This is a genomic window from Nostoc sp., assembly GCF_036917515.1.
In the GTDB taxonomy this organism is placed as follows: Bacteria; Cyanobacteriota; Cyanobacteriia; order Cyanobacteriales; family Nostocaceae; genus Nostoc.
Window position 1 is genome coordinate 1 of record NZ_JBALDE010000075.1, and the last position, 57,671, is coordinate 57,671.

General features: G+C 39.4%; 41 protein-coding genes and 2 pseudogenes (1 of these 43 running past the window's edge). 26 read left to right on the forward strand and 17 right to left on the reverse strand.

Going from position 1 to position 57,671, the window contains the following annotated elements; translation table 11 throughout:
- Nucleotides 1–406 precede the first annotated feature (406 nt).
- Nucleotides 407–1,387: a porphobilinogen synthase gene (hemB, locus tag V7K89_RS08975; RefSeq protein ID WP_335186348.1), complete on the reverse strand. Its 981-nt coding sequence runs from the start codon at nucleotides 1,385–1,387 to the stop codon at nucleotides 407–409.
- Nucleotides 1,388–1,675: 288 nt separating this feature from the next.
- Nucleotides 1,676–2,035, reverse strand: a complete 360-nt coding sequence (locus V7K89_RS08980) for a DUF4870 domain-containing protein (protein WP_335186350.1) — start codon at nucleotides 2,033–2,035, stop codon at nucleotides 1,676–1,678.
- A 124-nt stretch (nucleotides 2,036–2,159) separates the two neighbouring features.
- On the opposite strand from V7K89_RS08980, the gene V7K89_RS08985 reads away from it, so the two are divergent.
- The 9 genes from V7K89_RS08985 (at nucleotide 2,160) to V7K89_RS09025 (ending at nucleotide 14,376) form a co-directional block, all read left to right on the forward strand.
- Entirely contained in the window at nucleotides 2,160–3,788 is a 1,629-nt protein-coding gene (locus V7K89_RS08985) for a peptide chain release factor 3 (RefSeq protein WP_335186352.1), read from the forward strand.
- A 204-nt stretch (nucleotides 3,789–3,992) separates the two neighbouring features.
- Complete coding sequence (locus V7K89_RS08990; protein ID WP_335186354.1) at nucleotides 3,993–6,251, forward strand: M48 family metalloprotease; 2,259 nt, start codon at nucleotides 3,993–3,995, stop codon at nucleotides 6,249–6,251.
- Between the two features lie 639 nt (nucleotides 6,252–6,890).
- The gene (locus V7K89_RS08995; protein ID WP_335186356.1) at nucleotides 6,891–7,400 is read left to right on the forward strand and encodes an RNA recognition motif domain-containing protein; all 510 of its coding nucleotides are present in this window, start codon (nucleotides 6,891–6,893) and stop codon (nucleotides 7,398–7,400) included.
- A gap of 689 nt (nucleotides 7,401–8,089) precedes the next feature.
- The gene (locus V7K89_RS09000) at nucleotides 8,090–8,530 is read left to right on the forward strand and encodes a SufE family protein (RefSeq protein WP_335186358.1); all 441 of its coding nucleotides are present in this window, start codon (nucleotides 8,090–8,092) and stop codon (nucleotides 8,528–8,530) included.
- A gap of 80 nt (nucleotides 8,531–8,610) precedes the next feature.
- Nucleotides 8,611–9,525, forward strand: a complete 915-nt coding sequence (locus tag V7K89_RS09005) for an alpha/beta fold hydrolase (RefSeq protein ID WP_335186360.1) — start codon at nucleotides 8,611–8,613, stop codon at nucleotides 9,523–9,525.
- A 450-nt stretch (nucleotides 9,526–9,975) separates the two neighbouring features.
- Complete coding sequence (locus V7K89_RS09010; protein WP_335186362.1) at nucleotides 9,976–10,947, forward strand: CobW family GTP-binding protein; 972 nt, start codon at nucleotides 9,976–9,978, stop codon at nucleotides 10,945–10,947.
- A gap of 88 nt (nucleotides 10,948–11,035) precedes the next feature.
- Nucleotides 11,036–12,097 (forward strand): WD40 repeat domain-containing protein, encoded by a 1,062-nt coding sequence (locus tag V7K89_RS09015; protein ID WP_335186364.1) that lies wholly within the window; start codon nucleotides 11,036–11,038, stop codon nucleotides 12,095–12,097.
- 76 nt (nucleotides 12,098–12,173) lie between these two features.
- Nucleotides 12,174–12,443 carry a hypothetical protein gene (locus tag V7K89_RS09020; protein ID WP_335186366.1) on the forward strand — a complete coding sequence of 90 codons (270 nt, stop codon included), beginning with the start codon at nucleotides 12,174–12,176 and terminating at the stop codon, nucleotides 12,441–12,443.
- Between the two features lie 328 nt (nucleotides 12,444–12,771).
- Nucleotides 12,772–14,376 (forward strand): NAD(P)H-quinone oxidoreductase subunit N, encoded by a 1,605-nt coding sequence (locus V7K89_RS09025; protein ID WP_335186368.1) that lies wholly within the window; start codon nucleotides 12,772–12,774, stop codon nucleotides 14,374–14,376.
- A gap of 101 nt (nucleotides 14,377–14,477) precedes the next feature.
- Here V7K89_RS09025 and V7K89_RS09030 read toward each other — a convergent pair whose 3' ends face one another.
- The 5 genes from V7K89_RS09030 to V7K89_RS09050 form a co-directional block, all read right to left on the reverse strand.
- Nucleotides 14,478–15,857, reverse strand: coding sequence for an ATP-binding protein (locus V7K89_RS09030; RefSeq protein ID WP_335186370.1), 1,380 nt, complete (start codon nucleotides 15,855–15,857; stop codon nucleotides 14,478–14,480).
- A gap of 87 nt (nucleotides 15,858–15,944) precedes the next feature.
- Complete coding sequence (locus tag V7K89_RS09035) at nucleotides 15,945–16,487, reverse strand: methanogen output domain 1-containing protein (RefSeq protein ID WP_335186372.1); 543 nt, start codon at nucleotides 16,485–16,487, stop codon at nucleotides 15,945–15,947.
- 313 nt (nucleotides 16,488–16,800) lie between these two features.
- On the reverse strand, nucleotides 16,801–17,844 hold the full coding sequence (locus V7K89_RS09040) for a sensor histidine kinase (RefSeq protein WP_335186374.1): 1,044 nt from the start codon (nucleotides 17,842–17,844) through the stop codon (nucleotides 16,801–16,803).
- Between the two features lie 6 nt (nucleotides 17,845–17,850).
- Nucleotides 17,851–19,002: an FIST signal transduction protein gene (locus V7K89_RS09045; protein WP_335186376.1), complete on the reverse strand. Its 1,152-nt coding sequence runs from the start codon at nucleotides 19,000–19,002 to the stop codon at nucleotides 17,851–17,853.
- A 38-nt stretch (nucleotides 19,003–19,040) separates the two neighbouring features.
- Nucleotides 19,041–20,360, reverse strand: a complete 1,320-nt coding sequence (locus V7K89_RS09050) for a hybrid sensor histidine kinase/response regulator (RefSeq protein ID WP_335186378.1) — start codon at nucleotides 20,358–20,360, stop codon at nucleotides 19,041–19,043.
- Nucleotides 20,361–21,017: 657 nt separating this feature from the next.
- Here V7K89_RS09050 and V7K89_RS09055 point away from each other — a divergent pair.
- Complete coding sequence (locus V7K89_RS09055) at nucleotides 21,018–22,052, forward strand: terpene synthase family protein (RefSeq protein ID WP_335186379.1); 1,035 nt, start codon at nucleotides 21,018–21,020, stop codon at nucleotides 22,050–22,052.
- Between the two features lie 159 nt (nucleotides 22,053–22,211).
- Nucleotides 22,212–23,603 (forward strand): cytochrome P450, encoded by a 1,392-nt coding sequence (locus V7K89_RS09060; RefSeq protein ID WP_335186432.1) that lies wholly within the window; start codon nucleotides 22,212–22,214, stop codon nucleotides 23,601–23,603.
- Nucleotides 23,604–23,702: 99 nt separating this feature from the next.
- Here the strand turns inward: V7K89_RS09060 and V7K89_RS09065 are convergent, their stop codons facing one another.
- Nucleotides 23,703–29,381, reverse strand: a complete 5,679-nt coding sequence (locus V7K89_RS09065; protein ID WP_335186381.1) for an ATP-binding sensor histidine kinase — start codon at nucleotides 29,379–29,381, stop codon at nucleotides 23,703–23,705.
- Between the two features lie 389 nt (nucleotides 29,382–29,770).
- Nucleotides 29,771–30,391, reverse strand: coding sequence for a response regulator (locus V7K89_RS09070; RefSeq protein WP_335186383.1), 621 nt, complete (start codon nucleotides 30,389–30,391; stop codon nucleotides 29,771–29,773).
- Nucleotides 30,392–30,625: 234 nt separating this feature from the next.
- Here V7K89_RS09070 and lipA point away from each other — a divergent pair, with 234 nt between their 5' ends.
- Both lipA and V7K89_RS09080 read left to right on the forward strand, forming a co-directional pair.
- Entirely contained in the window at nucleotides 30,626–31,540 is a 915-nt protein-coding gene (gene lipA / locus V7K89_RS09075; protein ID WP_335186385.1) for a lipoyl synthase, read from the forward strand.
- A gap of 167 nt (nucleotides 31,541–31,707) precedes the next feature.
- On the forward strand, nucleotides 31,708–31,845 hold the full coding sequence (locus tag V7K89_RS09080) for a photosystem I protein PsaX (protein ID WP_229454804.1): 138 nt from the start codon (nucleotides 31,708–31,710) through the stop codon (nucleotides 31,843–31,845).
- 21 nt (nucleotides 31,846–31,866) lie between these two features.
- Here the strand turns inward: V7K89_RS09080 and V7K89_RS09085 are convergent, their stop codons facing one another.
- Nucleotides 31,867–32,733, reverse strand: coding sequence for a branched-chain amino acid ABC transporter permease (locus tag V7K89_RS09085; protein WP_322717901.1), 867 nt, complete (start codon nucleotides 32,731–32,733; stop codon nucleotides 31,867–31,869).
- A gap of 207 nt (nucleotides 32,734–32,940) precedes the next feature.
- Here V7K89_RS09085 and hrmK point away from each other — a divergent pair, with 207 nt between their 5' ends.
- The 5 genes from hrmK (at nucleotide 32,941) to larE (ending at nucleotide 40,006) form a co-directional block, all read left to right on the forward strand.
- Entirely contained in the window at nucleotides 32,941–34,773 is a 1,833-nt protein-coding gene (hrmK, locus tag V7K89_RS09090) for a hybrid histidine kinase/response regulator HrmK (protein WP_335186387.1), read from the forward strand.
- Between the two features lie 318 nt (nucleotides 34,774–35,091).
- Nucleotides 35,092–36,480, forward strand: coding sequence for an ABC transporter ATP-binding protein (locus V7K89_RS09095; RefSeq protein ID WP_335186389.1), 1,389 nt, complete (start codon nucleotides 35,092–35,094; stop codon nucleotides 36,478–36,480).
- 170 nt (nucleotides 36,481–36,650) lie between these two features.
- Nucleotides 36,651–38,093 carry a hypothetical protein gene (locus tag V7K89_RS09100; protein WP_335186391.1) on the forward strand — a complete coding sequence of 481 codons (1,443 nt, stop codon included), beginning with the start codon at nucleotides 36,651–36,653 and terminating at the stop codon, nucleotides 38,091–38,093.
- Nucleotides 38,094–38,096: 3 nt separating this feature from the next.
- Complete coding sequence (locus V7K89_RS09105; RefSeq protein ID WP_335186393.1) at nucleotides 38,097–39,041, forward strand: CHAT domain-containing protein; 945 nt, start codon at nucleotides 38,097–38,099, stop codon at nucleotides 39,039–39,041.
- 134 nt (nucleotides 39,042–39,175) lie between these two features.
- The gene (larE, locus tag V7K89_RS09110) at nucleotides 39,176–40,006 is read left to right on the forward strand and encodes an ATP-dependent sacrificial sulfur transferase LarE (protein ID WP_335186434.1); all 831 of its coding nucleotides are present in this window, start codon (nucleotides 39,176–39,178) and stop codon (nucleotides 40,004–40,006) included.
- Nucleotides 40,007–40,032: 26 nt separating this feature from the next.
- On the opposite strand, the gene V7K89_RS09115 is transcribed toward larE, so the two are convergent.
- Both V7K89_RS09115 and V7K89_RS09120 read right to left on the reverse strand, forming a co-directional pair.
- Nucleotides 40,033–40,389, reverse strand: coding sequence for a DUF4864 domain-containing protein (locus V7K89_RS09115; protein ID WP_335186395.1), 357 nt, complete (start codon nucleotides 40,387–40,389; stop codon nucleotides 40,033–40,035).
- A gap of 45 nt (nucleotides 40,390–40,434) precedes the next feature.
- Complete coding sequence (locus tag V7K89_RS09120; RefSeq protein ID WP_335186397.1) at nucleotides 40,435–41,490, reverse strand: SGNH/GDSL hydrolase family protein; 1,056 nt, start codon at nucleotides 41,488–41,490, stop codon at nucleotides 40,435–40,437.
- Nucleotides 41,491–42,384: 894 nt separating this feature from the next.
- Between V7K89_RS09120 and V7K89_RS09125 the strand changes: the two genes are divergently transcribed.
- Nucleotides 42,385–42,579 (forward strand): hypothetical protein, encoded by a 195-nt coding sequence (locus tag V7K89_RS09125; protein ID WP_292740248.1) that lies wholly within the window; start codon nucleotides 42,385–42,387, stop codon nucleotides 42,577–42,579.
- Between the two features lie 85 nt (nucleotides 42,580–42,664).
- Here V7K89_RS09125 and V7K89_RS09130 read toward each other — a convergent pair.
- Nucleotides 42,665–43,116: pseudogene (locus tag V7K89_RS09130) on the reverse strand (DNA methyltransferase); the annotation flags it as partial.
- A gap of 131 nt (nucleotides 43,117–43,247) precedes the next feature.
- On the opposite strand from V7K89_RS09130, the gene V7K89_RS35805 reads away from it, so the two are divergent.
- Nucleotides 43,248–43,625 carry a tetratricopeptide repeat protein gene (locus V7K89_RS35805; RefSeq protein WP_442941621.1) on the forward strand — a complete coding sequence of 126 codons (378 nt, stop codon included), beginning with the start codon at nucleotides 43,248–43,250 and terminating at the stop codon, nucleotides 43,623–43,625.
- Nucleotides 43,626–43,687: 62 nt separating this feature from the next.
- Here V7K89_RS35805 and V7K89_RS09135 read toward each other — a convergent pair whose 3' ends face one another.
- The 3 genes from V7K89_RS09135 to psaA all read right to left on the reverse strand — a co-directional run bounded on the left by V7K89_RS09135 (nucleotide 43,688) and on the right by psaA (nucleotide 48,848).
- A complete protein-coding gene (locus V7K89_RS09135; RefSeq protein WP_335186436.1) occupies nucleotides 43,688–44,107 on the reverse strand; it encodes an REP-associated tyrosine transposase in 420 nt (139 codons plus the stop codon).
- A 134-nt stretch (nucleotides 44,108–44,241) separates the two neighbouring features.
- Nucleotides 44,242–46,473 carry a photosystem I core protein PsaB gene (gene psaB, locus V7K89_RS09140; RefSeq protein WP_335186399.1) on the reverse strand — a complete coding sequence of 744 codons (2,232 nt, stop codon included), beginning with the start codon at nucleotides 46,471–46,473 and terminating at the stop codon, nucleotides 44,242–44,244.
- A 116-nt stretch (nucleotides 46,474–46,589) separates the two neighbouring features.
- Entirely contained in the window at nucleotides 46,590–48,848 is a 2,259-nt protein-coding gene (gene psaA, locus V7K89_RS09145; protein WP_335186401.1) for a photosystem I core protein PsaA, read from the reverse strand.
- Nucleotides 48,849–49,401: 553 nt separating this feature from the next.
- Here psaA and V7K89_RS09150 point away from each other — a divergent pair.
- Together V7K89_RS09150 and V7K89_RS09155 are read left to right on the forward strand one after the other, a co-directional pair.
- Nucleotides 49,402–51,048 (forward strand): hypothetical protein, encoded by a 1,647-nt coding sequence (locus tag V7K89_RS09150; RefSeq protein WP_335186438.1) that lies wholly within the window; start codon nucleotides 49,402–49,404, stop codon nucleotides 51,046–51,048.
- 182 nt (nucleotides 51,049–51,230) lie between these two features.
- Nucleotides 51,231–53,015, forward strand: a complete 1,785-nt coding sequence (locus V7K89_RS09155) for a HAMP domain-containing sensor histidine kinase (RefSeq protein WP_335186403.1) — start codon at nucleotides 51,231–51,233, stop codon at nucleotides 53,013–53,015.
- Here V7K89_RS09155 and glsA read toward each other — a convergent pair.
- Nucleotides 53,012–53,926 (reverse strand): glutaminase A, encoded by a 915-nt coding sequence (gene glsA / locus V7K89_RS09160; RefSeq protein ID WP_335186405.1) that lies wholly within the window; start codon nucleotides 53,924–53,926, stop codon nucleotides 53,012–53,014. The genes V7K89_RS09155 and glsA overlap by 4 nt on opposite strands.
- 110 nt (nucleotides 53,927–54,036) lie before the next feature.
- Here glsA and V7K89_RS09165 point away from each other — a divergent pair, with 110 nt between their 5' ends.
- The 4 genes and pseudogenes from V7K89_RS09165 to V7K89_RS09180 form a co-directional block, all read left to right on the forward strand.
- On the forward strand, nucleotides 54,037–54,624 hold the full coding sequence (locus tag V7K89_RS09165) for an RICIN domain-containing protein (RefSeq protein ID WP_335186407.1): 588 nt from the start codon (nucleotides 54,037–54,039) through the stop codon (nucleotides 54,622–54,624).
- Nucleotides 54,625–55,269: 645 nt separating this feature from the next.
- On the forward strand, nucleotides 55,270–56,775 hold the full coding sequence (locus tag V7K89_RS09170) for a thioredoxin-like domain-containing protein (protein WP_335186409.1): 1,506 nt from the start codon (nucleotides 55,270–55,272) through the stop codon (nucleotides 56,773–56,775).
- Nucleotides 56,776–56,878: 103 nt separating this feature from the next.
- A pseudogene (locus tag V7K89_RS09175) lies at nucleotides 56,879–57,448 on the forward strand (HAD family hydrolase); the annotation flags it as partial.
- A 117-nt stretch (nucleotides 57,449–57,565) separates the two neighbouring features.
- Nucleotides 57,566–57,671: the beginning of a DUF952 domain-containing protein gene (locus V7K89_RS09180; protein ID WP_335186440.1), read on the forward strand. Its footprint extends 245 nt past the window's final position; only the first 106 of its 351 coding nucleotides appear in the window; it begins with the start codon at nucleotides 57,566–57,568; its stop codon lies beyond the right edge, outside the window.

Consider the following 57,671-nt stretch of genomic DNA (forward strand, 5'->3'; position numbering starts at 1 on the left):
TTTACTGCTTAAGAGCGCTGCCTAACCATCAGAGTTACTTACTGTTTCAGTTTTTCTTCCTGATTCTACTCTCCCCGTAGTAACAAAAGAGGGATGAAGACAAGCCACTACGCGTTTACGCACTCCTTTTCTACTTCATAATCCAGTAACTGAAACAGATGAATAAGAACCCCACCCTAACGCTTGCGTAGGCGTAGCCCATCGTAGATATTGCTATCCCCATAACACCCACTCGAAAGAAAGGTTTTTGACGATATACTGTCCAAAGTTGCGTAGGCGAGCATTTACCGCAGGCATCGCAATAGCCATAAACAAAGAATCTCACACCCAGACACCAAAATACAACTTTGCATCTTTACGCCTGTGTGTGAGATTTCTCTCTGAATTAGTATTCAATATGCCTAGCCTACTTTAACCATCGCGCCGCATCTTTGGCATGATAAGTCAAAATCAAATCTGCACCAGCGCGTTTAAACCCAGTTAAAGTTTCCATAACCACCCGCTCTTCATCAATCCAACCATTGAGAGCCGCAGCCTTCACCATCGCATACTCACCAGAAACATTGTAAGCCGCAACTGGCAAATTACTCGCTTCCTTCACCCGCCAAATAATATCCATGTATGCCAATGCTGGCTTAACCATGAGCATATCAGCACCTTCGGCAATATCTAAGTCAATCTCTTTAATCGCTTCACGGGCGTTACCTGGGTCCATTTGGTAAGTTCTTCTGTCCCCAAATTGTGGTGTCGAGTCTGCTGCATCGCGAAATGGCCCATAATAACCTGAAGCATACTTAGCAGCATAAGACAAAATCGGCGTGTCTTGAAATCCGGCTTCATCCAAACCCTGACGAATTGCCTGCACAAACCCATCCATCATTCCTGATGGCGCGATGATATCCGCACCAGCTTTTGCTTGAGAAACCGCTGTTTTCTTTAATAGTTCCAAAGTTGGGTCATTTAAAACTCGCCCTGTTAAATCACCAACTTGCAGATAACCACAATGACCGTGGCTAGTATACTCACATAGACAAGTATCAGCAATTACAATCAAATCTGGTATTGCTGCTTTTACTGCCGTTGCTGCTTTTTGGACAATACCGCAATCATGCCAAGCGCCAGTGGCATCCACATCTTTATCAGCCGGAATCCCAAATAAAATAATAGAAGGAATTCCTAAATCATAAGCTTCTTTTGCTTCTTCAACAATTTTATCTACCGAAAGTTGGTAGACTCCAGGCATGGATTTCACTTCATTAGCGATTCCCTCACCCGGTACAGCAAATAGTGGGTAAATTAAATCACTTGTTGTTAAAACAGTTTCACGAACCATCCGGCGCAGTTGAGGATGAGTACGCAGACGACGTGGGCGATGTATAGGAAACATAAAATTTTATAAAGAAAAACAACGCAGATGGACACAAAATAAAGCGTCACAAAAGCAGGTTAAAATTTTCCTGCCGTCAGACAAACTACAAACAGTGCTTAACTGTCCTTTGCCCTACTCTTAATCAAGTTGTAGGGCAATTTTGTATTTTACAGCTTGGTTGCACCTATCCGACGGACTGGGAAAAAAACAACATAATAAACAATTCAAAATTCAAAATCGTAATACCCTCTGTTGGCAAAACTTGGCAGACAATTACCAATGCCCTATGCCCAATAATAATTTGTGTTAAAAAACTCGAAAAATATAGGGATAACGAAAGGGTATATCAGGATTGTTGAAAACTCCGATGATTGCCCAAATTGTCAATCCCCAATGTAATAGAAATCCCAGACCAGCTAGTGGCCCCAGCAATAATAGAGGTAACACTAACCAGCCGAATAGAAAAAATAGCGCTCCTAGAATTACACCATAAAACCAGACATTAAAGTGGAAATTAATAGATTCTTTGGCGTTTTCTTTAACAACAGGATCGTCAGATACGAACAGTATGGCGATAGGTATGCCTACAGATACAAATCCTATGCTGAAAAAAATCGCTCCATGAGATAAGGCAGATAGAAGCTTTCGCTTGTCTGTATCGTACATTGCTTTCTCCTATTTAGTCAGATTGTTGGTTATACTACGACCCTATCATGAGCATCGTTGTCTTAAGATTAAAAGACTTGCCAGAGTCAAAAAAAATTAAGCTAGCTAACAAACAAATACATTTATGTCTACTGAACTTCAGTCTGAACTTACTCAAGCAGTTGAACTTCGCCGCAACTTTGCGATTATATCTCACCCCGATGCTGGTAAAACGACACTAACTGAAAAGCTACTCTTGTACGGGGGTGCAATTCATGAAGCTGGGGCAGTGAAAGCGCGACGGGCACAACGTAAGGCTACCTCTGACTGGATGGCGATGGAGCAACAACGGGGTATTTCCATTACCTCCACAGTGTTGCAATTTGAATACCAGAATTGTCAAATCAATTTATTAGACACTCCCGGACACCAAGATTTCAGTGAAGATACTTATCGTACCCTTGCCGCCGCCGATAATGCCGTGATGTTGATTGATGCGGCAAAAGGTTTGGAACCCCAAACGCGTAAATTGTTTGAAGTGTGTAAGTTGCGGGGTATCCCAATTTTTACATTTATCAACAAACTTGATCGCCCAGGTAGGGAACCTCTGGAACTGTTGGATGAAATAGAGCAAGAGTTAGGATTGCAAACCTATGCGGTAAACTGGCCAATTGGGATGGGCGATCGCTTTAAAGGTGTTTTTGATCGACACAAGCAACAAATACATTTGTTTGAACGCAGCGCCCACGGTAGCCGAGAAGCCCGCGATACAATAGTGGACTTAGGCGATCCGAGGATAGAAGAACAGCTAGAACAAAACCTGTACTACCAACTGAAAAACGATCTAGAACTGTTAGAAGGAGTTGGCCCAGAGCTAGATTTACAGTTGATACACCAAGGCAAAATGACGCCTGTGTTCTTTGGTAGCGCCATGACTAACTTCGGGGTCGAATTATTCCTCAAGTATTTCCTCGACTATGCCCTCAAACCCGGTTCTCATGTCAGCAGTGTGGGTGAAGTTCCGCCTACATACCCGGAATTTTCGGGGTTTGTCTTCAAACTGCAAGCGAATATGGACCCGAAACACCGCGATCGCGTCGCATTTATCCGGGTTTGCACTGGTAAGTTTGAAAAAGATATGATGGTGAATCACGCCCGCATTGGTAAACTTATCCGTCTATCTCGCCCGCAAAAACTTTTTGCTCAAGAGCGAGAATCTATTGATGTGGCTTATCCTGGCGATGTGATCGGTTTGAACAATCCTGGTGTTTTTGCAATCGGAGATACAATTTACACGGGACAAAAGCTCGAATATGAGGGGATTCCGTATTTTTCGCCGGAACTGTTTGCGACTCTAAGGAATCCCAACCCCTCGAAGTCTAAACAATTCCAAAAAGGCGTTGCGGAATTGCGAGAAGAAGGCGCTGTGCAAATTATGTATTCAACTGATGAAGCCAAGCGCGATCCAATTTTGGCGGCGGTGGGTCAGTTGCAATTCGAGGTGGTACAGTTTCGCTTACAAAATGAGTATGGTGTAGAAACCATACTAGACTTATTGCCCTACAGTGTCGCCCGTTGGGTTGAGGGTGGTTGGGAAGCATTAGAAAAAGTGGGACGGATATTCAATACCACTACAGTTAAAGACAGTATGGGACGACCAGTGTTGCTATTCCGTAATGAATGGAATTGTCAACAGTTATTAGGCGACCATCCAGAGTTAAAATTAAGCGCGATTGCCCCAGTATTTTCTAGTCAACAACCAGTGGAGAAATAAAGAAGAATACAGAATTCAGAATCCAGAATTCAGAACTAGTCTTACAGAAGACTAAACTGAATTTTGAGGGCTGACGCATTTATTCAATCTTTATGCTTCACTTGACAAGCAAAACTTGAGCGCCGTTGATTTCTACGGCATCCGGGGTTCGCGCTTTTGCACAAACGTGGATCATTTAGAAGAGATTGGAGTGCCAGAATTTCTATGCCTTCACATGCCAAACCGTCTTTGGAGGCTGGTTTAGTTGCCCTCAAGCAAGGAAATTACCAAACAGCGATCGCTCAACTTGAACCTATTGCTAGTATTCAAAGCAATACTACTGCTAGCTTACAAGCCCAAGTTGGTTTAGTGATGGCTTATGCTCGCACTGGCGAAGTTCCAAAAGCGATCGCTATTTCCCAGAATCTCATTAAGAGTAACAATCCGCAAGTTCAAGAGTGGGCAACACGCGCTCTGGAACACCTGACAAAACGTAAAAAATCCGATCAAGAATCAAAAAAAGTCGAAACTGGATTTGTTGCCTTTGAGAATTCAACCCCAGATTCAACCCCCGTCACTCCCCCGGAAACTCCTAAATTAGAGGAAAAGCCGAACGAGCAAACAATAGAAACCAAAAGCGACGACATCCCGGCGATGGTGCCACTAGCTAGACCCAAAGCTACATTAGCGACACCACCACCTACGCCCCTAAGCGGCTTTATGGGTTCTGTTACCCGCACCCAAGCCAAATTATTCGGCGTTATTTATTGGCGACAAGCACAACGCGCCAGAGCATGGCAACCGCTACGTAAACCAAAATTAATTCCTTTGCGGCTACTGTCAGCCGGAACATTCATCGCTCTGTTTTGGGTGATCCGAGAAATCCTCAAGTTAGTACTAGGATTCATCAACCAGACTTTAGTCAAACTACCTTATCTGGAACCAATACAGCTTTTATACTACGACCCAACTCAACTGTTACTAGTAGTATTGGTGATTTTAATCGCAGTCTCACCTTGGCTGCTGGATCTGCTACTGGCGAACTTGTATGGTCAGCAAGAATTTCCGAAAGATGTATTGAATACCCATAGCCGCGAAGCTGTGCGGGTGCTACAACGTTGTTGCCAACAGCGGCACTGGCCGTTACCCAAACTGCGGATTTTACCAACGGCTGCACCAATTATTCTGACTTATGGTAGTTTACCACGTAATGCCAGGATTGTTGTCAGTCAAGGGCTATTAGAGCAGCTGGCAGATGATGAAATCGCCATTATTTATGCCACGCAGCTAGGGCATATTGCTCACTGGGATTTTGCTGTAATGTCTTTGTTGCTGCTGGTGACACTACCAACTCATAAGCTATATCAACAAGTGTCGGAGTTGGGAGACAAAATATCAGCGAAAATTTGGCGCTGGCCAGTGACAATTCTGGCAAGTATAATTTATGGAGTTTGGTGTTTGCTGACTGGAACTGCATTGTGGTTGTCGCGGTTGCGGCTTTATTATAGTGATCGCATTGCTGCTGAAATTACTGGTAATCCCAATGCCCTGATTCGCGCTTTACTCAAAATCGCCATTGGCATTGCCGCTGATATCCAAAAACAAGAACACACCAGTTGGCAACTGGAAAGCTTAAATCTTTTAACACCAGTCAGCTACCAACAGAGTTTATCTTTGGGAACTATTGCCAGTAATCTCTCTTTTGAATCCTTTTTGAAGTGGGATACAGCCAATCCCTATCGCCGATGGTTTACGATTAATAATAGCCATCCTTTAATGGGCGATCGCCTCGAACGTCTCTGCCAAATAGCCCGTCACTGGCATCTAGACACCGAACTACATTTTGCAAGCGTTCCATCAAAGGTTAAGCGTCAGTCTTTTTTATTACAAATTGCTCCCTGGTTGGGAATTCCTCTAGGGGTTTTGTTTGCAGCTTTCGTCTGGCTAACCTGGCAACTAGCATTCACACTCAAGTTTTTAAATCTAAAGTGGATATATGAAGATTGGTCTTTCATTACAGGCTGCCTTCTGATTGGCTTTAGCATTGGTACTGTGATGCGGATTAATTCTTTCTTCCCCGATATTAAACCTGCCACCGTACAAACTGACGACAGCTTACCCAACCTGTTAGCTGACCCTTCTGCCTTACCTATTGATAGCGTCAGCGTGTGTCTTGTGGGTAAATTATTAGGTCGTCAAGGTACTAGCAACTCCCTTGCGCAAGATTTAATCCTTCAATCCAGCGCAGGTTTGGTGAAATTACACCACATTTCTTGGCTAGGACAGTCAGTCAATCACCAGGATCTAATCGGGCGGCAAATTATCGTCACAGGTTGGTTCCGGCGAGGAGCAACGCCTTGGATTGATATCCAAACCCTAGAAACTCAAAGTGGTAAAACCATTCATAGCCCTCATCCCATTTGGTCTACTTTTTTGGCTGTTGCAGTACAGGCTTGGGGCGCATATATCTTTCTCACTGGTTAGTCATTGGTCATTGGTCATTAGCAAAGGACAAAGAACAAAAGATAAATCGAAATGTAAAGAAAAGTTGCAGATTTTCTCAGAAAATGTTACATTTATTTACACAAATAATAGCAACCGACATAACTCAGCATCACCGCTTAGTTGTGGATTTAGATGATTTTTCCCCGCTCTATACATTTTTATCCTCCCAACACAGCAGTAAATTAACCAGCCACTGGCTGGTTTTTATTTCAAAACATGCTCACTTGAATAAAAAAATGTGTTTTATGTTACGATGCAGTAATACTAATGTCGGAAATGTATGCGCTAAACTAGCTACGTAGAAAATACCGTAGTAATGTAAGGAATGGTATTTGATTCTGCGAATAAAGGCATAGAAGAAAGCGTCTACTTTAGCAAGCAATAGGCTAATTAAATTTACAATTCTTATAATTAAGGTGTTATTAGCTCACCATAGTGTGAGCCTTTGGATTAAATAAGCTTGATCCCGACGAAAAACTGTATTGTTGTATAGGTTGACAGTTTCGAGCAAAAAAATTGGTTTATGGCAGTCTTGGTCAATAGCATCTATTTAAAAGCTAAAGCTAAGTGATTGTTTTCTTGCCTTGCCATGTTCATTTAACTCTGGAGGTATAGTTCATGTCCGTTCGCCTATATATAGGTAATTTGCCTAAAGATGAAATAGATCGTCAAGATCTACAAGCCGTTTTTGCAGCAGAAGGTGATGCTGTAACTACTAAATTAATTAAAGACCGCAAAACTGGCAAATGCCGTGGTTTCGGTTTTCTTACAGTCAACAATGACGAACAAGCTGACGAAATTATTGAAAAGTATAATGGTCAGATGTTCAAAGATACTCCCATTAAGCTAGAGAAGGCATTACCTCGGACAAAGGGTGAAGAGGGCGACGAGCAAGCTCCTAAACCAGTGACTCTTGCTAGTAATAGCCCCCCGACTCCTAGCCCCAACAAAGAAGGTAGCCGCCGCGAGAAAAGCTCTAAGAAGCCTCGTCGTGGCGGCGGTGGCGGCGGCGGTTCTCGTGAAAACAACACCACAACCACCGATTCAGAAGCTATTCGTCCAGATCCTCGTTGGGCTTCGGAATTAGAAAAGCTGAAGCAGATGCTAGCTGCACAAACTACAAATTAATCTTCAAGGGAGATAAATTAAAAATTAAAAGTCAGAATTTTTTTGATTTTTAATTTTTAATTGTTGATAATTATCTAGCTGCTTAGTTTAATGAACTTGCAGCTAATTTTGTAAGTACGTAGCGCAGCCTGCGGTAGGCATCGCATCGCCACTAATACCGCAAGGCGGAAGTCAAAAGGAGCCAGTGCGTTGGGCGGCTCTGCCGACTTGAAGCAACTGGCGTTCAAAAGTCACCCATAATTGTATTTCAGGCTTTTACACCATTAGAAATGGTATGTTTATTTACGTCGTGCTGTACTAATCACATTAAAGCGTACCTGAGAGTTAGCAGCTAGAAGCGTGTAAACTGACCAAGCTCCACAAAATCTATTTGGATTTCAATCAAATCAAACGACACATAAGTTTCACGAATTATCGTACTTACATAAGAAAAGTATATATTCATGCAACTATAGTTTATGTAGACTTGTTGTTAAAACTTGTTTATAAAAACATAAAATTAAGTTGTTGTGATTAGACACATCAAAAAACTCGATCTTGATCAATGTGATCGCAGTAATTAGCTGGATTTGATAAATTATAGTCAGTAATGTCAACAGAACCGGAGGCACGTAGGCGCAGCCCGCCGTAGGCATCGCTCTAAAGATAATCTACACTCAAGGAGATACCGATCATTTGCAGCTTCTGTTATGTCCTCAACTCTAGATTCTTTGCCACCTGCGCTCGCTAAAATTGTCCAGCGCTTTCAACGCGCTTCCGAACCGAAGCGACGCTACGAACAGCTAATCTGGTATGCTCAGAAGCTCAATGAGTTCCCAGAAGCTGATAAATTACCTGAAAATAAAGTTCCTGGTTGCGTGTCTCAAGTTTATATCACCGCAGCCTTGGATGACGGTAAAATTGTCTTTCAGGGCGATTCCGATTCCCAATTAACCAAAGGATTAGTAGGGCTTCTGGTTGAAGGATTGCATGGATTAACACCAACCGAGATTGTCCAACTTACTCCAGATTTTATTCAAGAAACAGGTTTAAATGTTAGCCTGACACCTTCCCGTGCTAATGGATTTTACAACATTTTTAAAACCATGCAAAAAAAAGCATTGGAATCTAAGTTAGATTTGCCTAACTAAACTTGGTCATTTGTCATTTGTCATTTGCAAAAAACAAAGGACAACTGACAAATAACATACAACTACCAAAATTTAGTCTCATGTCAACCAATCTATTATCTACCTCTACTGCTATTGGTTTTGGTGGAGTAGTTCAAGAATATATCTGGAACTGGGAAAACCAACAATTGCGCGTTGTTTATGAAACCCTCGGTAAAGGTTCACCGCTATTGCTGCTACCAGCTTTCAGCAGTGTTTCGACCCGTTTGGAACTAGGCGAACTTGCCAAGTTACTAGCTCCAAATTTTCAAGTTGTAGCCGTAGACTGGCCAGGTTTTGGTGAATCTTCTCGCCCTAGCTTGAATTATCGACCAAAAATATATCAGCAATTTTTGGAAGATTTTGTCAAAGCTGTTTTTAATACTCCTATTACTGTGGTAGCGGCTGGTCATGCTGCTAGTTACGTTTTACAATTAGCTGTCAAACAACCTGCTACTTTCTCACGGATTCTGTTGTTAGCTCCTACTTGGCGTGGGCCTTTGCCAACAATGGGGGCAAGTCAGCAAATAGCTGGCATTGTGAGAGAATTGGTGCGCTCGCCTATACTTGGTCAAGCTCTCTACAAACTCAATACTACTCAATCTTTTTTAAGTTTTATGTACCGCCGTCATGTCTTTAGTGATGCGGCTAAAATTACACCCAGTTTCATTGAGAAAAAGTGGCATACGACTCAACAATCAGGAGCGCGATTTGCATCTGCTGCCTTTGTAACTGGTAATCTTGATGCTGTACACGAACAGTCTGCTTTTTTGGAACTTGTGCAGTCTTTAACCGTACCGCTCATGGTAGTAATTGGGGAATCTAGTCCTCCCAAATCACGAGAAGAAATGAACGCTTTAGTAGCCTTACCAGGGGTGAGAAGCGTTGTCATTCCTGGTTCTCTGGGACTACATGAAGAATACCCAGCAGTTGTTTTAGAAGCAGTTCAAGACTTTTTGTTCTCTTCAAAAAATTAAATCTTCACATTGCACCTTGATGCGAGACTAAGATTATAGAAATAGCGCTTTCAAGATGGGTAAAAATATTGGTCAATAAACTCTTTTAAACCGCAAAGGCACGGAGGACACAGAGAGAGAAGCAAATGCAGTTCTGGCATTATTATTCTCTCTGCGCTCTCTGCGCCTCTGCGGTTCGTAAAAAAAATGACTTTGACAAAGAGTGCCACCTTAACCCAACCGTATTGACCGTATAGTGAGTCCGCTTAGATGCAATATTCCTAACAAGCTATACCAACTTATGAATATTTATTACTTATTACAGATGCACAAAAATAAAGTGCTTAGAAATTAAATTATGTGATTATTTTGCTGAAACCTAAAATAACAGCAAGTTCGCACAAAAATATAAAAAGATTTATCATAGGCGATAATGATTATCCATAAGGTGAGACAAGAGGAATTTAGAGTATGGTGGCTGACGTAATCAATAATTCAGTTCCCGTTACTGTTCTTACAGGCTATTTGGGAGCAGGTAAAACGACTCTACTCAATCACATCCTCACCTACGAACACGGCAAAAAAGTTGCTGTGATTGTCAATGAATTTGGGGAAGTGGGTATTGATAATCAATTGATTATCGATGCAGATGAAGAAATATTTGAAATGAACAATGGCTGTATCTGTTGTACAGTGCGTGGCGATTTAATTCGCATCATTGGCAATTTGATGAAGCGGCGCGATAAATTTGACCATTTAGTAATTGAAACAACTGGATTAGCCGATCCAGCACCAGTGATTCAGACATTTTTTGTTGATGAAGATTTGCAAAGCCAACTGTCTTTAGATGCAGTGGTGACAGTCGTAGATGCCAAGCATATCTCGCAGCACTGGGATGCAGACGAAGCACAAGAACAGATTGCTTTTGCCGATGTAATTTTACTTAATAAAACAGATTTGGTAGCACCAGAAGAGTTGAATGAATTAGAAAAACGGATTCGGGCGATGAATGCGATCGCAAAAATCTACCGCACCCGCAATTCTGAACTAGGAATGGATGCTTTATTAGGTGTAAAAGCCTTTGATTTAGACCGTGCATTAGAAATCGATCCAGATTTCTTAGGTGAAGATGCCCACGTACACGATGAAACTGTCTTTTCTGTGGCTTTAGTAGAAGCAGGTGCAGTCGATGGAGAAAAATTAAACACTTGGCTTTCCGAGTTACTACGTACCCAAGGCCCAGATATTTTTCGGATGAAAGGCATTTTAAATATAGCTGGAGAAGATAATCGATTTGTATTCCAAGGAGTACACATGATATTTGATGGCAAACCTGATCGCCCCTGGAAACCAAGCGAAACCCCCAAAAACGAACTAGTCTTCATCGGCCGCAATCTTGATGCAGCCCAACTCAAGCAAGATTTTCTCGCTTGTCTAGTTTAAAACAAGTTGTTCTTAAGCAGAAGAAGCAGGGGGTAAGAGAAGAAATAACTCATGCCCAATGTCCCATGCCCAATGCCCCTTTACAAATATGAACACCACAACCAGCAAATCTAAGGAATTTGAACAAAACTATTCGGGGACACTTTCAGATTACGTAACTGCGATCGCTTGGTCACCACAAGGTCAAACTTTAGCAGCAACTTCCGCCGCTGGGGAAGTAGTTCTGTGGAGTGATGGCGAACTCACAAGCTTACAAACTGCTAACGGTAAATCAGTAGACTGTCTTGCCTTTTCGCCAGATGGAAAATTTTTAGCTGTTGGCGGACAAGATGGACAGGTGAAAATTTGGTGCGACACTGAATTAATTGCCACGTTGGAAAATGCCCCCGCATGGGTTGATAAGTTAGCTTGGAATTACACCAGTAACCAACTGGCTTTTAGTTTGGGGCGTTATGTCCAGGTCTGGAATGCAGATACTCATGAAATTGTCGTGACGCTGAATTTCGATAACTCTTCAGTATTGGGTGTAAATTGGCGGATTGACGGACAATACTTAGCCATTAGTGGTTACAAGGGAGTGAAGATTTGGCATAGTCAAAGCTGGGATGAAGAACCATACAGCTTAGATATGACTACTGTCAGTTTAGCGATGGCTTGGTCGCCCGATGGCAAATTTCTTGCTTCTGGCAATATGGATCGTAGTGTCACCGTTTTGGAATGGAACAACCCCGATCCTTGGGTAATGCGTGGCTTCCCCGGTAAAATTCGCCAATTGGCATGGTCAGAAGCTATGACTAAAGTAGGTGCGCCAATACTGGCATCTTCTAGCGTTGAAGGTATTGTGGTGTGGGAAAAGCTAGAGGATGATTCATTAGGTTGGGAAGCACGAGTATTAACTAATCATGTGGGTGTAATCAATGCGATCGCCTTTGCACCCAAAAGCTTCCTTCTGGCTTCTGCTGCTGCTGACGGCTGGTTATGTTTGTGGAACCAAGCCAAGGAAGTATCCCAAATTATTACAGGTGTCTCAGGAGGATTTTCTAGCCTAGCTTGGCATCCCCAAGGTAAGTTACTAGCCGCAGGGGGTGAACAGGGCGAATTAGTTGTATGGTCAAAGGTTTTGCGAGGTCAGGGATTCGGACGTAGTTAAGCAATACTCACTAGTTAAAGTTGAACCTCGGCAATTTATTGGCTATGCTGTATCAGCAAAGGTATCTTTGTAAATTATGAACATTATCAAACTGATTCTACTTGCCTGTCCGGCATTTCTGATATCCATGCTGCTGATAGTCAATCCAGCAAACGCATCCAGCCTGAAATCTACATATGCTACCCAATTTGTGACGGTAGTATCTACACAACAAATTCCCGATCTGGTAACACCATTGATTCAAACATCTAATTCGATTATTGATCAACTTGGTTGTAATTGTGCCAACTGTGTTCAAGCCAAATTTCAGTCACTACAAGGCAAGCTGCCATCAGTCAGTTTTTAATAAACTTAGGAGTTACAAATATTGTTAGGGCACAGCAATGCTGTGCCCTTATTAATTTTATAAGCTTTTTGTACATAACTATCGCATTGGTTGCGGCATAATTATTTATGATATTCGCTGAAGTTCGCGCCTAAAAAACGAGGTAGGAAAGCTGTTAGCTAAATTCCTAGATACTGAGAAAGCTGCTGGTAAGCCAGTGAAGTTGGTACCGCCATCTGCACCTAAGCTGTTAAGCTCTTGTTAAAAGAGCTAGTCCGGGGATTAGAAAACTTGCTAGAGTGAACGTAGAGTTAGCCTTAATGTCTAATCGCCAAAACCTATACATATCATGGATTTTGCTAATATTGCATCCCAGCTAAACGCTGGAACGATTTTACCAGAGGGGATTGTTATTCTCACCCTCTTGGGGGTTTTGATTGTTGATTTGATTTTGGGGCGTACATCCGGACGCTGGATTGGATATCTTGCGATCGCAGGTTTATTTGCTTCGATTATCGCCCTATATTTTCAATGGAACGCTGCTAATCCCATCTCTTTTAGCGGTGGCTTTAACGGTGACGACCTGAGTATTGTCTTTCGCGGTATTATTGCCTTATCTGCGATTGTGACTATACTGATGTCAATTCGCTATGTTGAGCAGAGCGGCACCGCTTTAGGCGAATTCATCGCTATTTTGCTGAGTGCTACATTAGGAGGAATGTTTTTATCCGGGGCTAGTGAGTTGGTGATGATTTTCATCTCCCTAGAAACCCTGAGTATCTCCTCTTATTTATTGACAGGTTATACCAAGCGTGACCCTCGCTCCAATGAAGCGGCGCTGAAATACTTGTTAATTGGAGCTTCCAGTACGGCAATATTTTTGTACGGTGTATCACTGCTGTATGGACTATCTGGAGGACAAACTGAACTTAGTGCGATCGCTAATGGCATTGCCACAGCGAAAGTGGGACAATCTTTAGGTTTAGTGATTGCCCTGGTTTTTGCGATCGCAGGAATTGGCTTTAAAATCTCCGCTGCACCCTTTCACCAATGGACACCAGACGTTTACGAAGGCGCTCCCACCCCAGTCATCGCCTTTTTATCAGTCGGTTCCAAAGCAGCTGGGTTTGCGTTAGCCATCCGCTTACTGACAACAGCCTTCCCCCTTGTTGCTGACGAGTGGAGGTTTGTCTTCATAGCCCTAGCCGTTCTCAGCATGATTTTGGGTAACGTAGTCGCCCTAGCCCAAACCAGCATGAAACGGATGCTAGCTTATTCATCCATTGCCCAAGCTGGGTTTGTGATGATTGGCTTGATTGCTGGTACACAGGCAGGATACGCCAGTATGATATTTTACCTACTGGTTTATCTGTTCATGAACCTGTGCGGTTTTACCTGCATTATCCTATTCTCACTGCGGACAGGAACCGACCAGATTGCCGAATACTCTGGCTTATATCAAAAAGACCCACTCCTAACACTGGGGTTGAGTATCTCCCTGCTTTCCTTGGGTGGTATTCCACCATTGGCTGGGTTTTTCGGCAAGATTTACTTATTCTGGGCTGGTTGGCAAGCAGGACTTTATTGGTTAGTTTTGTTGGGCTTAGTCACCAGCGTCGTCTCCATCTACTACTACATTCGTGTAGTTAAGATGATGGTAGTCAAAGAACCCCATGAAATGTCCGACGTGGTGAAGAATTATCCACAAGTGCGTTGGGATTTGCCTGGGCTAAGACCTTTACAGGTTGGGTTGATAGTAACATTAATTGCCACTTCCATAGCAGGGATTTTGTCAAATCCACTGTTTACATTGGCTAACAATTCCATTTCCCATACCCCATTTTTGCAAGCAACAATCAACAGTAATCTAAAAGCAGAAAATCTACTGCTTTTACCAAAATCAGATTCGGTTAGTCAGTCTCAATCTTCAGTTGATTCTACTGCCAAGATATAACCGAGTCTCAACTATACTTTGTACTTAAAAATACGCCTGTTTGCTAATTAGTAGACAGGCGTTGTTATACCTTTTAATTGAAATAAATTTTATGAGGCTGATTAAATAGGTATTTTAATTATAAATTCTGCACCTTTTCCTGGAACAGAAAAACAGTTAAGTTCTCCCTTATGTTTTTCAACTATAATCTGATAACTTATATATAGCCCTAGTCCAGTACCTTTACCCACAGTTTTATTAGTGAAAAACGGATCGAATAGCTTTGAACGAACTTGTTCATTTATCCCTAAACCATTATCAGCAATACTAACTGCTATCCATTTCTCATCGATTAGCTCAGTTTTAATTTGAATTTGAGGATTATTATTTATCAGTTTTTGATTGTCAGTTGTTTGTAGATTTACTGCTGACCACTGACCGTTGAGCGCCGAAGCTTCCAGTGCATCGATCGCATTAGCAAGAATATTCATAAACACTTGGTTGAGTTCACCAGGATAGCAAGTTACATTCGGTATTTGACTATATTTTTTGATGACTTTGATTTCTGGGTACTCATGCCTAGCTTGCAGGCGATGCTCTAAAATCATTAAACTACTATCAATTCCTTCATGAATATTAACTTGCTTAAATTCTGCTTCATCAAGTCTGGAAAAGCTACGTAGTGATTTAACAATTTCTTGAATACGCTCTGTTCCTACTTTCATTGACTGAAAAAGTTTACTTATATCTTGAATCAGAAAGTCTAAATCTATTTCTTCTACTTTATCTTGGATTTCTGGAGGAATATTTGGACAAAGTTGTTGATAAATTTGCACCAATGTTAGTAAATCTTGAGTGTATTTATGGGCGTGGTGAAGATTCCCATAAATAAAACTTACAGGGTTATTAATTTCATGGGCAATACCAGCGACCATCTGACCTAAACTAGACATTTTCTCAGCTTGGATAAGCTGAATTTGGGTAAGTTGTAGTTCGTTTAGTGTTTCTTGTAAAGCAGTTGTACGTTCCTCAACTCTAATTTCAAGCTCTTGATTCGCTTTCCAAAGCGCTTCTTCCGCTTGTTTTCGTCTCTGCACTTCCTTTGCCAATTCATCAAGTTTTTCGTTTAAAAGAATGAAATTACTGCTGGCCAGGTTTCTATTCTCCAAGCGTAAGAGAATTAAAACTGAAGATTCAGGAGACCAAGGTTGAATAACTGCTCCTTGACTACGACATATTAACGTTTGTCCATCATTCTTTCGTAAAGTTAAGGAGCCAATAACCATTGCTCTACTACTTGAACAAGCTTGCAGGTACTTTACAATATCGTTAGTAGACTCAGTTACAATTTCAAAGAGCATTCTTCCTCGCAGTTCCTGACGCCGTAACCCCAACATATCTGCTACTGGTTGATTAGTAGCTAACAACTGACCATCTCCACTCACCAGGAGTAAAGGTTCTGGTAAAACTCTGGCAAGTTCAAGAAATTGTTCAGGAGTCATGGGGCTTCAACTTTCACAGTTTGACTCTACTTTACATATCTGCACTAAGCTTATATTCTGGATTGATTTTGTTTGATGCTGAAAGATTTACACAGATTCTATTCCCCTAAAGTATTCTCGACCTTCTGCATCTTCTGCCTCTTGTGTAAGTTTTAAGTAAACAGTAACTCTACATCCAGAAGCACCTTGTGCTATGGTCTCTTGCAATTCTACTTTGGCATATCCTAGATTATTAGCTGCGATCGTTCCAAAAACGTTTGAAGTCATCATGCACATGCCAGGGCGATTAAGTACTTTGTCGCCAAATGGGCAAACACGGTTGCCAAAGACAATTTTTTCATCATTCTGCTCAATAACATAAAAATCGCCTTGGATTCGTTTTTTTAAATCAATTAAGACATCAGCTACCTGCTTACGAGAAAGGTTAGAGATTTCCAGGGCAGATTTATAATCTTGGTTAATCTGCCTTCCCATCCTTTCACCAACGACGCTAATAAATCCCGAAGCTTCTTCTAAACCAACTACATCCTGCAAAGTACCAGATAATTCTCTGATTAATGTACGTAAAAATATATCGCGTTCTAAAGAAAGATTAAGCGTAGCTATTGAGTGCTTGGGTGTATTGATCATAAATTTTGAGGATACCATCTTGGAAGTACAGTTATAGAGTTCCCCAAAATATCTCTAAAGTAACTACTTAATCTTTTTATTGTGAGAATTTAATGTTTGCTTTTAGTTTTAATGAAAAAAATGTTCATAACAAATTCTGACCTTTATCATTGTGACAGTTTACGGTACAATTTTTCTGGTTTCTATAAATAAACTTTGTTACTTTGAAAACGTAACTAATTACGAGGATCAAGTATGAATATTCTTCACTCTAAATTAGAATATATTAAATATTTATTTTTCATATTTAAAAATAACTTCTGTCTTTGCTATTTTAATAAATAGGTATATTGATGATAAACTCAGAACCTTTTCCTCTCACAGAATTTACTTCTAGAGTTCCTTTGTGTTTTTGGACAATTATTTGATAAGCAATTGATAATCCTAATCCTGTTCCTTTTCCCACAGGTTTTGTTGTGAATAAATGATCAAACATTTTTTGCTGAACATCAACTGATATTCCCACCCCATTATCTTGAATCCGAATCAAGACATGATTCTTATCTTCAGTGAGGGCAGTATGAATTGTAATTTGATTGGGATTTAGCTTAATATCATTAAAACTCATTCCAGCATTAGACTCATCTAAAGCATCAATGGCATTTGCCAAGAGATTTATAAATACCTGATTTAGTTGTCCAGGAAAGCATTCTACTAGGGGAATTTCTTCGTAATATTGAACTACTTGAATAGTAGGACGAATCTTATTCGCTTGTAAACGGTGTTTGAGAATTAGGAGAGTACTATTAATACCTTCATGAATATTAAACAGAGTTTTTTGTTCTGTATCTGCTCTAGAGAAAGTTCGTAAGCTGTGGCTAATATTGGAAATACGATTTGTACCTTCTCTCATTGAAGAAATGAGTTTAGGTAGATCCTCGCGCACGTATTCTAGGTCAATCATTTCAATTGTTTCTTGAATTTTCTGAGATGTTTTGGGATAGGTCTGCTGATAGAGATCAATTAGATGTAACAAATTATCAATATACTCTTTGGCCGGAGTCAAATTAGCTGCAATAAAGCCAACTGGGTTATTAATTTCATGAGCTACATCTGCTACCATGCTTCCCAAAGTAGACATCTTATTCTCCATTATTTGAAGATTAAGAAGCATTATTTCTAGCTCATGGCTTCTTTCTTCTAACTTATTTTGATATTCTTTTAATTCATCAATTACTCTTCTGAGCAAACATTCTTTTTTTCGATTTGTTTCTTCAAGTTTTATCTGATCTGATTCAGAGCGCTCTAATTTCTTTTGGAGAATTCGATTCGCTTTTTGTAATTCTTTAATTTCGTCTTGGTAATCTAATATTTCCATTAACTTTTAGTGATTTCCCAAAATTAACGTTACAAAAGTTTCATTATGGAATTGTGTTTGGCTAATTCCATCTATAGGAGCAATTTCTCCATAAGAATAAAATCCACAGGCTGGTAAATAGTCAGTTAGACAAAGTTTCGTATTTTGATACTCTTCTTGTGCCCTAGTACCAAGTATTTGCCGACGAGCTACACATGAAAAAAATAAAACAGCACTTGGTTCTGTACCAGGATAATTATCTAAAGCATTTATAAATGATGCTTTAGAAGCTGCCAAAATATCTTCATAACCTGCTTCAGAAATTTGAATAATTGCTTGCTCGGGAATATCTCCAAAAAAGGTTATACTACTAGATTCTTGATTGTAAGCAATAGGTGCTCTTATATAAAAATTGCCTTCATTTTCATCAAAGACTGCTAATGGATATTCCATTGAAGGAGGAAGCAAACCTAAATAATGATGATAAAAATCTAAAGCTGGTTTACCATCTATTTCATAGACTATGTTTTTATCTACTTTAGTCACTTTGCTTGTTTGACCAATAGGATGCCAACCACTTGCAACAGCATGAGAAAACAATATTGTGCCAGAAAAAAGCAGAATTGGTACAGAATCACTTAATACTTCTGTTTGAAAAAATTGATATGTACTTTGATATCTTGATTGATCGCCTGCTAAACCACCGAATATCGGTACATATTGACCAAGAGCTAGCTTTAAGCCATTCAATATAGAGACACCACTAGTTGTGAGGCTTTCTGGATGAGTTAAACATAGCTTTGGAGGTGCGATACTTTTTGCTTTAGCTTGATCCACAGCTTGTTTAGTTGCAGTAATTGGATCCTCTGAAACTTTGCGTCCAACTCCTGCATGAATTTCAATTTCGTCTGAGCAAAACAACATCAGGGTGATTGAATCTTGCTGAAACTCTAAGACTGAAGAAATTTCTCCATCTGTTGTTCCACCAATCAACTCAATCCCTGGAAAAGCCCGATCGATTTGCTGTAAAATGAGAGAATGATCAAAGTCAATTGCAGCAAAAATAATCCCAGCTTTTGGTATATCTCCTGCAAGAGAACTGGCACATTGCTGAAGAATTTCTTCAGATGCTGCTAAAGAATCTGGATCGTTACTGTGACCTACTACTGCTTTAAACATACATTTATTATGTTGATAAACGTAACTTACTATAATTATTAAATGATAAGTTTAATGATAAACTCTGAACCTTGCCCTATTGATGAATTTACCTCTAGAGTTCCTCCATGTTTTTCGACAACAATTTGACGAGCAATTGATAACCCTAATCCTGTACCTCGACCCACAGGCTTGGTGGTGAATAAATAGTCAAAGATTTTTTGTTGGACATTAGCCGACATTCCTACGCCATTATCTTTAATCCTAACCAAGATATAATTTTTATCTTCAGTGAGAGTGGTTTGAATCAAAATTTGATTAGGATTTGCTTCAATCTCCATATAGGTAAGTCCTACATTAGACTCCTCTAAAGCATCAATAGCATTAGCTAATAAATTCATAAATACCTGATTTAGTTGTCCGATAAAACATTCTAATTCTGGCAATATATCGTAATCTCTAATTATTTGAATATCGGGTCTAGTTTCGGATGCTTTTAAACGGTGTTTGAGAATCATAATTGTACTATCTATGCCATCATGAATATTGCAATAAACTTTGCGATCGCTATCTGCTCGAGAAAAGGTTCTCAAGCTGGTACTAATGTTGCGAATGCGCTGAACTCCTTCTTTCATTGAGGAAATTAAATTAGGTAGATCGGTAAGTATATACTTCAAGTCTATCGCTGCAATTTCCTCTTGAATTTCTGGAACTGGATTAGGATAGTGCTGCTGATAGAGGTCAATAATCTTAATCATGTCTTGGAAATATACTGAAGCGTGTCCAAGATTGCCATGAATGAAACCAACTGGATTATTGATTTCATGAGCAACTCCTGCTACTAATTGACCAAGGGCAGACATTTTTTCTGTCTGTACAAGCTGAAGTTGAGACTCTTGTAGATCTTTTAATGCCCTAGATAATGCTGATGTCCTTTCTAAAACTCGTTTTTCTAAAGTTTTTGTGAGATTTCGTAATTGAAGATGGGTTTTAATTCTAGCTAATAATTCTTCTTCATGAAAGGGTTTTGTGATGTAATCAACTGCTCCTATGTTTAGACCCTTTACCTTACTAGGAGTATCAGAATTGGCTGTCATAAAAATTACGGGGATATCACAAGTAACTGAATTCTCTTTCAGTCTTTTACAAGTTTCAAATCCATCTATTCCTGGCATCATAACATCTAATAAAATTAAATCAGGAAGTTGAAACTCAACCTGCTTAAGTGCTCTTTGTCCATCATTTTCTGTTATTACTTTAAAACCTACATTATTTAATATATTAAAGACAATTTCTAAATTAGTAGTAGTATCATCTACCACTAAAATTAAACTATCTTTTGGGGTATAAAGGATTTTCATATCTGGTTTTTCATTCATATATTTAAATTAATTTTATTTATTGTTAGTTATTCTCTATTTGCTCTGCGATCGCAGCTAAGTCACCTCTATTTTATTGGCAGACTGACTGCAAATCTCTCGTCTGACAACCTTATAGTTCCCAAAAACTCTGATAACAGCAACATTCTCAGACTAAATTGCCCCATGCAACCAACAGACTTATCTATCGCTACAGCCTGGAAATTAACCATTCATCTGTACTTTCACTAAAGTTGAAAATCCTCTTTCATAAAGCGAGTGCTTTAAAATTAGTCATTATTACCCTTGTCTTTTTAGAAAAGTAGCGCCATCAAAGTTCAAAACTGTTGATGCTATAAGTTAATTTTTTCAGTTAGTCAACAGTATTTATCATGAGTATTTCTAGATATAACTTTTTTATCAAAAAATAGATTTTTGGAGAATTTCAGTAAAGTTACGGTTATGTTTTTAAAGAAAACATTGAAGAATACTGTTTAAGTTAAGAAATATTCAGATAGATTTATACATCACTAACAGTGATGCAAATATAATTTGTACACTATATAGCATCTGGTGTTTTAGCTAATTCTTTTCAAGGAATTGTCATAGGCTCTCTATGAGTCTATTGATTTTTTTATCCTGCAATTAATGTTGGTTACTTCTAACCAATATATTTTTATGAAGGAACTACTTTCGTCTGATTTATACTGTCCATTTTCATCCCATATCAATAAGCATGTTGATGTTTTAGAAGAGTATGCTGTAGAATGGATAACTCGTTTTAACCTACTGGCAAATCAATCAGTTTACCGACGTTTCATCAAGTCAAATTTTTTTAAGCTAGTAGCAGGTGCTTATCCTTACTGCGATCTAGAAAAAATCAAGATTGCCAGTGATTTGTTCAGTTGGCTGTTTATTTGGGATGACCAATGTGATATGTCAGATTTAGGCCAACAACCTGAAGTGCTCAAGCTTTTTCACCAAAGATTTATTGAAGTACTAAATGGAGTAGAACTTACAAGCAACGATATACATCTTAGCTATGCTTTAAGTGACCTACGACAACGGATGCTTCAAATAGGAAGCATAAAATGGTTCCATCATTTTGTTTTTAGCTTTGAGGAATACTTCACTGGATGTGTACAGGAAGCAAGTAACCGCGCACAGGAAATTATACCGGATATTGATACTTATATCAGAATACGGAACTTAAGTTCGGCGGGGGATCTTACCGTAGTATTGATTGAATTTTGCGATCAATTGCTGATTCCTGATATTTTACGACAGCACAACATCTTCAAAAAACTTAAGGAGAAGACAATTAATATTCTTGCCTGGTGTAATGATCTCTTCTCGTATTCTAGAGAAATGGCAAGTGGTGATGTTCACAATCTAGTATTAGTATTGCACTATCAACAGCAACTGCCTTTAGAAATAGCGATTAAGCGTGCAGTCGACATCCACGATCAAGAAGTACGAGAACTGATCGAATTAGAAGCATGTCTGCCATCTTTTGGAGAAGAAGTAGATGCTGAACTTGCAAAGTATATATCAGGAATGTATGCCTGGATACGCGGCAATCTCGATTGGTACTTTAATTCTGATCGCTATCAAACTATAGAAAGGCTAGAGTTAGTAGAAACCTTGGAGCTAGATAAACCTCAAAGCAATATGCAAGTACTTTCAAACATGAAAGTTTTACTACCATCATAAGGAAAACTATACTATTTCAGCGAATATTTTTCACGATGCTCCCAACGATTTTGATAAAGAGTGGTTAGGAGCATCTATAATTTTACTGCTTCAAAGTTAATCAATATTACTCCATAACTAACAATACAAAAGTAACACAATTTCCGTATGAAAAATCAAATGCAACTACCTAATCCACTAAAAACTTCCTCTTTAATCCAGAAAATCCAGTGGGTTGCAAACCCTGTTAGTTTTATGGAAAATGCAGTTCAGCAATATCCTGATATTTTTACTGCTGAGGTAATTGGTTTTGGGGAGACTGTGGTTTTCGTGAACCATCCTCAAGCAATTAAGGAAATTTTCACTAATGATCGGAAGAAGTTTCTATTCGTTGGGAAAGTGAACAGAATATTTGAACCCTTAGCCGGGGAATATTCACTCCTGATGCTGAACGGTGAACGCCATAAACGGCGGCGACAACTCACAATGCCTTCCTTTCATGGCAACAGAATGCGAGCTTACGGTTCTTTGATTTCTAATCTCACTGAACAAGTCTTTAGTCAGTTACCGCTAAATCAGCCCTTCTTAGCTCGTACTGCAATGCAGGAAATTTCTCTGCAAATCATTTTACAAGCTGTCTTTGGCTTGCATAAGGGAGCACGTTACGACAAAATCAAGCGCTTAATGGCGTTGCTTCTCGATCTCTTTAGCTCACCCTTTACTTCTAGCTTCCTTTTTTTCCCCTTCCTGCAACAAGATTTAGGAGCTTGGAGTCCTTGGGGATGGTTTCTACGTCAACGGCAACAAATTTATGAATTGCTTTACGCTGAAATTGCTCAACGCCGGGAAGAACCCAATCCAGATCGCATCGATATTTTATCCTTGCTGATGTTAGCGCGGGATGAAGCGGGTAATCCGATGACAGATCAAGAGTTGCGTGATGATTTGATGACACTGATGGTAGCAGGACATGAAACAGTGGCAACAGCAATGGCTTGGGGATTGTATTGGATTCATCATTTACCGCAAGTACGAGAGAAATTGCTTCAAGAACTTGATTCTCTCAGTGATTCCCCAGATCCCATGAGCATTTCCCAACTACCTTATCTCACAGCTGTTTGTAATGAAACTTTGCGAATTTACCCTATCGCAATGTTCGCGTTCCCCAGGATAGTCCAAGAACCCTGTGAACTACTAGGACATCCTTTAGCTTCTGGAACGTTACTGGTTCCCAGCATTTACCTGACTCATCAGCGTGAGGATTTATATCCCCAGCCTCAGCAATTTAAACCAGAACGGTTTATAGAACACGAATTTTCTACCTATGAATTCTTGCCCTTTGGTGGTGGAGTTCGTCGCTGTATAGGTGAAGCTTTGGCTATGTTTGAAATGAAGCTAGTATTAGCAAAAGTACTGTCAGGCTATCAACTTGCTATAGCTGGTAAGCGGCCAGAGCATCCTCAACGTCGAGGTTTTGCACTTGCGCCTGCTAATGGGGTAAAGATGGTAGTTACAGGACAACATGTGCGTGAAAAGCCTCGAGTGAATATGACAACTACACCCGTCTTTTAGTAATCTGTCTGAGCGATTTTAAAGAATATTAAAAACACAGCTTTTCACAAAAACTGCGTTTTTAGTACTCTTAGATTTGGACTTGGATCAATTACTCATCTAGTCCTCTAACTGTTGCATTGGTATCTCAATAGTAAACTCAGTCCCTTTTCCTAGTGTAGAATCACAGGTTAAATTACCTTTGTGTTTGTCGACGACAATCTGGTAGCTAATCGACAACCCTAAACCCGTACCACTTCCTACTGACTTGGTGGTAAAAAATGGGTCAAATATTTTCTGCTGCACGGCTTTTGTCATGCCAGAACCGTTATCAGTAATCCGAATTATCGCTCTATTAGAATCTGTTAGTTCAGTAAAAATGTGAATTTGTCCTACACGATGAGAAGTTGGTGACGTATCTATGTCATTTGTTAATTCTTCTCGAGCGTTTACGAATGATGGATGATCTATGATAAATGACTCTTCTAAAGCATCAATTGCATTACTCAAGATATTCATAAATACCTGATTTAGTTGACCAGGGTAACAAATAACTTTCGGTAATTTTCCATATTTTTTGATGACTTCAATTTCTAGTAAATTGCTATTTGGTTTCAGTCGGTGCTGCAAAATCATTAAGGTATTGTCTATTCCCTCATGAACATCTACAGGCTTCATTTCGGCTTCATCTAGGCGAGAAAAATTGCGTAAGCCCAAAACAATATCTCGGATACGCGAACTGCCCACTTTCATTGAATCTAGAATCTTGGGCAAGTCTTCTAATAAAAAATCTATGTCAATCTTTTCAGATTTCTCTTCAACTAAAGGGTAAGGATGGGGATATTCTTGCTGATAAATAACTATCAAATTCAGCAATTCTTGGACATACTCACTAGCATGATTAATATTGCCATGAATAAAATTCATAGGATTATTGATTTCATGAGCAATTCCCGCCACCATTTGTCCCAAAGAAGACATTTTTTCACTTTGAATCAATTGGATTTGGGTATGTTGCAATTCTTGTAGAGCTTGTTGTAAAGAGTAATTTTTGTCGTTGAGTTCTTGGGTTCTTTCCTGAACTTTTCTCTCTAGAGTATGGTTGTATTCTTCCAAGCTTTCTTTAGCTTGTGCCAAATTTTTATAAAGAATAGCATTCTCTAGGGATATTGCAGCTTGAGTGGTGAGGAGTTTGAGGACTTCTACGCGATCGCGTGTAAATGCTGCTATTGTCAGACGATTTTCTAGGTAAAGAATCCCAATCAATTTACCCTGATTTAGAAGCGGTATAGACAATAAGCTCTTAGGTTTTTCACTAATTATATAACCATCACCTGCTAGAAAAGAAACAGCTATTGGATCATCAATAACCAAGATTTCTCTAGAGCGTTTAACATAGTTAATCAAAGTAATGGGAACATCGTAGCTTGATTCAAGACAAGTTGATGGAAACTCAGTGTAGGTATGCTCAAAATTTGAACTTGAACAAACTGCTGTAACAGTTAATGCTAAGTTGTCACCTTCACTCAAAATTAAAGCGCATTTAGAAGCTCCTGCATTCTCCATAACAACTTCCATTAAAGTAGAAAGTAGTCGCTCAAGCTCGATTTCCCCAGAAAGTGCTTGAGATGCTTTAATAAATGCGGCTAAATCTAGAGAATCAGAAATACTTATCTTCGAGCGAATAACAGTTTGTTGATTACTTAGGGTAGATAAAGATGATATAGATATGCTATTGAAAGAAGCGCTTTCCTCATTAGCAGGGATACTCAGTTTTTGTTGCTGGGATATAGGAGTGAGTAATTGGGGATAGCGTTTTGCCAAATCGTCAACTTTCGCTTTTGCTCCCCAATTAACATATCCATAGTAGGCATCAACTAAGTAGGTTTGGGCGATTTTCTGCTTGCCCCATTTTAGATAAAATTTAGCTGCAAGTTCCTGAGCTAAAGCTACTTCATTATTGTAGTCATGTTCTTGAGCTAGGGAGATAGCACGGTCGTATTCTTCCATTGCTTCAAAATATTTCCCTTCAACTTGATGCCTTTCTGCTTCTACCAAATAAAATTTATGCCAATTATTCATTGGGGCGTGATATGCCCAATATTGCATTTTTTCCTGATTAGCTTGCACCCGATCGAGAATACGCTTTTGCTCTGAATCAGGTGCATCAGTGTACACCGCCAGTTTGGCTAGAGAATCGTAAAAATAGAAAACAGGAACAACTAGTTGTCCTGTACCACTATCTAAATACTTTTCAGCTAAGGTGGCATTTTCAGCTGCTTGAGGGAACTGCTGAAACAAGTAGTATAAATGTAGTTTATGGAAATATAAATAAAAAAGTCCGATTCCATCCTTGGCTTCCAAATGAAGTGGCAACATTTTCTCTTCATCATAGGCTTCACCAATTAAACGACAAGGATCTTCTACAATGCCCAGTAAATTTAAGACACTCTGTTGATAGATACAATTCCAGTTTAAGGCTCTTTCTTGCTTGATTTGCTTGAGGGCATTGCTGTAGTTTGCTATCTCGCGTTCCAGCCCTGTCAGTTCTCTACCTATGGAATAAGAACAGAAACAATAAAACTGAAGAGCTAAGGCTGCAAATTCTAAATTTCCTGTTTCCATCGCTAGAGAGTAACTCCCCAGTACACTGTTTAATGTTTCCTTAGGATGCTCCTTCCAATGGCGGATACCTGCATGAAATACCTGCATAACTTTTGCTTCAACTTCTTTAGCATTGTACTTAGCTACCAAACTTAAAGCCAGTTTGCCAAAATCATAGCCAGACTGAATATCTCCTTTTTCGCTACAGAGGATCGTTCCGTAAAGAACGTATGCAAAGGCGGACAAGGGGGCATTGCCATATTTGAGCGATAAGTTGATTTGTTTAAGAACAATCAATGAAAAAAGTTCAGGAGTAACTGCATAGGCGAAAAAAAGCGCATTCGATAGAATCCGCATAACTACCAATGTTTGTTCTGCCGTCATTTTTGGCAGATCAATTAAATCCTCAATCTGCTTTCCATTTAAATTTGATGTTAATTCAGCGATCGCTAGCTGAATATCTGACTGACTGGGATTTTCAGGCAACTCAACTTCCAACAATTTTAGAACACTTAGTGCAGTCCTAACAGATTCTAGTGCTTGGTTCTGCGCTCCATAAGCTTTAATTTTGACTTCATAAACTTTTACTTTCTCCAGCAGTGTTTTTGCTCGTGTCAACACTACCTCTACTAATTGCTCCATTTGCCTAAAGTCGCCAGCTAGATACGCCGCCTCTGCTCCTGTCTCATACAAAGCTAGAATTAGTTGATATTTAGTCTCCCAACTATCACTTGCCAGCAGTTGGATGCCGATAGTTAAATACTTAACAGCAGCGGGATAAGCTGTTGATGCTAAAGCTTTACGTCCAGCAATTAGATTCATCTGGGCCAGTTCATCTCGTTTAGCTTGAGGGGAGATGAATTCTACTGCGATATTAAACTGATTGACAAGCTCAAAAATCTTCTCTTCCTGTTCTGCAACAGGAATATTGTTCAATAAAAGTAGCCCGATTTTTAAGTGAATTGACTTTTTTTGTTCTTCAGGAATTAAAGAATAAGCGGCTTGCTGCACTCGATCATGGACAAATTTATACTTAGGTAACTGTAAATTAAAATTTGAAAATTGTGTAGATTCTGTTCCATGAACAATGAATTCTTGATTAGTATTATCTTTTGAAAAAATGTTGTAATTTTCCGTTTGTGGTAAAACTAGTCCATCAAGTAATGCTTGCCACAAGTCTGATGCTGTATCTACTACAGATTTTTCATTTACGATCGCCAGAGTTTTTAAGTCAAATTGATTCCCAATACAGGCAGCTAGTTTCAAAACTTTTTGGGTATATATTGGCAACTTTTCTATTTGTAGGGTGATAAATTCTACGACATCATCCGTGAGAGCTAAATCTTTAATTTTAGAAATATCATACTGCCAATGACCAGCATCAAAATTTAATACAATTAGCCCATCCTCATATAAAGATTTTATAAATTGAACAGAAAAGAAGGGATTGCCTTTAGTTTTAGCAAATACCATCTGGGTAAGAGAAACAGCAATTAATTCAGAACAATGAAGTGTATCAGCAATTAGATGATTTAAATCACTCTGATTTAGAGGTACTAAAGTAATTGTATTAATGATTGCTCCTGTTTTTTGAATCTCCTGTAGTGTCAAATAAAGCGGATGTGCCTTGGAAACTTCATTATCTCGATAGGAACCAACTAATAATAAACCTCCTTTGGTTTCACGTATCTGTTCTGTCTCTTCTGAAAAAGAAGACAACATGCTTTCACACATTAATAATTGAATTAATTTCAAGGAAACCGTATCTGCCCATTGCAAGTCATCGAGAAATATAACCAGGGGATGTTCTTTATTTGTGAAGATTTGGATGAATTTTTGAAACAATAAATTAAAGCGATTTTGAGCAGCACTGCCAGAGAGTTCAGTCACTGGAGGTTGCTTACCAATAATCTGTTCGAGTTCAGGAATAACATCAATAATCACCTGAGTTTGTGTACCCAATTCTCGCAGAATTTTGACTTTCCATTGTTGAATTTGGGCATCAGTTTCTGAGAGCAGTTGCCCGATTAAGTCCCGAAAGGCTTGCACTAATCCTGACAAAGGAATATCACGTTGAAACTGGTCAAATTTGCCTTTGATGAAGTAACTACGCTGCCGCACAATAGGTTTGTGGACTTCATTGACCACAGCAGTTTTGCCAATGCCAGAGAAACCTGCGACTAATATCATTTCTGTTGCCCCTTCTGTTACACGCTTAAAAGCAGCGAGTAGGGTTTCAACTTCACTTTGGCGACCGTAGAGTTTTTCGGGGATTATGAAACGGTCTGAGATGTCTCTCACACCGAGTTCAAAAGATGCTATATTTCCTGTTTCTTGCCATTGGCTTTGGCACGTCTCCAAGTCATGCTTTAACCCCAAAGCACTTTGATAGCGGTCTTCAGCATTTTTTGCCATCAGCTTGCTGATGATGTCAGACAAAATTGGCGGAATATTGGAGTTAATTCGACTGGCTCTTAGCGGTTGTTTGGCAATGTGAGAATAAACTAACTCTGTCGGATCTTTGCTGGTGAAGGGTAACTGTCCGGTGAGGAGCTGAAAGAAGGTGACACCGAGGGAATAAAAATCAGTGCGGTAGTCAATACCTCGGTTCATCCTTCCGGTTTGTTCTGGAGAAATGTAAGCCAGAGTACCTTCTAAGATGTTGGGATTCGTGAGAAATTGAATTTCTCTTGGCAGAAGGGTGGCAATACTAAAGTCGATGAGTTTGATTTCATTTGTGCTAGGGTTTATGAGGATGTTGGCAGGCTTGATATCTTTGTGAATGATGCGATCGCGATGCAGTCTTTCCAGGGTAGAAGCAATTTTAATCGCAATGTGGAAGAACTCGGAGAGGGAAAGCCAGTTTTCCTTTTTGCCCTTGTTCTCTATTCGCCAGTTTTGGAGGGAAATACCGCCAAAATCTTCCATTACTAAGACATAGCTGTTACGGTAATTTTCTAAACTATAGGTTTTGACTATGCCAGGAAGATCAAGGTTTTTGGTGATGATATATTGATTTCGGAACTGAGCTATTTCCGCAAAGGTAGGATATTCATTCCGCATCAATTTGAGAACGACTAATTTTTGGTCTTCTTCTCTAATACCCCGATAAACCAGGGTTTTACTGCCTGAGTAGATTTGTTCAGTAATGCGATAGCCAAGAAACGAATATAATGTATCCAATACTACTAACATTGTGGACTATGCTCATAATTATTGTTTCTATGGCTTATTATTCCCGCGCAAAGACTATCCTCATCATGAAATAGGATTTTTTTGTTTAACTTGTATTATAAAATATGACTTTTAATATATTTTTCTTACTAAATATCTGAATTTTGAGCTGTAGCGTTTTCTCATCAAGTTAAGTAGATATCAAAACTTCAACCACAACCCCTCTTTGAACTTACAAAGAGGGAAGATAAAGTACAGCTTTACCTTAGCTTGGTAAAGCTGTACCTCACTAAATAATGATGATTTGTCAACATAAGTGTTTTTGAACTAACTATTTTTATCCGCTTTTAATCGGACACCAATTATAGATGGTGTATTTTTGGCTGCGATAATAATAACGAGCACAAATACTACTTGATTTTTTGTTTAATAAAAGTCACAACCTGAGTTAGCTGTTTCTTCAAACCATCAATTTCTGCCTGCATTTTCACAATTTTTTCATTCAATGCATTAATTTCTGCCTCGGAGACTCCTCCAGTACTGGGGGTTGTGACGCTAGGGGCTACTACCGTACCATTGGTGACACTAGAGGTTGCTACTGTGCCATTTTTGACGCCAACCACGGCTCCTACTGAAACTAGTTCTGGGCGTGGCTGTTTCGCCTTAGCCATAGCTAACTTAATCGCGCCAATTAGTTGTTTTTGATCAAAAGGCTTGCCCAAAAATTCAAAATATTCAAATGGTTCTGTGATTTTCTCAGTCACCTCTTCCTTGCGACCAGACATGATCACTAAAGGAATTTTTCTTAATTCTGGGTGGGCTTGAACTTGCTGAAAAACTTCCCAGCCACTCATTTTAGGCAACAGGAAATCCAGCATAATCAGGCTGAGTTTTTCCTGAAGGATGAAATTTAGTCCTTCCACACCGTCTTTTGCTTCCAGTACCTCAAAATTACCCGGAGGCAACATTTCTCGTACTTTTACCCTGACAACTGTAGTGTCATCGATAACTAAAATCTTGTTGCTTGCCACGACTGTTTGCTCTAACAGAAACTATAAGTGTAAATAGCGGCTTTGCCGATTGTCCTTGAGAATCCTCCCACTATATACAAAATTTCTAGCAATTGGGGGATAGTATATTTCGGTATAAATGACATTGCTAGAGGTGTTTTGCAAAACTTTTACTCGCGCTCTTTTCAATTTGTGTCATGGTGATATTTAATCAACAGACCACTACATCTATATCCGCATCTTGCTGGGATGTCTATGATTTCGTCACAACAAGCCGACCTAAAGTCTGAAATTACGGCAATGCCTAGCTGGCTACGTCGCCCAATTGGCAAAGCCAGTGAAATCTCTACCGTACAACGCATTATTAAGCAGCGCCAAATTCACACAATTTGCGAAGAAGGACACTGTCCCAACCGGGGAGAGTGCTATGCCCAAAAAACTGCAACTTTCTTGCTAATGGGGCCTACCTGCACACGCTCTTGTGCTTTCTGTCAAGTAGATAAAGGTCATGCACCAATGCCTCTTGATTTAGAGGAACCTGAAAAGGTTGCCCAGGCGGTGCAGCTTTTGGGATTGCGTTATGTGGTGCTGACTTCTGTAGCCCGTGATGACTTGCCCGATCAGGGGGCAGGGCACTTTGTAAAGACGATCGCGACTATCCGCCAATTGAACCCAGAGACTCAAATAGAAGTGCTGACCCCAGATTTTTGGGGTGGTGCTGGTGTTGGGGAGTTAGGTCAACGCCAGCGGATAGCGATGATTGTCAAAGCCAAACCAGCTTGTTTTAATCACAATATCGAGACAGTGCAACGTTTAACTGGGCCAGTGCGCCGGGGAGCCAAGTACGATCGCTCACTCTTGGTGCTGGCTATGGTCAAAGAAATCGATTCAACAATTCCCACCAAATCAGGTTTGATGCTGGGACACGGAGAAACACTTGATGAAGTCATTAAAGCAATGGCTGATTTAAGGACTGTGGGGTGCGATCGCTTGACTATTGGGCAGTATATGCGTCCTTCTCTAGAACATTTGCCAGTCCAAAAATATTGGACTCCAGAGGAATTCGATCAACTCGGCAGATTAGCATGGGAAATGGGATTCAACCATGTTCGCTCTGGACCTCTGGTTCGCAGTTCCTATCATGCTGGAGAGGAGGGAGTAGGGGGATGAGGGAGACAAGGGGACAAGGGAGACGAAGGAGAATATCTCCCCAATGCCCCATTCCCAATACCCCATGCCCAATTTCCAACTTCACACAAATATTCTTAAAGAATTTGAGTATTTGGTACACCAATTTGGTATTTCTTAAAAAGTCCTGACATTAGGAGAACCGCATTATGACCGCTAAAAACAAAGATTTACCAGTTGCCGACAGTGGAGCTAAACCTCCCTACGCCTTTCGCACAGGCTGGGCACTGTTCTTGTTAGCTATCAATTTCCTGGTAGCAGCCTGGTATTTCCACATTATTGAATAATTAGAAGTGGAGTGGTGCTGCTCAAATCGTTCCTTTAAATAAACCTTTGGGACGAATGAGCAGCACCAAAATCATGATCAACAGTGCAACACCTTGTTTATACTGTGAACCCAGCCAAGGAGTGCTGATTTCCTGGACAATGCCAATGATAAAAGCTGCTGCGATCGCACCATAGGGGTTGCCAATCCCACCAAGAATTACTGAGGCAAATAATGGTAATATTAAGAACCATCCCATATTCGGACGCACGGCTGTAATTAACCCATACATACTGCCGCCCAAAGACGTAAGAGTGCCAGCTATTAGCCAAGTCCAAAAAATTACTCGGTCAACATTGATACCTGAAACCCTGGCTAAATCCAGATCGTCGGCAACTGCTCGCATCGCTTTACCAATTTTGGTATTTTGCAACAAGTAATGCAGCGCCAAAATTGCTAGCACCGCCAACCCTAATACCAATAATTGATTTTGCGGTATCTTTAAACCCAAAATATCTAAAGCCGGAGTAACAGGTAAATTATAATTTTGGTTTTTGCCGCCCCAGATAAAAATAATTCCATTGCGAAGAAATAAGGCAAGCCCGATAGAAATAATAATCAGCGTAGTAGAAGTAGCACGGATAGAGCGCATCTTTGACCACAGTAACTTTTCCGATAACAGCATTGCTGCTACTGTTCCTGCCGCTGCCAGGATCATCGACAGCCAAATATTGACTCCAATGGTGTTTATCAGCCAAGTTAGATAAGCTCCTAAAGTGAGAAAGTCACCATGAGCAAAGTTAGATAGCCGTAAAATTCCATAAGTAAGAGTTAGTCCAACTGCGGCTAGAGCAATAATGCTCCCCACCGCAATCCCATTAACGATTAGTTGGGCGAATTGTGTATCCATAAGTCTTAAGTTACGTTTGGAAAATTTTAAGTTAGTAGTTCATACAATAATTTTTTTTTGAACTAGCTGCTAAACTCGACATCATAAGTTATGGTTTATAACAACATAAGTTATCGTTTATAAATAAAAAAGAATTCTCGGCTAATATACATAAAATCCTTTTAGGATTTTATGCAAAGCTAAATTTGTTTAGCGGTCTAGTTGACCATGCAGCAGTATTCAAGCTTACCAGACCAAAACTCACTGATAGATGCAACGCCAAAACTTTTGACAACAATAGAGCAACTTCGCGCGCAGCTGTGGCTAGAGAGCAGCTTAAACCAGTTGCAAAGTCGCCTTAATGATTGCTTGCTTTCTGCTTGTAACACTGTCCCACAGCCAGAAGCCGCACAAGCGGAAATTTTCCAAACCCTGGTTAACGAGATTAACAGTGCTGTTGACAGCAGTAATCTGGCACTTACAGAATGTGCCGTAGGCATCGCTATGTGCCAACCACAAGAAACTGTTGCCAGAGTTTGCTATGTTTCTCGTTCTCCGTCCCTAAATTCACCACCTTTATTTCTAGAAGTGCTGACAGCAGAAAAGCTGCTGTTGAGGTTACAAGAGGTGATAAAACTTGAAGATTTGCAACAGCTTGAGAATCAACAACTACCGAGCGCTTGGCGGTTAGCTGATGATTCTGGCAGCGTTATGGGCTGGCTAATTATCGCCACACCGCCCCTAAGCTCTGATCATGAGTCGCTCATAGAATCGCAAGCTCAAATCAGATCAGAATTGATGGCAAGGTCTGCAAAGTACTGTACAACAGCTTTGGTACAACTTAGACACATATTATCTTGGCAGCAACAATATCAACAGTTAAGTAACTCTAATCAAGAATTGGAGCGCACCAATCAACTGAAAAATCAGTTTTTAGCAAACACCAGTCATGAAATTCGCACACTGCTTAATTGTATTACTGTGCCAGTTTACATGCTTTTAACCCCAGGGTTTGAACCAACTAAAGAAAGCCAGCGAAACTATTTAAATATCATTCAGTCTAGTGGTAAGCACTTGCTAGCTCTGATTAATGATATTTTGGATCTTTCTAAAATTGAAGCAAATCAGCTAGCAGTGAAGTGGGAAACACTAGATGTACGATTCGTATGTGACAGTGTCTTTGCACTGGTGAAAGAGAAAGCTGCTGATAAAGGTTTAAACCTACGTCTAGAAATTGACCTCGATATCACAACCCTAGAAGCTGATGATTTGCGACTCAAGCAAATGCTCTTGAATTTACTTTTGAATGCCCTAAAGTTCACCAGCGAAGGAAGTGTTGGCTTAGAGGTTGTTATTGAAGGTGTATTTGTGCATTTTACAGTTTGGGATACTGGCACTGGTATTTCCCAAGAAGACCAAGTTCAACTGTTTCAACGCTATTTTCAAGTTGCCAAGGCTGATGGTGTTGAAGGTACTGGTTTGGGTTTAGCACTGACTCAAAAACTCGCTCAAATTCACGGTGGTTCTATGAAAGTAGAATCTGAAGTAGATCGCGGCTCCCGTTTTACCCTCATACTTCCCCTTAACCAAGAGGCGGGAGTGGAGGGAGCAGAGGAAGCAGGGGAAGCAAAATTTTCCTCATCTCCTCTGCCTTTGACTCCTAGTTCCTCTGTAGATATTTTGCTGGTAGAAAATGATTTACCCAATGCTGACTTGATGCAAATTTATTTACGTAAATTGGGATATCAAGTGACTTGGGTTAAGAATGCTGCTGAGATGTGGGAAGCTCTAACACAGTTAGATCCAGCTGTGATTTTAATGGATGTTTTTCTGGCAGAAGAAAATGGTCTTAACTTGGTGCAACAACTGCGAGAACATCAGCAATATCGGACGATTCCGGTAATTGTTCAAACAGCAATGGCGATGAAAGGCGATCGCGAAACCTGTCTAGCTGCTGGAGTAAATGACTATATTTCTAAACCGATCGATTTACCGCTTTTAGCTAGTCTGGTAGCCAAGTATAGTAAACCGCCAAAAGCAACTGAAGGAGAGATGGAGTAGGGAATATCTCAGTAAATATATTTATAAATTAGAAAGTATTGCTACATAAACATAAATGCTTGTATAGCGTTTCGTGGCTTGCTCACAGTACTCCTACGGAAAAGCACGCTACGCATACCGTGGGTAGTCCGTTTTCGAGACTCCACAATTTGAAACCCGCGTAGGCGGGTTTTGTCTGTATAGCCGCAAATTCGATGACTCTGTTTGTAAATTCATGGAACCCACATTTTAGCCAGTGAGTTGGTACGAAATTTCAAGACTTGCTAAACCTTAAGCAAATTTACGTATATCATGTAAGTTAGTGCAAGATAGCAAGTCATGAATAATGCTGATCCTCAAGCAAGAGCAGCTGAAATTGAAAACCTAGTCGCCTCAAATGAACTGAATCAAGCAACAAAGCGATTAATGGATCTTGTAACAGATTTTTCTAATAGCAAAATTTATAGGCGAGACGTTATTAATATTCGAGCTTCATACACTGACTTAAATGACGAACAACGTCGTTTAGGAAAAACAGATGCTATCAAGATTGATATGAGGAAACTCAGAGAACAAATTTTGGAGTTTGCTGAAGTAATTTTAAATGAGTATAAACTAACAAAGGAAGAAATTACTAGCCCAGAAGATACCGATTATAGTCAGCCAAAACCTTTTACAGATCCAATTAATATTTATCTTCCACAAAAGGTGGATAAGATAGACGAAACTAAAACTCAATATGAATTAGACAGAGATAAGTTTATAACCAAACGAAAATTAATTAATAATTCTACTTCTTCAAGAGTATTTGAATGTTACGGAATTTTTAAGAGTTATAAAAGTCGCGCTGTCAAATTTCAACTGTGTAACATTGATATCAATTTAAAATTAGGTGAAATAACGGCTGTTGTTGGTGAAAACGGAAATGGAAAAACAACTCTTTTGAAAATAATAGCAGGAGAACTGCCAACAAATGCAGGAAAAATAATTTATCCATGTTTGAATTTAAACAGTAAACCAGATTTATATTATATAAAACAACAAATCGCCTACATTCCTCAAGAATTACCAAAATGGTATGGTTTATTGGCTGATAATCTACATTTTGCAGCATCGATTCATGGCATTACAGGCCAAGATAATCAAGATATAGTGGATTTTACTATTAGTCGGCTGGGACTAGAGCAGTATAAAAAAGCGTCGTGGAATGAAATATCTGGTGGTTTTAAAATGCGATTTGTACTAGCAAAGGCTATTATTTGTAATCCCAAACTAATTATTTTAGATGAACCTCTAGCAAATCTTGATATAAATACTCAAGTTCTTTTCTTAAAAGATTTAAGAGATTTTGCTCGATCTAAAAAGAATCCTATATCAATTATTATTAGTTCACAGCATCTATATGAAGTTGAGAATATTGCTGATAATATTCTTTTTATTAAAAATGGTCAAGCTAAATATAATGGCTCAGTTAAAAATTTTGGGGAAGATAGAGAAAATAACTCTTATGAAATAGATTGCAATCTATCGAAAGAACAAATAATGGATTTACTTGAACCAGTTAATTATAAGACAGTTGAGCAAGCCTGTAATAGCTTTATTATTCATACATCTTTAGATGTAACTAGTAATGACTTAATAAGAGTTTTTCTCGAACATAATATATCGTTAAAATATTTTAGAGATATTAGCAAATCTACTCGCAAATTATTTGAAACACAGTTATGATAAAAATAATTGGGGAAATACAAAAATGGTTTGCTAAGATACTATTCCCTGAATTTTTGAATAAAATAGACCATTCTTAGTTACTTAATCGACCAAGACTCTGGTTACTCAAACTACATTATATTATTTATTATGCACTAATAGTAAATGTAATAATTATTTTTATCGTTTTGATTGTCCCAATTAAAGTATATTTTTTATCTATTTTTTTGATAGTAGGAATTGTTATTATTGCCATTAGTGAAATTATAATACTTATTTATTGGTTGTACAAGCTATCTCATTATAATATTGAAAAACAATATGGTAATACTTGCAAAAGTAAAGGGTTTTTAGAGTTAATATGTTATATTGCCTGTATAATGCTTATTGCTTCAGCAACATTAGTCTTCTATTTCTCAGTGATTTGTAAAAGCGCGTTTATTATTATTCCTCAAAACAAACTAAGCATTGATTTATTAATACTACATTCAATTAATTTAGATATAGATTATACTGTTTATATAAATAAAAAGTATGATAAAACAAATGAAGTTAAAGAAGTAGATGAAACTAAATTGTTTGCAATAAAAAAAGAACAAAATGAATTTAAAAAATTAAATCAATATTTATTATTTTTAGTAGATTATAAGAATAAAGTCATCCAAAAGCAGAAAAGAGAGAGCATTTTTTCTAATACATATGATGATTCTCAAGAGAGAGAAAAGCAAATTTCAAAATTTGAAAAACTACAAAAACTTTCAGATAATCATTCTTTACAACTATTTTTGTTAAAAAATAACGAATTACGAGATTGTTTGAAAAAATCAATTAGTGACAAAAATAGGATGTTTTTAGAATTAGAATATTATAATGAAAGATTTTATTCTTCTGAAGAGAAAAGGATAAAGATATTTAATTTTTTATTAAATAAAAAAGAATGTAACTATATCAAAAATAGTATTCTTAAAAATTTAGTAGAATCTATAAAAAAAGGCAATATACAAAAAATTATTGGTATATTAGAAAATTATACAGGACAAAATATCTTTAATCAGCAATCAAAATATCCAGATAATCCAGAGCCAGATAAAATAATATTTAAAGCTGAAATTATTGCTTCTGATATTTATGAAAAATTTTATGGTGATAATTTTATTGTAGCAATATTAATTAATTATTTAATTGTGGATTTAGTTGTTATCCTTTTATTTTTATTTAAAAATACCTATTTGCTTGACTTTATACTTGCTTTAATTTATATTTTGGTAATTATAGTAGTATTTACATTTACTGCTTCTTTGTCATGGATTAACGACTTATCCGTAGGAAGAAAAATAGTTATTTTCGTTTTTTTTCCAGCTTTATTTTGTTCTTTTCAAACACTAAATTTTAAAAAACCAAAGAAATATTCACGCTTTAAGACACTTAATATTATAATTTTTCCATTTGCATTAATTATTGTTGCTTATTTTATTTTATACATTTTATATGATAGAAAAATGCTTGTAAGTGAAGACGATAATTATATATCTAATTTTATACAAATTCTTATTATAAGTTTAATATATCTGCCGTTTATCCCTTATATAAAAGGTCAGTTAACTAGACAATTATCTTTACCCAAAGATTAAATTATGAATAGCAAGTTTATTAAAATTAAAAACCTAATTCAACAAGGCGATTTACAAAATGCTATTTCAAATCTCACTGAAATTACTAATGAATACTCATCTCGATATCATAATGAAGTGATTTTACACACAGCTAATTTAAAGGAATTACTAGAAAATGAACGTCAAGGTATCCTCACCACAGAAGAAATCAGACGTGAGAAGAATCGAATCGTATATGCACTACTAAATTTAATTAATGAAATTGAGCAAGAAATTGCCACAAAAAAAGATAATAAAAATCAGATAGTTAACACTATAAATAAAGATAAGATTATTAAGATTCTGTTTCTATCTGCAAATCCTTTAAAGACTACGCATCTCAAATTAGATCAAGAGAGCCGTTCAATAGATCAAGCATTGCGTAAATCAGAATTTCGCGAAAAATTTGAGATAATTCAACATTGGGCTGTTCGTGTTGGTGACTTACAGGAAATTTTATTACGTCATCAGCCTGATATCGTACATTTTAGTGGTCATGGAAGTCCATCAAGCGAAATCATTTTCCAAGATAACTCTGGTAACAGTCATCCTGTTTCAGTTAGAGCATTAAGTCAACTATTTTCTGTATTAAAAGATAATATTCGATGTGTTGTTCTGAATGCCTGTTATTCGGAAGCACAAGCAAAAGCGATCGCACAACATATTGATAGCGTGGTTGGGATGTCTAAAGCAATTAAAGATGATTCAGCTATTAGTTTCGCAACCTCATTTTATCAAGCTTTGGGCTATGGGCGCCATGTAAAAACAGCCTTTGACTTAGGTTGTGTGCAAATCGATATGGAAAATTTAGATGAGCAAGATACGCCACAATTACTCGCTTTAAAATGCAGCCCGACTACCATTTTTTTACAAACCATATTTGAATACCACAATCTGTATTTTTATATTTTGCACCATTCTCAATAACTGTAGGATGGTACTGCCCACTACGCAAAAATAAGAGTTTGAGCGAACGGTAAGCAGTACCCAGGCTACAAAAATTGTTTAGCCGCCTACAATGGTATTTGTTGGGTGCTGTAGGGTTTTGGCAGGATTGGGAAATGATGCTGACAGAAAAATTTGAGCAATTAAAAGCCTTATTTAAAGAAATAGAGCAGGCGTTGATTGCCTACTCTGGTGGTGTTGATAGCACTTTGGTTGCTAAAATTGCTTATGATGTGTTGGGCGATCGCGCTTTGGCTATCACGGCTGTTTCTCCTTCGCTGTTACCAGAAGAATTGGAAGATGCCAAAATTCAAGCTGCAACTATTGGGATTCCTCATAAAATCGTCCAAACTCACGAGATGGAAAATCCCAATTACACCTCTAACCCGGTTAATCGTTGTTATTTCTGCAAAAGTGAGTTGCACGACACTCTCAAACCTTTAGCTTTAGAGTTGGGTTATCCCTATGTAGTGGATGGGGTGAATGCCGATGATTTGCATGATTATCGCCCAGGAATTCAGGCGGCGAAAGAAAGAGGGGCGCGATCGCCTTTAGCAGAAGTAGGTGTCACCAAAGTAGAAGTTCGCCAACTTTCGCAACAACTTGATTTACCTTGGTGGGATAAACCCGCTCAACCTTGCCTCAGTTCCCGGTTTCCTTACGGTGAAGAGATTACTGTGGCTAAGTTGCAACGAGTCGGTAGAGGAGAAATTTTCTTAAGAAAGCTAGGTTGGCAGAATTTGCGCGTGCGATCGCAAGGGGATACAGCACGTATTGAATTACCACCAGAACAAATTAAAGAGTTTGTGTTGACTACGGATTTACAGAAAGTAGTTTCTGCATTTCAAGATTTTGGATTTATCTACGTAACCTTAGATTTAGAAGGTTATCGTAGCGGTAAGTTGAATCAGGTTTTAAATAGAGAAGCTTTAGGCGTTAAAGTATAGGATTTATAGTTGTATAAATATAGAGTTTATTTACCTTCTAGAGAAATTAGAAAGCAACCGTTAATCCTCCAGATATTATCGGGCTGTTTTTCCATAATATATAAAGCCCTCAAGGGGACTCCATCAGGAGCAAGTAGCAGTACTGGTTGAGTTATATTTCCCTGGATGGTTGTTATCTTCTCAAAAAAGATAGAACGAGGACGGTATACTGCTGGGTAGCTTGTCTTTACCATCTGCATAAAATTTTCTGGGGTTCCAAATTGCGCCTGAATCGCTGGACTAGCAAAAGCAAAAGCGCTTTGGGCATCATCTTTTTTAAAAGCTGCCAATTGGTATTCAATTACAGAACGTATATTGATAGCATCGGTATCAGGAACTTCCATAAATTTAAAAATTGCGAGCGCTCCAAGTGTCGGCAAAGCGATCGCTCAATTCTCAAGCTGAGTGAGCTTGTATTCTATCTGCTGTAGTGCCGTTCGCCACACATCATATCCCTCTTGAGACAGGTGCAACCCATCTGTGGTCAACTCTGGACGCATATTGCCTTCCATATCCGTAAACCAGCTATAAATATTGAGATAATTAGCACCTTCTTGTTTGGCAATCACGGTTAGTTGGATGTTGATGTGACGAATCCGGCTATTGGAAATTTTTGGTAGACGAGTAGGCAAAATTGATTGGACAATGATTTGAGCTTGGGGGTGAGCCTGCCGTAAACGATGGACAATTCGGCGATAATTACGCAATATTGTTTCATCACTAGCGCCTTTTCGTAAGTCGTTAATCCCCGCCATGATGTAAATTACATCTGGCCGCGTTGCTGAAAATGCTCCCAATCTTTTTAAAACGCCACTAGAAGTATCTCCAGATATGCCTTGATTCAGCCACAACTTACCAGCAGGCAGTTTTTCTCTAGGAAACCACATACTCAAAGAATCACCAACTAAAATACTTAGATGATTGGCTCCTTGACCTTGAGCGATCGCTCTAGCTTCTAAAGCTAATAAACTTTTCCAGTCGTCATAAGTTAGTTGACGTTTCTTGATCGACTCCCACAATGATTGCAAATTATCGCTATCTACGCGTGTATAAATCTGACCTGTTTTCAGAGCTGCCAATCTTTGGTAGTAAAGTTGATTCCCAGATGTCAATAAGAGGCTAGTTGCTTGGGCGCTGGGGTTGAGTGATGACTCTGTTGATACTGGTAATGCCTGACTGCTGAATTCTGGTACGCTAGGGACGTTTTTCTCACCTACTATTGGCTGCGAACTTTTTAGGGGTTGGAACGCTTGACCGCTGAGTTCTGATAAGGAGAGATCGACGCTATTGATAATTTTTGTACTGGTTATTGTCTGCGAACCCTGTTTTAAATCCCACAGGAATCTAGAACTTTCTGGCAGGACAATTGACAGATGTGGAAGAGCTGATGCTGGTATTGCTAATCCTGTTAACAAGCCTGCTGCCAACAGATAAGGGTCCCTCATCGCTTTCTTATTCCTCTACTCACTGCTTTTCCATATCACGGTATTAGTTGCCTGTATTCAGGAAAATTTTACTTCGGTTAAGTTATTATTCTTATTTACGCTGTATATTTCTGTAAAGCGTGTTCATAAAATTATATTTGACAATTTACGATCTCTTTAAAGTACGGTTTTCTCGGTGGTATACAAGTCTTATTTGTGCGAATACTTCTACCGAAAGCACTGTTTTCACCAGCAAACCACTTCTTCTAACTCAGTTATCACAAATATTACTAGTATTTGCAAACTCTTTAAGGATCTCAAAACAGAGGCTTTTGCTTTTGATGTTGCTAATATGTGAAATAAACATGATATTTTAGGTTTCTAGATTTTATTTAATTGTTGCGATCGCCTGAGAGTTTGCTAGACCGAGAACGCTACGGGAATACTTCTACATTTTTCATGTCATGTGAAATTAAGCAGTGCAAATGCACCAGTTATTAAAGATGTGATTAGTTCCGATTAAAGATTCGATAACTAGCAGAAGTGAAAGCATGGTCACTAAAAGAAGTTTCTGACCATTTTGGAATAATTTGCGACAATAGTTTACTTTACTACTATCTACATAATTAGCTCGTAGCTTTAATGTGACGATTGAGGACTTAGTGAAAATTATGGAGAAATAGGCAAAAGTTTAACTGTTGAGAATATTGATATCATACGATGATGTGTCCTCAATGAGCAAGTATCAGATTTGCCATACTGAAAATTTGAGAATTCCCTATACATAATTTTAAATTTATGTTTACTCATTGAAGTATGAGTTGAAACACACTTAAATTAAGTTTTAACTCTAGAGAATAACCTCATTGAAAGTGCTAAGATTTATGCTGAATCATTAGTGTTTCCTTTTCTTCTGTGGCTAGAGCTAGTACAGCGATTGGTGTCAGTCCCATTATTAAAGAGATTGTGCAAAAACAGGCACATTCCACACGTTTGACCCTGAAAGAAGTTATTCTGATGGGGATGTTAGCTATTGATAAACTAGATGATCGAGGTCGTCAAGAGCTAGCCGATCAAGTTCATCAAATGCAGGTAAATGGAGAGATTTAATTGAGTAGCTATGAGTTAAGAGTTATAAGTTATAAATTTTAACTTCTCACTCCTGACTCTTTACTTAATTTGGTTATTGGCTAAATCAATAACGACTTCCCATTACATAATTTTTATTAATTTCAAAAGATATCCATCGGCGTTGCAGAGTTTCAGCAAAGTTGGTTGTATTAGAACCTGCAAATGGATCTAATACTATATCACCTTCATCAGTTAAAAATTTGATGAATAACTCGACGAACCCTTGAGGAAAATGTGCTGGATGGGGTTTAATTTTTGCTGTTTTGCAGTGTAGTAAATAAGTACTATTCGGTTCAGTATTAGCAATTTATAGTAAATTTGACGGAATTGCACCTTGATTATCTTTTTGGAATTTATCAGAAATATCATGTTCTGTTCGCTAGGACGTATTTTTGCTTTATAGCCATTTTTGAGTAGTTACTTCATACTTTGGCTATAGGGCTTTAAAACTTTTCCGTTATCTGCTTTAGGATTGGGTGTTTTAGACAACCACCAAACTGTATTTACAGAATCTTCTTTTACACTAAAATAAAGCAATTGAGCTTAAACCTGACAGTCTTCTTGCTCACTTTGTTTACAGTGAGCGCGCTAGCTTATGGAGTGAATTAGGGGATAATCAAGGAGCATTAAAAGACTGCAAGAAAGCAATTGAGCTTAACCCTGAAAGTTCGTCAACTTACAATGTTCGCGCTAGATTACGGATCAAAATAGGTGATAATCAAGGAGCATTACAAGACTCCAACATAGCAATTAAGCTTGCACCTAAATCTGATGTTTCCTATAGCAATCGAGGTGTTGCTCGCTCCAATTTAGGTGATAAACAGGGAGCTTTACAAGACTATAATAAAGCGATTCAGTTAAATGCAAAAAATGCTACTACCTACAATAATCGAGCTTGGGTTCGCTATGACTTAGGAGATAAGCAAGGTGCAATTAAAGATTGGCAGCAAGCTGCTAACCTTCATTTAGAACAAGAGGATACAAAACAATATGCAGAGGCAATAGAGAGAATTAATGGCATGTAAGGCTACAAAGGGGCGGGCAAGATGCCCACCCCACAAGAAAAGAGAGAATGTAATGATTGAGATTATTTAGGGAGTTGCCAAAAGAAGGGGTAATTTTCTGTGCTTGATGACAGCCCTGCTTTTACAGGATTTTGTCTGATATATTCCCAATATTGTTGAAACTCTTCATCGTTCCTAACAATACGGTCATATCTTTCATCTTGCCAAACTGTTCCTATATGTTTCATAACTTTGGGAATTTGTTTAGCACTATAACCTTTAATACTTTTCATAATGCTACTCAATGACCAAAACTCATTTTCCGATTTGAGTATTGGCTCAATAAGCAGATACACATGATTTGTCATAAATACAAAGACAAATATTTTATATCTGTTTTTATCAAAAAATAAGTAAGAATTAAAAACTATTTCTCTAGCTTCTAGGCTAAGTTCTAACTTTTCCCAAGTATTAAAAGTAATGAAATAAACTGCCCTTATAATTTTTTTATAACTTTTCTTGTGGGGTGGGCATCTTGCCCGCCCCTTTCTCTATTTTTCCCACCCAAAACAAAAAATCCCCCACCTTGCTTGCGGCAGGGGATTTTTATTACTTACCTACAAAGCTAGCAGCCAAATTAACCGAACTTACCAGCAGTAGAAGCAATCAAGAATGCAGCGTAAGTTACAACGTAGCCAACAGTGAAGTGAGCTAGACCGACTACACGAGCTTGAACGATAGACAGAGCCACAGGCTTGTCTTTCCAGCGAACTAGGTTAGCTAGAGGAGTGCGTTCGTGTGCCCAAACAAGGGTTTCAATCAACTCTTGCCAGTAACCTCTCCAGGAGATTAAGAACATGAAGCCAGTAGCCCAAACTAGGTGTCCAAACAGGAACATCCAAGCCCAGACAGACAGGTTATTCACGCCGTAGGGGTTGTAACCGTTAATCAACTGAGCAGAGTTAGCCCAGAGGTAATCGCGGAACCAGCCCATGAGGTATGTAGAGTTCTCATTGAACTGAGCGACGTTGCCTTGCCAAATACCTAGATGCTTCCAATGCCAGTAGAAGGTCAACCAACCAATGGTGTTGAGCATCCAGAATGTAGCGAGGTAGAAGGAATCCCAAGCTGAGATGTCGCAAGTACCGCCACGACCAGGGCCGTCGCAAGGGAAGGCATAGCCGAAGTCCTTTTTATCGGGCATCAGCTTGGAACCACGGGCATCCAAAGCACCTTTGACCAAGATCAAGGTGGTGGTGTGCAGACCTAAAGCGATCGCATGGTGTACCAAGAAGTCGCCAGGACCGATTGTTAAGAACAGGGAGTTAGTACCAGCGTTGATGGCATCTAGCCAGCCTGGTAACCAAACGTTAGCGTAGTTGGGCCATGCTGTGTAAGCAACACTATCTGGGTTAGATAATAATGTATCTAAACCGTACAGTACTTTACCGTTAGCAGCTTGGACGAACTGAGCAAACACTGGCTCAATCAGGATTTGCTTTTCAGGAGTGCCGAAAGCAACTACTACGTCATTGTGTACGTATAGACCAAGAGTGTGGAAGCCCAAGAAAAGGGATACCCAGCTGAGGTGGGAAATAATCGCTTCTTTGTGCTTCAGCACGCGGTCAAGAACATTGCCTTTATTTTGTTCTGGATCATAATCACGTACCCAGAATATTGCTCCGTGAGCAAAAGCACCAAGTATCAGGAAACCAGCAATGTATTGATGGTGCGTGTACAGCGCTGCCTGAGTCGTGTAGTCCTTCGCAATAAATGCGTAGGAAGGCATGGCGTACATGTGCTGCGCTACCAGAGAGGTGATGGTTCCCAGAGCAGCTAGGTGAATACCTAACTGGAAGTGCAGTGAGTTGTTATAGGTGTCGTACAAGCCTTGGTGAGGCAGGTTGAATTGACCTTCACTCTTAGTATTGGGTACTAACCCAGCTTTGGAGTTCAGCATTTCTTTGATGCTGTGACCAATTCCGAAGTTAGTCCGGTACTGGTGACCGGCAACTATGAAGATAACTGCGATCGCTAGGTGGTGATGAGCTATGTCAGTCAACCACAAAGCTTCTGTCTGAGGATGGAAACCACCCAAGAAACTTAGAATTGCAGTTCCTGCACCTTGCGATGTCCCGAAGATATGTCCAGGTGTGTCAGGGTTTTGAGAGTAAACACCCCAGTTACCTGTAAAGAATGGTGTCAAACCTGCTGGGTGGGGTGGGGTACTCAAAAAGTTATCCCAACCTACGTGCTGACCGCGAGATTCGGGGACAGCAACGTGAATTAAGTGACCAGCCCAAGCCAAAGAACTAACACCAAACAAACCTGCTAAGTGGTGGTTTAGGCGATGTTCAGCGCTCTTAAACCATGCCAAGCTAGGACGGAACTTGGGTTGCAAGTGTAGCCACCCAGCGAATAACAGTACAGCTGCAAATAACAGCAAGAACACTGAACCGTTGTAGAGTTCGCCGTTCGTCCGCATTCCGATGGTATACCACCAATGGTAGAGACCAGAGTAGGTAATGTTTACCGGATTGCTAGCGCCCGCTTGGGTAAAAGCTTCAATCGCTGGTTTACCAAAGTGGGGGTCCCAAATCGCATGGGCGATCGGACGGATGTGAAGGGGATCTTTAATCCACTGTTCAAAGTTACCTTGCCAGGCTACGTGGAACAGGAGGCTGGATGCCCACAGGAAGATGATTGCCAAGTGACCGAAGTGAGTTGCGAAAATCTTTTGGTAAAGATTTTCTTCCGTCATGCCATCATGGGTTTCAAAATCGTTGCCTGTAGCGATCGCATACCATATCCGACGAGTCGTCGGGTCCTGTGCGAGATCCTGGCTAAATTTGGGAAATTTTGTCGCCATAGGTTTAATAAATCCTCTGACCTTTAGCCATCAAGTATCAGCGTCTAGAGTTCTGAGTACCAAGTTTTGAGTATTTATCTCAACACTCAGCACTCAGCACTCTCAATAACTGATTGCTACCCTACCGAAAGAATGTGTGCATGGAAGAATGCCCAAGTTGTGGCAATTCCTCCTAAGAGGTAGTGAGCTACCCCTACAGCCCGACCCTGAATAATGCTCAGAGCGCGAGGCTGAATTGCTGGAGCTACCTTCAGTTTATTATGTGCCCAAACAATGGACTCAATTAGTTCTTGCCAGTAACCGCGACCACTGAACAGGAACATCAAGCTGAATGCCCAAACAAAGTGAGCGCCTAAGAACATGAGTCCATAGGCAGATAACGCACTGCCGTAGGAATTGATGACTTGTGTAGCTTGTGCCCACAAGAAGTCTCGCAACCAACCGTTGATGGTAAGTGCACTTTGAGCGAAGTTACCACCAGTGATATTAGTTACAGTACCATCTGCATCTACGGTTCCCCAGACATCTGATTGCATCTTCCAACTAAAGTGGAAAATTACAATAGATAAGGAGTTGTACATCCAGAAGAGTCCGAGGAATACGTGATCCCAGCCAGATACTTGACAGGTACCGCCACGACCAGGGCCGTCACAAGGGAAGCGGAAGCCCAAGTTTGCCTTGTCTGGAATCAGACGAGAACTACGGGCGTACAGCACACCTTTAAGCAGAATTAAGACTGTGACGTGAATGGTGAAAGCGTGAATGTGGTGAATTAGGAAGTCCGCTGTTCCCAAAACAATGGGTGCAGCTGCCACTTTTCCGCCAACAGCCAAGACACCGCCGCCAAAGACATAGCTAACTGGTTCTAGAGCATTGGGTGCAGTTGTACCAGGAGCCAAGGCATGGATATTTTGTATCCACTGGGCAAATACTGGCTGCAATTGAATCCCTGTATCAGAGAACAAGTCTTGAGGACGACCCAATGCACGCATTGTGTCGTTGTGGATGTAAAGTCCAAAGCTATGGAAACCGAGGAAAATACATACCCAGTTCAGGTGAGAAATAATCGCGTCACGGTGACGAATCACCCGATCCAGCAAGTTGTTTTGATTCACAACTGGATCGTAATCCCGCACCATGAAGATCGCAGCATGAGCTGCTCCACCAACAATCAAGAAACCACCGATCCAAATATGGTGAGTGAATATACACAACTGCGTAGCGTAATCAGTTGCCAAATATGGATAAGGGGGCATCGCGTACATGTGATGCGCGATGATGATGGTCAGCGAACCCAAGAAGGCTAAGTTAGTAGCCAATTGAGCGTGCCAGGATGTGGTCAGGTTTTCGTAGAGACCTTTGTGACCTTCACCGGTAAAAGGACCTTTGTGGTTTTCCAGGATCTCTTTAATGCTGTGACCAATACCCCAGTTGGTACGGTATTGATGACCAGCAACGATAAAGAGAACTGCGATCGCTAAGTGGTGATGAGAAATATCAGTCAACCACAAGCCGCCTGTTACCGGGTTCAGACCGCCCTTGAAGGTAAGGAAGTCAGCATACTGACCCCAGTTCAAGGTGAAGAAAGGTGCTAAACCAGCTGCAAAGCCAGGGTACAGTTCGGTCAACAAGTCTTTGTTCAAGATGAACTCGTGGGGCAGGGGTATGTCTTTAAGAGCAACGCCTGCATCCAAAAGCTTGTTGGTCGGTGCGGACACATGGATTAAGTGACCTGCCCATCCCAATGAACCACAACCTAGCAGTACTTGCAAGTGGTGATTCAGCATCGACTCCACATTCTGGAACCATTCCAGTTTCGGAGCGCGTTTGTGGTAGTGGAACCAGCCAGCAAATAGGAACAAGCCGGCTAATACCAAGCCACCGATCGCTGTGCAGTAAAGTTGGAAGGAGTTTGTGATCCCCCAGCCACGCCATACCTGGAACAAACCAGAGGTGATTTGAATGCCGTGGAAACCACCGCCAACATCACCGTTTAAAATGTCTTGTCCCACAATAGGCCAAACGACCTGAGCACTCGGCTTAACGTTTAACGGGTCGGTTAGCCAAGCTTCGTAGTTAGAAAACTTCGCGCCGTGGAAAATCATCCCGCTCAACCAAATTGTCACTACGGCTAAGTGGCCGAAGTGGGCTGAGAATATCTTGCGGGAGATATCTTCTAAATCGCTTGTATGTGTATCAAAATCATGGGCGAGTGCGTGCAGGTTCCAAATCCATGTGGTGGTTTTGGGACCTCTGGCTAAAGATCTGTCAAAGTGCCCAGGTTGTGACCATCTCTCGAAAGAGGTTGCAACTGGATCGTTATCGACGATTACTCTTGCCTTTTTTTCCTCTCGCTCCGGAGGACTTATTGTCATTCGACCTCCTCTCTTGATAAGGAATGAGGAATCATAAATACCACAAAATGTACAATTCCCGCATACTCCAGAATTTTTTTTACTGAAGCTGCGATGAAGACCCGATGTGGATAGTTGTTTCTCGTTGAATTATAAAGTCTTCACTTGTACATTGTTAGAGATATTTTAACAATAATTCAAACTTGCTTCAATATTGCTGGAATTCATGCCTTCACTGGCTTTTAACTTCAAACTCTTTGTCAAAAAGTCAATAGTTTATCTATTTAATTTACAAACAATAACAAATCGTAAAATTTATGGTTTGGGTGTATATATGTCGATGTCCCAACTTTTGCTGCTATTACTCATGAATATTTATGTCATATTTCAATCATATTTCAAATTTTGTAAGTAAAACGCTGTATAGAATATGACTCATTTTCAAATTTTATGAAATGCAAAGGAAAACTTATGGGATGTGAAGTAGATTTCACCCTTTGGGCTATAGTTCCAGATGGACAGTTTGAGCCAAAATAATCTGTCAATTGTCGAAGACTATCACTGGGTGCAACGCATGAACTCGTGGCAGAAAAGGGTGTTAGAGAAGCTCCTCCCTGAGAAGTTCCCGGTTCTCAGGTGGGTAATAACATTGGTGCTGGTATTAAGCTTGACCAGTTGCGGCGAGAAAGCCGACAGCCAGGAAGTATCTACTGGCTATAAAGAAAACTCCCCACAGATTTCTCAAATTTCAAAGCAATTTTCCGAAGTTTCCCCTCCATCTGTTATCCAAGAACTGCATTCAATTTTGGAAGTTTATCAACCACAGGTGACAATTGTTACTCCAAAAATTGATGAAGTTCTTCAAGATAACAAAGTTACAGCCAGTTTTCAGGTTAAGGATCTACCAATATTTAAAGACCTACAATTACAACTGGGCCCACATCTACACGTAATTCTGGATAATCAACCTTATATACCTGTTTACGACCTGAATCAGCCCTTGGTTTTGCCAGACTTATCTCCAGGTAGTCATACTCTGCGTGTTTTTGCTTCTCGTCCTTGGCATGAAAGCTTTAAGAATGAAGGTGCTTATGCCCAAACAACATTTCACGTCTTTACCAAAACCGACGATAACACCCCAGATCCTAAATTACCTCTGCTAACTTACGGCCGTCCTCAAAGTAGCTATGGGGCAGAACCAATTTTACTGGACTTTTACCTAACTAATGCTCCTTTGCACCTCATTGCCAAGGAAAACGCCAACGACGAGTTCAGTGATTGGCGCATCCGCTCCACTATTAATGGTGAAAGCTTTATTTTTGATCGCTGGCAAGCAGTTTACCTTAAGGGCTTTCATCCAGGGAAAAACTGGGTAAAGCTAGAATTTCTCGATAATCAGGGAAATCCTGTCAAAAATGCCTTTAATACTACAGTTAGATTGATCGACTATCAGCCAAAGGGTAAAGACACTCTGTCGAGAATTGTCAGAGGAGAACTCACAGCAGCTGAGGTACGCCCTATTGTAGACCCGAATTATAAACTTGCACCTAAACCTACACCCACACCTTCTGTTGAAAAAACATCCCCAACACCGCCCAAGGTAGAAAAACAGCCGATTCCTGAAACTGAAATTCCAGAAAAATCCAAAATACAGCCAGAACAACCAAAATTAGAAGTTCCAACGGCTACACCAACTCCCAGCTTGTCCCCAACATCACCAGAAATTCTTGAGTCCCCAGCATTAGAACCACAGCCGCAGGTAACACCAACTCCCGAATCAACACTGTTACCTGAAAAAGTAACCCCTCAGCCAACAAAACCTAGATTTGGTGGATTTTTTAACCGTGGAGCTGGTAAAGTTCCCACCCCAGAAGCACCAGTTGCACCATCTCCTAGTTTGCCACCCACACTGCCGGAGATTATTGAGTCTCCAGGATTAGAACCACAGCCAGCGGTAATGCCAACTCCTGAATCAACGCCGTTACCCGAAAAAGTAACGCCTCAGCCAAAAAAATTTAGATTTGGTGGATTTTTTAACCGTCGAACGACTAAGACACCTACTCCCCAAGTAACGATTGCCCCATCTCCTAGTTTGCCACCAACGCTGCCAGAGATTATTGAGTCTCCAGCACCCAAAACGCCAACACTAGAACCACAGGTAGAGGTAACGCCAACACCTCCTTCCGCTGAATTACCCGAAAAACAAGTGCAACAGCCATAAAAAAAACAGGATTTAGTTATACTTTGGAAGGCTGGTAGAGGCAGAAGAAAAGTGAAATAAATCACTTTTCTTCTGCGTCATCAGATTTAGCAAGATGCATTAGAAAGTTTCAAAATTTTTGCTTTTACTGAATAACTGGGAATTCTAAGTAAGCATTGATTCTTATTTTACTTAGGATTAATATGGCTTTCCAGACTCCAGATTCAGATTTTTCATCAGTTTCCAGTAATATCGCCGTCGTTCAATCGAGCCGAAAAGGGTGGTTCTCAAAAATTAGCAACGGTCTGAGTATTGGCAACAAAATTAAATTTGGCTACAGTCTTGCTCTCGGTGTGGGAATTGTCGGAACCACAATTGGGTTAGTTTTAGGAGATCGCTATCAGCAACAGGCGTTACAGCAGCAGCAAAATGCCTTTAAAGAACTCAATTTGCTCTATCGCCTCCAGACAAGTATCCTGCAAACCCGGACGCACCAGCAGCAACTCATTCCCTTAGTGGGAAATCTAAAGTTGTACAAAGAGGAATATGCCCACATTACTAATACACATGCACCTGAAATTAAGCAGGTTTGGTTGGAACTCCAAACGTATATAAAAACTGTCGATTATGCGAACCAAAAACACACCGAGAATATTCCCCAGCTACTAAAAACTTATGAAGGTGTAACACAAACTTATATCCAGCAGCTTGAAGAACTATTTCAACAACTTGATTTATCTCCTCCAACTGAGAATAAAATTGCGATCGCTCAACGACGGCTGTTGAAGTTTACCAATAGTGAGTTAGCACTTAAGTTTGATGCGATCTCCGATGAACTGGTTACTATCATTAATAACTCTTATGAGGAATTACAAACAGCAACGACGACGTTCAAGACAGTAGCACAAATACGCATTCAAATTATTGTTGCTAGCATTCTGTTGTCAGCAGTAATTGCTACTTTTTTAGCTTTTTTGACGAGTCGAACCATTACCCATCCCGTCGAAGTGCTGACGAATGTAGCGCAGCAAGTCACCAAAGAATCTAACTTTGATTTGCAAGCACCCGTCATAACTACAGATGAAATTGGCATACTTGCTACTGCATTTAACCAAGTTTTGCACAAGGTTAAATGCTTACTGGAAGAACAGCAAGCAGCTGCCTTTCGTCAGCAGCAAATGCAAGAAGCACAATTGATTCAAAGTGAGAAAATGTCTAGTTTAGGACGAATGGTAGCTGGCATTGCCCACGAAATTAATAATCCGGTAAATTTTATCTACGGCAATTTAGATCCTGCTATTCAACATGTAGATGATTTATTAGCATTATTACAAACCTATCGCCAAGAAATACCTAGTCCACCTCTAGCAGTACAAAACCACGCCACCGAAATTGATGCAGAATTTGTGGAAGAAGATTTACCTAAAGTTTTGCAGTCAATGAGGTTCGGCGCTGATCGCGTCCGACAAATTGTCTTGAGTTTGAAAAACTTCTCTCGTCTAGATGAAGCAGAAGCCCATGCAGTCAATTTGCATGAATGTATTGAGAGTACGCTACTCATCCTCAATAACCGGATTAAAAAAGGGATTACAATTGAGCGCTGCTACGGTGATATTCCCAACATTGAAGGTTTTTCTAGCTCGCTTTACCAAGTGTTCATGAATATTATCAACAATGCACTTGATGCTTTGGAAGAACAGTACAATACTCAAGACAAACCACGAATTACGATCACTACCGAACTTCAAGACAAAAACTGGGTAATTGTCCGTATTGCTGATAACGGTTCTGGTATTGCCCCTGATACTCAAGAGAAAATTTTTGAGATGTTCTTTACCACCAAACCAACAGGTGTTGGTACTGGTATGGGACTTTCGATTAGTCATCAGATTGTTGTCGAAAAACATGGGGGACAACTAATTTGTAAATCTGAGGTGAGTAGTGGTACGGAATTTATCATTTCTCTCCCCATCAAAAGTAGCATTTAGCCAAAAATACTCAACTGTAACTCTTGTGCTAAAGCCTCAACAAAGACAAGCCCTGCTACCGGATTTCCTACCTCATCCAAAGCTGGACTATAACAAGCGATCGCTCCCTCTCCTGGTACTATTGCTACAAGCCCACCACCAATCCCTGATTTCATCGGTAAACCAATTCTGACTGCAAACTTGGCAGAAACTTCGTATAATCCACAAGTTGACATTACAGCATTGACAATCCGGCGGTTTTGTGATAATAAATAGCTATTTTCACAAGCTAGCAGTTTTCCTAACAGAGCTAAATCTTTAACTTGCCCGGAAATACAGCATATTTGCTCATAAGTGTCAAGTGCTGTATCAATATTTTCGAGATGACCAGCTTGGGCGAGATAATTAGCGATCGCTTCATTAACTTTTGAGCGGGTTAATCGCACTGAAGCCAGCATCACCTCATCTAAGCTTAGTTGGCAACCTGCTAATTGGTTGAGCCATTGACAAAATAAAAGAGTGCGTTGATTAGCGTCCTTTCCTGGTAATTTATCAGAGAGAGTAATTGCTCCACTATTGATCATCGGGTTACGGGGCTGGCCGCGATCATTAATTAATTGTTCTAAAGAATTGAAGGGTGCATCTGATGGTTCCACCCCAACCCAGCCGAAAACCGTTTCTGCTCCTAGATGTTCTAGCAGATAAAGTAGAGAGAATGTCTTAATAACGCTCATTAGTGGGAAGACGCAAGTGGTATCCCCAAAGCTGATATTTTTCCCCGATGTACAGCAGATGTGAACTGCAAACCAACCAGGATTAGCTTTAGCCAATTGCGGAATGCGATTAATAATTTGTCCTCGTTCAACCTGAATTTTAGCTAGTTGAACCCAGGCTAATAAGTCTGTAGTAGTTAGTTTGTCAAATCCTTTCAAAGTGTAAATTTTCTAAAAGTTCATTTATTAAATAGCAAGTAACAGTATACTGTGAACCTGCTGAGAGTTTTGTAATACCGTAGAAACACGAGCTCAAAGAGAAAAAACTTGTGAAACCTAATTTGAAAAAGTATACAGCGATCGCAGTTGGATTCGTCGGATCGCTATTATGGGGAGCAACTTGTGTTCTAGAAAATCAAAATGCTATTGCACAAGTAGGGGGAATGTTTATAATAAACGAACTATCAAACAAGTGCATTGATGTATCTGGAGATCCTGGGACAGCTAATGGTACGCGATTGATACTTGCTAATTGCGAACTATCTGGATTTAGCGCTTCTGGTAAGATCACAGATCAGAAATGGGAATTTATTCGTGGGGGATTTATCAGAAATAAATTATCCAACAAATGCATTGATGTAGAGGGACAGCCTGGCACAGTTACTGGTGCGCGATTAATACTTTCTGATTGCGAAGTATCTGGATTTAGCCCTTCTTTTGAAACCACAGACCAGAGGTGGGAATATATTGGTGCAGGATTTCTTAGAAATGGATTATCCGACAAATGTATTGCTGTATCTGGAGATCCTGGCACAGCTAATGGTACGCAATTGGTACTTTCTGATTGTGAAATATCTGGATTTAGCAGTTCTGGTAGAAGCTCAGATCAAAGGTGGCGGTGGCAACCAAGTTTTTAAGAGATTAAGGGATGGGGTGCAACGCTAAAAACATTTCTAATTTATGCAGTTATTGAAAGTTAGAAACTGGCAGTTCTCAAGACTAGCCAGTTTTTAGCCTTAAACTTGTTGGCATTTTAACTCTTGTATCAATACTTGGCAGCGCTTACTGGCTTCTCTTGCCTGTTGCCTAAACTGTTTAGCTTGCTCTTGGTTAGTTAAATATACTTCAGATGCTTTTTGCCTGAGTTCAACAACTTGTTTCCTGAGTTATTGAATACGAGTTTTTAATTCTTCAATTATTTTCATCTTTGCTTTTGTTCTGAAATCACAATTTCCAAATTTTCAATTTTTGGCTTCTTCATAAAGCATATCTGCTCTACTAGCCAGCAAGCTAGCATCATCAAAATCATTGTTTGCTATTGCTCTGTCATGAGCTTTGTACAACTCATCAATGATTTCTTATAATTGTGCGTAAGCTTGTTATAATACATTTCGTGTTTCTGAGTTCAGATTTACTAGTTAAATATCTAATTTTCCTGGAATTAAATCGAAGTTTAATTTTGTTTAAGTCTCTAGTAACAATACACGATAATATATCATTATTTTTCATCGGCCTATTTCAAAAAATTAGTATAAATATCCTCTAATAGCAAAGTATACTCTATGATTCCCCGTGTCAGAGCGCCAGAATTACCACAAAATTACTCTTGGCTCAATACTGATAAACCATTGTCTCTTAAACAATTCAAGGGTAGAGTTGTAATTTTAGATTTTTGGACATACTGCTGTATTAATTGTCTGCATATTCTGCCTAGCCTGAAATATTTAGAACAGAAATATAAAGATAGTCTTACTGTTATTGGCGTACATTCTGCCAAATTTGATAACGAAAAGGAAACAGAAAATATTCGTCAAGCTATTTTGCGCTACGATATTGAACATTCTGTTATAGTTGACAGCGGTTTTCGGATTTGGGAAGAGTATGCTGTGCGTGCTTGGCCTACGTTAATAATTATTGATCCAGAAGGTTATGTGATTGGTCAGATTTCTGGTGAAGGAAATCGTGACACTTTAGATGAGTTGATTCAAAAGTTAATTCAGCAACACCAAAACAAAGGCACAATTAATTTCCAAGAAATCAGCTTAACTTTAGAAAAACAGCGCCAACCATTAATCACACCTTTAGCTTTTCCTGGTAAAGTTCTAGCTACTCCAATATGTTTATTCATTGCTGATTCTGGACATCACCGCCTAGTTATGAGTAGTTTCGACGGAGAAATTTTACATTTAATTGGTACTGGAAAATCTGGCTTAACCGATGGTGCTTTTGACGAAGCACAATTTTTTGCACCGCAAGGAATGGCTTATGATGCCGAAAATCAAATTCTTTATGTTGCTGACACAGAAAATCATGCGCTGCGGCGAGTTGATTTAAAGCACCAAGTAGTCGAAACTATTGCAGGAACTGGCGAACAAAGCCGTAATATCAATCCTCATGGCGGTATTGGTTTAGAAACCGCACTAAATTCCCCTTGGGATTTAGTGAAAGTAGGAAATACCTTATTTATTGCAATGGCTGGGTCGCATCAAATTTGGCAAATGGATTTAGTAACTGGCATCATCAAAACTTATGCTGGTACTGGTGCAGAAGCATGTATCGATGGTTCACTTACTGAATCTGCCTTTGCTCAACCTAGTGGTATTACTAATAATGGGCAAGAATTATATATTGCTGATAGTGAAGTTAGTTCAATTCGTAGTGTTGGAATTGTCGAACCTTACCAAGTAAGAACTATTTGCGGTAGTGGCGGTTTATTTGGTTTTGGCGATGTAGATGGACAAGGTGAAGATGTCCGTTTACAACACTGTTTAGGAGTTGAATTTGCTCAGAATTTTTTGTGGGTTGTAGATACTTACAATCATAAAATTAAATTTGTAAGTCCCAGTGGTAATTGTCAAACAGTTTTGGGAGATGGTTCTGCTGGTTTACAAGATGGTCAAGGTAAAAAAACTCGTTTTTTTGAACCTTCAGGATTGAGTGTGATGAATTCATATCTATATATTGCTGATACCAATAATCATGCCATCCGCCGCGTAGATTTGAATAATTTTAAAGTAATAACGCTTCAATTTCCTGATTTATGTGCGCCAGATGTTTGTATTCCGTAAAATTTATAGAATAATAATCTTACGCAAAGGCACAAAACAACTCTGAATCTGGAGCGTCTGTCCGTGAAATTTTAAATAATAATGTTGTAAAGCGATCGCTTATATGCAATTAGTCATTTTTGATATTGATGGAACTCTAACAAACACCTACAAAATTGATGAAAATTGTTTTTTACGAGCCTTTGCATTAGAATTTGGTATTTTTGGTATAAATACAAATTGGTCTGAATACGCATATACCACAGATTCTGGAATTACCCAGCAAATTTTCAAAGAAAAGTTAGAACGTCTTCCTTCAAATGAAGAAATAATTAGACTCAAAGCACGTTTTGTTAGCCTACTCCAGGAAGCATTTATTAACAAGCAAGAATTATTCAGCGAAATTCCTGGTTCTGCAAATGTATTAGTTAAATTACAGCTAGACTCTGATTGCTGTATTGCGATCGCAACTGGTGGTTGGGGTGAGTCTGCTAAATTAAAACTTCAAAAAGCTAATTTACAAGTAGAAAACATTCCGTTAGCTTCAGCTAATGATGCACTTTCGCGGGAAGATATTATTAAGACAGCTATTATTAAAGCAGAAAATGTTTATGAAGTTGAAAAGTTTCAGAAAGTTGTTTTTGTAGGTGATAATGTTTGGGATGTAAGAGCAGCCTATCGTTTGAACATTGCTTTTATTGGCATAGGTGATAAATTAACAAATTTAGGCACTACCAAAGTAATTAAAGACTTTACAAATTTAGAATATTTCTTAAAAATATTACAATCCGCAACAATTCCTAGACTTTCTATGAACACCATTCTCCACATTACCAAACACCAACAATGGGAACAAGCAAAAAATCTTGGTATATATCGCGCTGATTCGTTAGATGGCGAAGGTTTTATACATTGCT

Excerpts from the sequence above, each read along its gene's own strand:
- larE (WP_335186434.1), top strand. The coding sequence starts at position 39,176 with ATGATGCTGACAGAAAAATTTGAGCAATTAAAAGCCTTATTTAAAGAA.
- V7K89_RS08985 (WP_335186352.1), top strand. The coding sequence starts at position 2,160 with ATGTCTACTGAACTTCAGTCTGAACTTACTCAAGCAGTTGAACTTCGC.
- V7K89_RS09085 (WP_322717901.1), bottom strand. The coding sequence starts at position 32,733 with ATGGATACACAATTCGCCCAACTAATCGTTAATGGGATTGCGGTGGGG.
- V7K89_RS09120 (WP_335186397.1), bottom strand. The coding sequence starts at position 41,490 with ATGAGGGACCCTTATCTGTTGGCAGCAGGCTTGTTAACAGGATTAGCA.
- V7K89_RS09170 (WP_335186409.1), top strand. The coding sequence starts at position 55,270 with ATGATTCCCCGTGTCAGAGCGCCAGAATTACCACAAAATTACTCTTGG.
- V7K89_RS09015 (WP_335186364.1), top strand. The coding sequence starts at position 11,036 with ATGAACACCACAACCAGCAAATCTAAGGAATTTGAACAAAACTATTCG.
- V7K89_RS09010 (WP_335186362.1), top strand. The coding sequence starts at position 9,976 with ATGGTGGCTGACGTAATCAATAATTCAGTTCCCGTTACTGTTCTTACA.
- V7K89_RS08980 (WP_335186350.1), bottom strand. The coding sequence starts at position 2,035 with ATGTACGATACAGACAAGCGAAAGCTTCTATCTGCCTTATCTCATGGA.
- psaA (WP_335186401.1), bottom strand. The coding sequence starts at position 48,848 with ATGACAATAAGTCCTCCGGAGCGAGAGGAAAAAAAGGCAAGAGTAATC.
- V7K89_RS09050 (WP_335186378.1), bottom strand. The coding sequence starts at position 20,360 with ATGAATGAAAAACCAGATATGAAAATCCTTTATACCCCAAAAGATAGT.
- lipA (WP_335186385.1), top strand. The coding sequence starts at position 30,626 with ATGATTTCGTCACAACAAGCCGACCTAAAGTCTGAAATTACGGCAATG.
- psaB (WP_335186399.1), bottom strand. The coding sequence starts at position 46,473 with ATGGCGACAAAATTTCCCAAATTTAGCCAGGATCTCGCACAGGACCCG.
- V7K89_RS09155 (WP_335186403.1), top strand. The coding sequence starts at position 51,231 with ATGGCTTTCCAGACTCCAGATTCAGATTTTTCATCAGTTTCCAGTAAT.
- V7K89_RS09065 (WP_335186381.1), bottom strand. The coding sequence starts at position 29,381 with ATGTTAGTAGTATTGGATACATTATATTCGTTTCTTGGCTATCGCATT.
- V7K89_RS09080 (WP_229454804.1), top strand. The coding sequence starts at position 31,708 with ATGACCGCTAAAAACAAAGATTTACCAGTTGCCGACAGTGGAGCTAAA.
- V7K89_RS09045 (WP_335186376.1), bottom strand. The coding sequence starts at position 19,002 with ATGTTTAAAGCAGTAGTAGGTCACAGTAACGATCCAGATTCTTTAGCA.
- V7K89_RS09095 (WP_335186389.1), top strand. The coding sequence starts at position 35,092 with ATGAATAATGCTGATCCTCAAGCAAGAGCAGCTGAAATTGAAAACCTA.
- V7K89_RS09000 (WP_335186358.1), top strand. The coding sequence starts at position 8,090 with ATGTCCTCAACTCTAGATTCTTTGCCACCTGCGCTCGCTAAAATTGTC.
- V7K89_RS09115 (WP_335186395.1), bottom strand. The coding sequence starts at position 40,389 with ATGGAAGTTCCTGATACCGATGCTATCAATATACGTTCTGTAATTGAA.
- V7K89_RS09030 (WP_335186370.1), bottom strand. The coding sequence starts at position 15,857 with ATGACTCCTGAACAATTTCTTGAACTTGCCAGAGTTTTACCAGAACCT.
- V7K89_RS09035 (WP_335186372.1), bottom strand. The coding sequence starts at position 16,487 with ATGATCAATACACCCAAGCACTCAATAGCTACGCTTAATCTTTCTTTA.
- hemB (WP_335186348.1), bottom strand. The coding sequence starts at position 1,387 with ATGTTTCCTATACATCGCCCACGTCGTCTGCGTACTCATCCTCAACTG.
- V7K89_RS09040 (WP_335186374.1), bottom strand. The coding sequence starts at position 17,844 with ATGGAAATATTAGATTACCAAGACGAAATTAAAGAATTACAAAAAGCG.
- V7K89_RS09055 (WP_335186379.1), top strand. The coding sequence starts at position 21,018 with ATGAAGGAACTACTTTCGTCTGATTTATACTGTCCATTTTCATCCCAT.
- V7K89_RS09020 (WP_335186366.1), top strand. The coding sequence starts at position 12,174 with ATGAACATTATCAAACTGATTCTACTTGCCTGTCCGGCATTTCTGATA.
- V7K89_RS09025 (WP_335186368.1), top strand. The coding sequence starts at position 12,772 with ATGGATTTTGCTAATATTGCATCCCAGCTAAACGCTGGAACGATTTTA.
- V7K89_RS08995 (WP_335186356.1), top strand. The coding sequence starts at position 6,891 with ATGTCCGTTCGCCTATATATAGGTAATTTGCCTAAAGATGAAATAGAT.
- V7K89_RS09060 (WP_335186432.1), top strand. The coding sequence starts at position 22,212 with ATGCAACTACCTAATCCACTAAAAACTTCCTCTTTAATCCAGAAAATC.
- hrmK (WP_335186387.1), top strand. The coding sequence starts at position 32,941 with ATGCAGCAGTATTCAAGCTTACCAGACCAAAACTCACTGATAGATGCA.
- V7K89_RS09105 (WP_335186393.1), top strand. The coding sequence starts at position 38,097 with ATGAATAGCAAGTTTATTAAAATTAAAAACCTAATTCAACAAGGCGAT.
- V7K89_RS08990 (WP_335186354.1), top strand. The coding sequence starts at position 3,993 with ATGCCTTCACATGCCAAACCGTCTTTGGAGGCTGGTTTAGTTGCCCTC.
- V7K89_RS09005 (WP_335186360.1), top strand. The coding sequence starts at position 8,611 with ATGTCAACCAATCTATTATCTACCTCTACTGCTATTGGTTTTGGTGGA.
- V7K89_RS09150 (WP_335186438.1), top strand. The coding sequence starts at position 49,402 with ATGAACTCGTGGCAGAAAAGGGTGTTAGAGAAGCTCCTCCCTGAGAAG.